Below are 57671 nucleotides of genomic sequence, written 5' to 3'. Positions count from 1 at the left end.
AAACTGCGGCCAGTCAAACTGCTCGCTGTGCGGGGCAATCAGCTCCTCGTAACACAGCACATTGCTCACGCCCTCAACCGCCGCCATGTTGGCGGTGTCGCTCAGGCAAACCCAGGCCTTGATCTTGGGGCAGTGCGCGGCGATGCCTTTGACCAGGGGCGCAAAAGTGGCGTCAAACAACATCACCGCGTCTTCGGCGTGGTTGATGATGTAGATCAGCTGCTGGGCCTGCAGGCGCGGGTTGCAGGTGTGCATCACCATGCCGCTGCCGGAGACCGCAAAGTAGGCCTCCAGATGGCGATGGTTGTTCCAGGCAATGGAGCCGACCGCGCTACCGGCTTCCAGTCCCAAACTCTTGAGGGCATGGGCCAGTTTGCGCGAACGCGCGGCGCACTGGGCATAGGTGTAGCGAAACAGCGGTCCATGCGTTTCACGCGAGACGACTTCGACGTCGCCAAACTGGGCCGCGCCATGTTCGATGACATCAGAAATAAGAAGGGGGCGGTCCATCATGAGGCCGGGTTGAAGCATGGTGACTATCTCCTGATTGAGTACTGAGAGTTAAAGATGAAGGGTGGCCAAAAACGACTCGATGGCCGGATTGACGGCTTGTGGATGCGTGAGGTTGGAGGCATGTCCCGCGCCTGGCACGACGACGATCTGGGCGTTGGGCAGGGCGTCCGCCATGGCCTTGGCACGCGGGAGCTCAATCGCGCGGTCGCTGCCGCCGTGGAGCACCAGCGCGGGAACAGCAATGCGCCCGATCTGATCGCTGATGTCATCGCGCGTACCCAGGGTCTGAAAACTCTGCAACAAATCGGCGGGTGCGGTCTTTTTCCACTTTTCGCGCCACACGGCTGCAGCTGGCCACTGGTCGCCCAGGATGACGGTTTCGATGGTCGTGGCGGTCTGGTCCGAGAGGCCGTTGACGGCCCAGTCCTGGAGCATGGCTTGGTAGGCGGGCATTTTGGCCGGGTCTTCCGTCATGGCCTGCGTGTCGATCAAGACCAGCGCACGCACGATTTCCGGATGCGTCAGCGCGCAACGCAGCGACAGGTAGCCGCCTTGTGACATGCCGACCAGCACGGCCTGCCCGACACCCAGATGTGCCAGCAAGGCGGCCAGGTCATTCGCGGAGTCGTAGTAGCTGAAAGGGGCGCAGGCGCCGGTGGCGGTTTGGCCGTGTGCGCGCTCATCCCACACGATGCAGCGGTAACGGGACTTGAGCGCGGCCACCTGCGGTGCAAACATGCTGCCGTCCATCAGCAAGCCATGGGAAAAGATGAGGGCCGGGCCAGCGCCGCCGCTGTCCTCGAAGTAAAGGTTTTGGCCATTGACCTGGGCGTAGGGCATGAAGTCTCCTGTTTTGTTGTTCAAAGATGGTGCCGCGGGCATCCTATGACGACCGGATTTTCCGGTCAACCCGGTCCGGTAACGTCAGCGACAAAAGGAAGACAACGCCATGATTGATTCGGCCGACCGGCCTGAAGAACCTAGCCGCCGCCGCGCTGCATGTACAGGTCAAAGCGCTTCATGAAGGTGTAACGCCGGGCCTCATCGAGCCCGGCAAAACGGAAGCTGACCTGCAACACCGGGATGCTGATCAGGCCGATTACACGCGGTGCGGCCACCTGCCATTTCAGACCCAGCGCGCCGTCACCGATGCGCACGCCAGCGGACTTGGCCTGCAGTTTCCAGTGATGGTCGCCAATGGCCCGGGGCAGCCACATCAGCCACTCGGCCTCGGTACAGCCCATTTCGCGCTCAAATATTTCGGCGTAAAACGATTGCATTTTGATAGCACTCTGCGCTCATGGTACGGGGGCTAGAGGCCAATTTTCCATATAAAAATCAGCCACCCGCAATCGGTGGCCAGATGGCCAGCACATCGCCCTCGACCAGCGTTTGGTTCGCGCGTTTGTCTGGCGCGATGTAAGTGCCATTCACCAGCACCAGATGCACCTGCTTCGCCGGCAGCCGATACTGATCAACCAACTGGCCAATGGTGGTCTCCGGCGCAATGTCCAGCGCCACGAAGTTGGTGTACTTGGCATCTGCAGGCAGATAGTCGGTCAGCGACGCAAACAACTTGAGGGTAATTTTCATGCCCTGTCACCTGTCCGCTTAGCGCTTGCGCGCATCGGCACCCGACCAGTCGCCCTGCCCCAGCGCCGAGGCCTGGTAGGCTTCCACCAGGCGGGTGGGGTCTTGCATCAGCTTGTCTTTCCAGGCCCCCAGCTTGATCTGGCCTTCAACCAGGCCGCGCATCACGCCGATGTGCTCGGTCCAGCCAACCGCGTTGCAGCCCACCATCACATCATCCTGAAAACGCAGGCTCAGGTGGCGGCCGGAGGCCTTGTCGGTCAGCTCCACATGGTCGCAGCCCGGCGTACCCTGCCAGTCGCCAAAGCTGGCCGAGATCAGGCCCAGGGTGTCGAGCACGTTGATTTGCGTCACACCATTGAGGTCGGCCTGCGCCGGCCTGCCCTGCGCGAACGCGACCATGTTGGCGGCAGCGATGCGCGCCTGCTCGGCGGCGTTGGGCTGGATGGCGCTGACCATGGTCTTGCCGCTGACCTTGTCAAAGGCCTCGGCGCAATCACCGGCGGCAAAAACGCCGGGCACATTGGTTTGCAGGTGTTCATCCGTCAACACCCCCAGCAGACAGGTAATGCCGGAATGTTCCAGAAAACCAATCGCCGGGCGCACCCCTGCGGCGCTGATGACCAGATCAGCCTGCATGGTGGTGCCATTGGACAGCTTCACGTTCAAAGGGGTGCCGGGTTCAATCGACTCGACCCGGGTGCCGGTAAAGACCTCAACCCCCTTGGACTCGCACCAGTCGCGGATCATGCCGCCCGCCGTCGGGCCCATCATGCGCGGCACCATGCGGTCACCCATTTCAACCACGCTCAGGTGTACACCGCGCGCCGTCAGCGCTTCCATGATGATGCAGCCGATAAAACCAGCGCCGAGTTGCAGCACCCGCGCACCCGGCATGGCCCGTTCGGCAATGGCACGTGCGTCAGCCAGCGTCCAGCAGGTGTGAACCCCTTCGGACTGGATGCCAGGAATGGGCGGGCTCACCGGATGCGAGCCGGTGGCGATCAACAAGGTGTCATAGGCGAGCGTTTCACCACTCGTAAAAGCTATTGTTTTTGCAGCTGACTGTACAGACTGCACGCGGGCCTGAAGCACTTTTATCTTTAAATCTTCAAAATGCGTCGGACTTTTGCGCAGATAAGTGCCACGTTCGTCGATATTGCCCATCAACAGGTAGGGAATGGCCATGCGCGAGTAAGACGGCTCCGGCTCATCACCGATCACCGTGATGCTATCCTGGGCACTGAGCTTGCGAATGGTTTCAGCGGCAATGACACCGGCTGGGCCGGCACCGAGGATGACGTGATGGGTCATGTAATTCTCCAGAAAAAAAACGGCTCCTTGCAGAGCCGTCATGTTAGGTGGCAGGGACGACGTTTACAAGCTCAGGCGTTCCCGTGTGGCGGCCGTTGGACGACCCTCAGGATCCCAGCCGCGCGCTTCATAGTACAGCGGCAGCATGGTGGCCAACTCATTGAACTTGCCTTTCGCCGGACCGGTCTTGCAGGCACCCTCAACACTGGTCAAACGCGGTGGCAGACTGTCGTCGGCTTTGGTGAAGCCGGCGCGGTTGTTGAACTCGCGCTCCATGTTCCAGATGCGTTCACCAATTTTTGCCAGCTCTTCAATGGTGTACTGCTCACCGCAGGCAGCCTGCATTTGCGGTGACAGGTCTTGCAGACCCCAGGCAAAGGTGGTGAAGATGCACAGGCCAGCCGAGTCAAACGCAGCGGTGGCATCCTGGAAGGCCTTGACCAGCTCGGGCTTGCCTTTGGATTCGAGCGGATCGGTCTTGACCGGGATCCCCAGAACTTCTGATGCGATGGTGTAGCCGCGCAAGTGGCAGCCACCGCGGTTGCTGGTGGCATACGCCAGGCCAATACCCTGGATGGCACGGCTGTCATAGGCCGGGAACTCCTGACCCTTGCTACTCATGCTGAGTTCCGGGTGACCATACTTGGCCGTCAGGCGTTTGGAACCCATGGCAATTTCCTTGCCAAAACCACGGCCGTTGACCGTCTCTTCGGCCAGGAAGGCCACCGCACGGGCGGAGCCAAAGGGTGCTTCAATGCCGAGCTGTTCTTTGGTGAGTATCCCCATGCCGTAGAGCTCCATCACCGCACCAATCGTTGCGCCAAAGGTGATGGGGTCGATGCCTTCTTCGTTGCACAGCAAGTTGACGTATTGCAGAGCTTCCAGGTCATTCACACCATTGGCAGCACCCAGCGCCCAGGCGGCCTCGTATTCCAGACCACCGTTGGCACCGCGGTATTGAGGCTTGTTCTCGATGGTGAAGTGGCCTTCATCCATCTTGCTGATGCGCCCGCAGGCAATGGTGCAGCCAAAACAGGCCTGGTTGGTCACCAACTGCTTTTTGCCATCCGTTTTGCGCGGCGTGGCCATGGCCTCCGCACCAATATCTTTGGCACCTTCGAACTGCACTTCCTGGTGATTGCGGGTAGGCAAAGCACCAATTTCGTTGATCACACTCATCAGCACCTGGGTGCCCATGGCGGGCAGGCCGGTGCCGGTGACACCGTTTTCGGCCAGGATTTTTTTGGCGGCTTTGGTCGCTGCCATGAAAGCTTTCGGGTCACGGATGTTGCCCACGCCTTTGGTACCGCGCACGGCAATCGCCTTGAGGTTTTTGCTGCCCATGACCGCACCGACGCCGGAGCGACCGGCAGCACGGTGCAAGTCGTTGACCACGGCAGCAAACAGCACGCCATTTTCTCCGGCCTTGCCAATGGAGGACACGCGAGTCAGCGGGTCTTGCAGGCCCTTCTTGATAATTTCTTCAGTTTCCCAGACGCTCTTGCCCCACAGGTGGGAGGCATCACGCAGCTCGGCCAGGTCGTCATTGACGTACAAGAAGACGGGTTTGGCGCTCTTGCCTTCAAAAATGACCATGTCCCAGCCAGCCATCTTGAATTCAGCACCCCAGTAACCGCCCGAGTTGGAGCAGGCAATGGCGCCAGTCAGCGGACCTTTGGTGATCACCGTGTAGCGGCCTCCGGTGGAGGCCATGGTGCCGGTCAGCGGGCCGGTGGCCCAGATGATCTTGTTGTCGGCAGAAAGTGGGTCAACCGTGGCATCCACTTCCTCGACCAGGTACTTGGTACCCAAGCCGCGTGAGCCGATGTAGGCCTGTGCCCATTCCATGTTGAGGGGTTCAGACTTGACGGTGCCCGCGGTCAAGTTAACGCGGAGGATTTTTCCAGCCCATGACATGATGCGTGCTCCTTAAGCGGCGGTAGGTTGATTGCCAAGCTTGTCGGCCCATTGAGCCATCTTGCCCAAGCCGGTCCAGTTGGCGTCAATGAAGGTGATGGCGCCGGTGGGGCAAGCGTCAGCACAGGCCGGCTCGCCGCCGCACAAGTCGCATTTCTGCACTTTGCCGGTCTCCTGCACATAGTTGATGGTGCCAAACGGGCAGGCAATGGTGCAGACCTTGCAGCCAACGCACGTCGTTTCGTTCACCACCTTGGCGCCGGTCAGCTTGTCCACCGTAATGGCCTCGACCGGGCAGGCATGCAGGCACCACGCCTCATCGCATTGCGTGCAGGTGTAGGGCACTTTTTTGCCGGTGTGGTGAAAGTCAAAGACCTTGATTCGGGATTTGGCGGTGGCGAAAGTGCCGTAGTTCTCAAAAGAACAAGCCATTTCGCACTGCAGACAACCGGTGCACTTGTCTGCGTTGATGTGCAACACCTTTTGCATGTGTGTCTCCTTGGGGTAGCGGCACGCCTGATGCAATGCCTATGAAATGAAATACATAGCCATTGTTAGGCGTTCGGGGCACTTGATACCTAGGGAAAACCCTAGCTAATCATGCCGAATATCATGAAATTCTCAAATTGCAACAGGGGAGACATCGAAGGCGCCCGACCCGTTGATCGGCCATTTGAAAATCCAGAATATAAAAAGAAACGCCACAGCAAGGATGACCCCTGCGGTGGCGTTTAAGTTAAGTGAAAAGGAATTACGGCAGTTTCACAGCCTCAATGTCAGCCTTGGCGCCGATACCCAAGGTTTTGACGAACGAAACCTGATGCCCACGGGTGGTGATGTTGTCGTCATGTACGGCAAAGCCCACGTTGTACACGCTGCCAGCCTTCAAAGACTTGTCATCCGCATTGGTCAAGCCCAGCGGGCGCACCAGCACCACAGTCCACTTTCCGTCCTTCCAGGCGGCCGTGGCGTTGTTGTCGGCCGCCGAGCCCTTGGCGTCTTCACGACTGACGACATAGTCAGGAATCATGTCGCCCTCTTTCCAACCAGCAGTCGGGTCAAACGGCACGGCATTTTGCTCGCGGATCAGGAAATGATCTCCCTTGCGCAGTTGGTCGGCAGTGATCGATTTGTAGCCGACTTTCTTTGCGTCCCACATGAACTTGGGCTCGTGGGTTTTGGCATCCGCATTGCTACCAAACATGTCTTTGCCGGCATCGCTCAAGCGCCACTCCATCACATGGCCGTCGTCAGCCATGCCGACTGCGTGGCTGCGGTGGGCACGCCACTGAATCAGGTCGACAAATTTACCTTCGCCCTTGAGCTTGGCAAGTTCTTCCACCGTTTTGCCGGTTTTCCAGTCGAGCGGGTCGGTGCGGCTATCGGGCAGGTATTTGCGTACATCGCCCTTCTTGATTGCAGTCAACATCGGGTTGGCGGCGACTTCATCCTTGGTGAACTGCTTGGGCATGTCACGTTCGCCATCATGGCAGGTCAACCAGCAGCCCTGTTCGGCAAAACCAGCCACCTTGCCGTCGTCAATGATAATGGACATGCGGTCTTCGTAAATACCAGGCTGTTTGCCGTCCTGCACCACTTTGTCCAGTTTCGGGAAACCCCAAACCTTCCATTCCTTGCCGTCAAAGCGCAGGTACTGGTGTTCGCTACCTGGAAAGGGTTGGTCTGTCTTCCATTCGTAACGCAGGTAAAGATTCTTGGCGTCATAAGCCGCCTGCACACTCAGGTCTTTGTAGCCACTTTTCCCGGCAACCGGCATGGGTTCCAGGGGACCGGCCTTGACCAGCTTCTCGCCCAGGTCTTTTTCCTCATCCTTCTCGTCGTGGCAAGAGACGCAAGCAGCGCCTTTGGCAACTTTTGACGCGCCTTTGTGTGCCTTGCTGCGCAGCCATTCATACGAAGACTGCCCCGGATAGAACAGCTGGATCGAACTGGCCTGAATTTTGGACCAGTCGATGTTGACCGGATCGGCGGCCGAGGCGTAGTTTGCGCTCAAGGCCGCAAAGGCCAGAATAAATGCACTTTTTTTCATCGCGTTACTTCCTATAAAAAATAAAGACTATGCAAGCGCTGTGCCACCTTCCATTACATGGTTTTAGATCACCGTTCTGACATCTTCTGGTTGATCTAGATAAAGGCGATTTACTGCAGAGGACCCATAGAAATTTCGGTGTTTTTCGGCTAACTAGAAATTGATAGCATCGTCACCAAATCATGACAAATGTCACTATTCAGTGACAAAACCCCAGCGCTTCATCCGCACATAAAGATTCTGCCGGGGAATGCCGCTGGAACGGGCCGCCTCCGACATATTGCCGCCGGCCGCTTCAAGCAGACGCCGCATATAGTCGCGCTCAAACTCGGCCCGTGCCTCCTGGTAAGCGAGTGTCGGCAGGGCTGTGGTCTTATCCTGCAGCTCAAGCTCGGGCTGGAAATCGCAGGTCGGACTGAGGTGACTCGCGTCAATGACGCCGCCGGGTTGAAGCGCAACGACACGTTCAATGCAATGCTGCAATTCGCGCACGTTGCCCGGCCAGCGACAGGCCTCCAAAGCACGGACCGCTGCCGGTGTGAAGGGGCCGCAATCCTTGCCAAACTTGGTGTTGTAGCGATCCAGAAAGTGCACCGCCAGGCGGACGATGTCGTCGCCACGCTCACGCAGCGGCGGCAGGCTGAGCGCGACCACGTTGATGCGATAGTAGAGGTCCTCGCGGAAACGTCCTGCCTTGACCTCGCCGGCGAGCGGACGATTGGTTGCGCAGATCAGGCGAAAATCCGTCTTGCGCGGGTTGGTGCTGCCGATGCGGCAGAAGCTGCGGTCCTGCAGCACGCGCAACAGGCTGCTCTGCAATTTGGGGCTCATGTCAGCAATCTCGTCGAGGAACAGATTGCCACCATGCGCTTTCTCGAAGTAGCCGGGATTGGCCTGAGCCGCGCCGGTAAAGGCGCCTTTTTCATAGCCAAAGAGCAGGCTTTCCAACAAGGACTCCGGCAAGCCGCCGCAGTTGACTTCGAGGTAGGGTTTGGAAGAACGCAGACTCCAGGCGTGGATCAGTTTGGCGATAACGTCCTTGCCGGTGCCGCTTTCACCTTCGAGCAGCACGGTGGTGTCCAGTGCGGCAACCTCACGAACTTGACCCAGCAGCCGCTCCATGGGCGGCGACTGGCCGATGATGTTGGGCGCACCCGATTCAACTGCCAGGCGGGTGCGCAAGCTGTCAATTTCACGGTAGGCGCGATCGAGCTCAAGCGCCTTCCCGATCACCGCTTCCAACGCCTCCAGGTCCTCAAACGGCTTGGTCAGGTAATCAAACAAACCTTCGCGCACGGCGGCCACCGCGTCGCGCACATCAGCATACCCCGTGATCAGAATGGCCACCAGTTTGGGACGTTGCAAGCGGAACTCGCGCAGCAGGTCAAGCCCCTTGTCCTTCGGCAGGCGCTGATCCATCAGCACCAAATTGAAGTCAATCGCAGCAAATAATTCCCGCGCAAGCTCACCGCTCTCGGCCAGATGCACTTCAGCGCTCTTGCGCATCAGTTGCTCAATCAGCGTGCGGGTGTAGCGGTCGTCGTCAACGACCAATATTTTAGGCAGCATGTTCAAGCTGATCCGGTGTGTTGTCTTTCCATAACTTATTGTCTTCCGGCAACCAGACCGCAAATTGCGTGCCACCACCAGGCTGCCCGCTGGCACTGACATACCCGCCGTGCAGCAGAGCCACGTGTTGGACGACCGGCAGACCCAGGCCGGTGCCGTCGCGGCGGGTCGTAAAGAAAGGCAGAAATATCTTCTCCAGGAGGTCCGGGGCAATACCCCGGCCCTGGTCGGTCACCGAGAGCCGCCATCCCGGCGCGCCACTGTCCGGATGCACGGCCCGGTCAAGCGCGATGACAATCGCACCGTCTCCGACAGTGGCTTGGGCCGCATTGAGCAGAAGATTGAAAAGCGCGTGCCGGATCAGGATCGGATCCACGGTGAGGACCACCGCCTGTGCGGGCAGGCGCAGGTCCACCGGCAACTGTCGACGCTCAGTCTGACGAAACAGCAGCACCGTCTCCTCGATCACCTGCGCCATTGACGTGAGCCGAGCTTCACAACTCGACACCTTGGCAAAGCGCAACATGGATTGAATCAGGGCATGGCAGTCCGCACCTGCGCGATGAATTTCGGTCAGCAGCTCACGCGTGCGCTGGGGGTCATCCGCCTCTCGCTTGGCCAGTTGCGCCAGGTTGACCACACCCACCAGCGGGTTGTTGAGTTGGTGCGCAATCTCGCCCACCATCGTGCCCAAAGCCGATAGCTTTTCAATTTGCAACATGCGCTGGTGTTCGCTGCCCACGCGCAGCAACTGGTGCTCCAGATCGTGCTGGCGCTGGTAGTCACGCTCGACCCGGTCCAGGGCAAAATAGAACGACCCCAACACACCAACACCGGCCACCAGGCTCAACAAGGTCGCCGCCAGGATTGACATCTGAAAGGTCTTCTGCAACCCGGAAATGTCGAGCATCACCACCAGGTCGCTGATGCGGCGCCCGCCGGCATCGGCCATCGGCAACATGGCCAGATGCAATATCCGCTGGCCGTCTTCGAACACTGCGGTACGCCCCGCTCGCAAGCTGGCAAGAACGCGGTCGTTCAGGGCGGCAGGCACTTGACTGGCTGTCTGCGCCACCAGCACCTGGGCGTCAAACCGGTCCCAGCTCCCTTGGCGATTGAACAATGCCAGGCCATGCTGCCATTGTTGGGGCAAGATCAGATCCTTGTCCACCATCACCAGCAAGTCGACCGACAGGCTGTCGCGGATTTCATCCACCAGATAGCCAACCTCTTCGCCAATCTCGAGGTAGCCCAGCAGGCGGTCCTGGCTGCGCCATGGCACGACCAGCCGCAAGGTCAACGTCCCGAGTGGCCCCAGCTCAATGCCATGCACGGCAATACCCTGGTCGCGCGCCTTGATCGAGGTTTCTCGGTCAATCAAATCACCAAACTGGCCGGGGCTATGCAGGCGCAGCACGTTGACCAGATCAGGACCGTTGAAGTAGAGGTGGGTGATGCGATGGTCAGCGCGCAAGGTTTCAAACAGAGGCCCCGCTTCGCGCACCAGCGCGTCGCGGTCACGGCTGGCAAAAGCCGCCTCGATGGCTCGATTGCCCATCATCGTGCGCAGCACAGCCTGCATCAGACTTGTATCCTTGCTGAGCTTTTGGTCCACCAATTTCGCCACAGCCGCCACGCGGGCAGCCAGCGCCCGGTCGCGAACCTGCACCTGCAGGTAATAGGCCGTCGCCACGAATGCTGCCAGAATAAAAGTGAGCACGATCGCGAACGGCCAGATGAAGGTGGCCTTGACCCGTCGGGGTTTGGCGCTGAGAGTGGTTGGTTTCACGGCTGAGAGTGTGCACGAATCTGTGCCTATTTCCGGACAAAGCCGCAAGAACGCAAAAATGCGATAAATTTGGCCACTTGCTGAAAACCATGAGTCACTCATTACCCCCTGCTGTCGCCAGCGCCCCCAACACCAGCCCGGCCCTGCGCCTGGCAGGCATTGAGCAAGCCCGACGCACCGCGCTGCTGGAACACGCTACGCTGCCAGCTGGCTGGATTGCGCCCTGGATTGAACGCTCGTGGCAACGCTGCATCGACCTCGGGCTGCAACACCACGAGGCCGCCACATTCAGCCAGGTGTCCACAGCGCAGATGCGCCGGACGCTGGAGGCCAGCCAGCAACTGGTACAGACTGCCAAGCCGGTTTTGGAGCACCTCGCGCGTGCCATTGTCAATACCCGCTACTTCGCCATTCTGACCAACGCTTGTGGCGTAGTGGTCGATGCAAGCGGCGCTATTGACCACTCGGACCCACGTGCCCACCTGATCACACGGGTGGGCACCGATCTGTCCGAACGCAGCATTGGCACCACCGCCATTGGCACCGCCCTGACTGAACTTCAACCGGTCTGGCTGCACCGGGGTGAACATTTCTTTGAGACCACCTCGGTCTACAGTTGTGCCGGTGCGCCACTTTTTGGGCCAGACGGCGCATGCGTGGGCATGCTGGATGTGACCGGCATTGACGCACAAGAGCGACCCGAGCTCAAACACCTGGTCGTGCAATCAGCCAGCAAAATTGAAAATGCACTGGTCACCGCGCAAGCCCACGCCTTGCTGCTGCGGCTGAACTGGCCGGGCAACATCCTGGGCACGGATGCCGATGGCATCCTGTGCCTGGACGCAGACGGCTGGGTGACTGGGGCCAACCCGGTGGCGCGTCAGATGGTGCCCGGTCTGGCGATAGCCGGGGTGACTGCCGTGCATATCAGCGAGGTGTTTGGTATTCCCTATGAGCAACTTTTCGGTGCAGCGAAACGCCCCGGCAGCGCGCTTGAGCTGCCACTGTGGAGCGGACTGCGCCTGCAGGCGCAAGTCATCGCACGGGCCGACGAGACACACCCGCTGCAATCGGGCCCCGCCAGCGCGCCAACCCTGGCGCTGCGCGAGGTCGAGGCCGCCATGATCCGCCAGGCGGTTGTCGACGCACGCGGCAGCGTCGGGCAAGCCGCCCGCGCTTTGGGCATCAGCCGCGCCACGGTGTACCGCAAGCTGGGACAAAAATCCACCTGACCTGGCGGGCTTGACGAGCCCTTAAACCCGCGCCAGCACCACCGCGTTTTCTTCCACACTTGCCGTCACCGTGCTGCCAGCGCGCAGGCGGCTGGGGTGGTCCGCAAAGCCCACCAGTTGCAGTTCACCCGGCAAGGTCATCACCACTTCGTCGCGCACGCTGCCGCGTGACAAACGGGTTACTTTGCCTGCGATCAGGTTGACGTGTTCACGCGCGGGCACAGCACCTGCCATGATTCGCACTGCCGTCGCCTTGCACAGCGCCAACACCGCCAGACCTGGCTGCAAGCCCAGCAACTCGGCACTTTCACGGGTGATGGACGAGATGATTTGCACGCTTGGCGGCAAAGCCAGAACAACGCGCACCATCGGGTCACCGGGCGTTGACATCATCAATTGCGTCACCCGGCACGGCGAGTTGTTGCGCATGCTGGTACGCAAGCCCGCGCCTGGCAGCGCCTGCGCAGCGCCGCCGCTAAACCGCGCCAGCACGTCGCGCCGCGCCGCGTCCATCTGTCGCGCAGCATCGAGCAACTGCTCGCCTGCCGCGGTCAATTTGGCCCCGCCGCCCCCTGCCCCACCCACCGCCCGGTCCACCAGTGCCACGCCGGCCAGATTGGTCAAGGTATGAACCGCCTGCCAGGCGGCCTTGTAGCTCACCCCGGCTTGGCGGGCTGCCTCCGAGATGGACCCGGTGCTGCCGATCAAGCGCAGGATGTCCATGCGTTTGTCGGCCGGCTCGTGGCCCAGAGCCTCGATAGAAAAAACGTCTTTGCTCATGCCCGGCATTGTGCTGCAAGCGCCTGGCGTCTGTTGCGGGGGCAATTTCGATACACTTTCGTTATTCCTAATTAGAATAGCGATGCCACTTGCAGGGTCTGGCGACTTCGGTTTTGGCGCCTTTTTTTCGTTTTCACATGGAGTTTTCTGATGAGGCTTTGCATCAAAGATCTGACGCTTGGCGCTGTTGCACTGGCGTTTTCAGCCGCCAGCCTGGCCGACCAGGCGCAGGTGGCGGTAGCTGCCAACTTTGCCGAGCCCATCAAGGCAGTGGCCGCTGTGCTGGAAAAGACCACCGGACACACCCTCAAGGTCACGCTGGGGAGCACGGGCAAGCTCTATGCCCAGATCAAAAACGGCGCGCCGTTTGATGTGCTGCTGGCAGCCAACACCGCCACCCCCGCCGCGCTGGAGAGCGATGGTCTGACCACGCCCGGAAGCCGCTTCAGTTACGCCACCGGCAAGCTGGTCCTGTGGTCGGCCGATGCCAACAAGGTGGATGCCAGGGGCGACGTGCTCAAGAGCGGCAACTTTCGCAAGGTGGCTTACGCCAACCCCAAAACCGCGCCCTATGGCGCAGCGGCAGTGCAGGTCATGGACAAACTGGGCTTGACCTCTGCCCTGACGCCCAAGCTGGTGCAGGGCGAGAGCATTGGCCAGACCTTCAACTTTGTGCACACCGGCAATGCCGAACTGGGCTTTGTTGCCATGTCTCAAGTGCTCGAAGGCGGCAAGCTCAAGGGCGGCTCCATGTGGTTGATTCCGCAAGCCCTGTACAGTCCGATCCAGCAAGATGCCGTGCTGCTGCAGCACGGTGCCAACAACCCGGCGGCGCAAGCGCTGATGAAACTGCTGCAAAGCCCCAACATCAAAGACCTGATTCGCTCTTACGGGTATGACATTTGACATTCAGCGCACCCTCCGCCATGGCCCTGCTCACCTCATCTGACCTGCAAGCGATTGGTTTGACGCTGCAGGTGGCGGCTCTCACCACCGTCATCTTGCTGCTGGTGGGCACACCACTGGCCTGGTGGCTGGCGCGCACACGGTCATGGTTGAAAAAACCCATGGGCGCACTGGTGGCCATGCCGATCGTGCTGCCGCCGTCGGTGCTGGGCTTTTATCTGCTGGTGTTCATGGGGCCAAACGGCACTGTGGGGCAATGGACGCAGTCGCTGGGCCTGGGGCTGCTGCCGTTTACCTTCGCCGGGCTGGTGGTGGCATCGAGCTTTTACTCACTGCCATTCATGGTGCAGCCGATCCAGAACGCTTTTGCCAACATGGGCACGCGCCCACTGGAAGTGGCGGCCAGCCTGCGGGCCTCACCGCTGGATGCTTTTTTTAGCGTGGTGATGCCGCTGTGCAAACCCGGCTTTGTGACCGGCGCCATCATGTGTTTTGCCCATACCGTGGGCGAATTTGGCGTGGTGCTGATGGTGGGCGGCAACATTCCCGGTGTGACGCGCGTGGTATCGGTGCAGATTTACGACCACGTCGAGGCCATGGAGTATTCAGACGCGCACCGCTTGGCGGCCGTCATGCTGGGCTTTAGTTTTGTTGTGCTGCTGGCATTGCATGTCTACAACGACGCGCAGCGCAAAGGGGCTGGCGCATGAACACCAGACCGGAGCAAGGGAACAAAGACCCATCGGGGTTGACCTTGCAAGTGGCACTGCAACGCCAGGACTTTCGCCTGGAGATTGACCTTGAGCTGGCGGGTCACGGCATCACGGCCCTGTTTGGTCCGTCCGGCTCCGGCAAAACCACCGCCTTGCGGGTGCTCGCCGGCTTGGAGCCCATGGCGCAGGGCCGCGTCTGCGTGCAAGGCGAGGTGTGGCAAGACAGTACGCAAGGGGTCTTCAAACCGGTACACCAGCGCGCCCTGGGCTATGTGTTTCAAGAAGCCAGCCTCTTTGACCACCTCAATGTGCAAGAGAACTTGCAGTACGGCTTCAAGCGCACGCCTGCATCAGAGCGCTTCAAAAGCTGGGATCACACCCTGGACCTGCTGGGCATTGCGCACCTGCTCAAGCGCTCACCGCACGAACTCTCGGGCGGTGAGCGTCAACGGGTGGCCATCGCCCGCGCGCTCGCTGCGAGCCCGCGCCTGCTGCTGCTGGACGAGCCCATGGCCGCGTTGGATGCGCCGCGCAAGGCCGAGATACTGCCCTACCTGGAGCGGCTGCAAAGCAGGCTGGATATCCCGGTCATTTACGTCACCCATGCCATTGACGAAGTAGCGCGTCTGGCCGACCACCTGGTGCTGCTGGAGGCTGGCCGGGTCACGGCGCACGGGCCGACGGCTGAGCTGTTGACACGGCTGGACTTGCCACTGGCGCACGGCGACAGCGCCGGGGCCGTGCTGCACTGCAGCGTGGTCTCCCATGATGAAGCCGACCACCTCACACTGACCCGTTTTGCCGGTATTGATCTGGTGGTGCCGCGTCAAAACGCCGCCGTCGGCCAAACCTTGCGCGTGCGGGTGGCTGCGCGTGATGCCAGCCTGACCTTGCAACGCCAAACCAACACCAGCATTTTGAACATCCTGCCCGCCTCGGTGCTTGCCCTGTCGCCTGACGGCCCAGGCCAGGTGATGGTCGCGCTGCAAGTGGGCTCCAGCGCCCTGCTGGCACGCATCACGGCGCGTTCGGCTCACACGCTGGGGCTCGTGCCCGGCTTGGCGGTGTACGCGCAGATCAAAGGTGTGGCGATTCTGGGTTAGCCCAGCTGGCTTCAGGCAGACAGAATGTTACTATTAAATTAGTAGCTACACACGCTTATTTCACGCGGGCTAGAGGCCGATATACTATAAATAAATAGAGTAACGCGCATTCATGCAGGAGGCTCTGGGACCCAGAGCAGGATGCACTGGACCTCAAATGCGCTTGAGCACCTCGGCCACACAGCGCTCGATGCCGACAAACACGTCGCTCAGGCGCGCGTCGTCAAACATGTAGGCCGGGGTGGTCACGAGTTTATGCGCCTCATCAATCACGATCTCGCGCGCGTTGGGCGTGTTCTGGTGCTGCTGGCCGAGCTGATCCATGGCGGCGGCGACACCCGCATCGTTCCCCAAAGTCAATGTTGCGCTGTCATCCACTTGATGCAAGGCCAGCGCCACCAGTGCGGGGGCAATACAGATGGCACCCACCGGCTTTTTGGCGTCAAAAAAGCCACGCACAAAGTCCGCCACGTCAGGGCGTACCTCGGCATCTGCGCCCTTGAAGGCAAACGAGCAATTATTTTTGGCCACACCGTAGCCGCCGGGCATCACCAGCGCGTCATAGTCCGCCACCTTGGCCTGGGCCAGATCCAGACACTGGCCCAGGCGGGCAATGCGGCTGGACTCTTCCAGAATGTTGCGCTGTGCACCTGCCACCGGCTCACCGGTGATGTGGTTGATCACATGGAATTGCGGCGCGTTGGGCGCGATGCACTGAAACGCCGCGCCATGCTGATCCAGCGCCAGCAGGGTGAGCACCGCCTCGCGCACCTCAGAGCCATCAAGGTGGCCGCAGCCGGCGAGTAAAACAGCAATTTTTCGGGTTTTTGCCATGAAAGTCTCCTGAAGTATCAGCGAATTATCCTGCGCACAGCCCCCACTTCACAAGAGGGAGACGCCAGGCGGGGTCGTCAAGAGTCGGGCTGGCACAATGTTCGGTTCGGCCACTCATCTCAATTGCTCCTCTTTCATGCCCACCGCTTCTGCCCCATCACACGGCCCACAGCCCCCCCGCATCTCCGTGCTGTCGCTCTCGATTCCCGTCGCCATGGGTTATGTACCACTGGGCATGGTGTTTGGATTTTTGTTTGTGCAGGCGGGGGCCTCCTGGTGGCTGGCACTGCTGGCCAGCATCTTTGTCTTTGCCGGTGCCGCGCAATTCATGATGATCCCGATGCTTGGCCTGGGCTTGCCGGTGGCGAGCATCGCGCTGGCCACCTTGGTGGTGAACCTGCGCCACGTGTTCTACGGCCTGTCGCTGCTGGACAGACTGCCCGCTCAACCCTGGGCGCGCTGGTATCTGGTGTTTGCCTTGACGGACGAAACCTACTCGGTGCTGACCACCTTGCCGCCCGGCACCAGCACGCGCCAGATGGTGGCGGTGGCGCTGCTGAACCAGGGCTGGTGGGTGCTGGGCACGCTGCTGGGGGCGCTGATCGGCACCCAAGCCCAGGTGCCACTGCTTGGACTGGACTTTGCCCTGGCGGCTCTGTTTGCCGTGCTGGCGGTGGAGCAATGGCGCAGCGCCCACACGCCCGCGCCGCTGTGGGTGGCGGTGCTGAGCTACGCCGTGGCACAGGGCGTGGCCCCGCAACAGGCGCTGCTGATCGCCATTGGTCTGAGCGTGTTGGCCGGGCTGGTCTGGCCCCAAACATCGCCCCGGAAGGCCGCGCCATGATCGACACCCCCTACGCGCTGGGCGTGCTGGCGGCCATGGCTTTGGTGACCTTTGGCCTGCGCGCCTTGCCGTTTCTGGCGGCGCGCTTTCTGCAACGCCACCCACTGGTGCAACGCCTGGGGCGCTTTTTGCCGCTGGCCATCATGACGCTGCTGCTGTTGCATACGCTGGTCGGCAGCGCCCGCCAAAACCCGGCGGGCCCGTGGGCTGAACTGGCGGCAGTGACTGCCGTGGTGGTCTTGCAATGGTGGCGTCGGCACGCGCTCTTAAGCATTTTGGCGGGCACGGCGCTGTATGTGCTGCTGCGCAATCCGGGCTTGGCGGGGTAAATTTCCACGCTTTCGGCGACAGTCAGCTCACCTGGGCGGGCCTCAAAGCCTACCGGTGCAAAGCCCGCCGCGGCAGAAATAAGTCGGTCAGAAAACGTGATGAAATTCGCGTAATTGATGCTCGAATTTCGAGTCATTTCAAGGCCGCCAACTTGCGATATAGGGTCTGGCGGCTGATGCCCAGACGCCGCGCCGCCTGCGACATGTTGCCGCCACTGCTGTCCAGCGCCTGACAGATTGCAGTGTGTGAGAGCTGGCTCAGGTTCTGCGAGGGCTCGGCGGCCGCAGACGACATGGCAGGCCGCGTTTGAGGTGCAGTCGGTGCCGCCTGCACCGTCAAGTCATCTTGCAAATCGTCCGACAAGTGCGCCCAGTCAATACACAGCTCGTGCGGCTCCAGCATGGCGCTGGCGGTGCGCAAAGCATTGGCGTATTGGCGCACGTTGCCGGGCCAGGCGTAAACGCTCAAGCGCGCCAGCAACGCCGGGGTCACGTGAATGCTGCGCTGCGGGTTCAGGTCGGCCAGCAGCCGCTGGGTCAGCGCCGCAAAATCCGTACGCTCACGCAGGGCCGGCAGTTGCACCGTCAAACCATTGATGCGGTAATACAAGTCACTGCGAAAGCGCCCCAGCTCAGTGGCTTCGCGCAGTTTGCAGTGCGTGGCGCAAATCAGGCCGAAGTCCACCGCCACCGCCGAGCCACCACCCAGCGGACTGACCTCGCGTTCTTGCAACACACGCAGCAGGCGCGCCTGCATGGCCAGCGGCATGTCGCCAACCTCATCCAGAAACAGCGTGCCGCCATGGGCTTCACGCAGGCGGCCGGGGCTGCCCTCGCGCCGTGCACCGGTAAACGCGCCTGGCGCATAACCGAACAACTCGGCCTCAATCAGGTTCTCAGGCACGGCAGCGCAATTGATCGCCACAAAAGGCTTGCCGCGACGCGGGCCGCTGTCATGCACGGCGCGGGCAAAGAGCTCTTTACCAACCCCTGATTCACCCTGGATCAACAAAGGGATCGGCTTGTCCAGCACCCGGCGCACTTTGTCGGTGACACTGCGCCAGCGCACATCGCCGGTGTCGAGTTGCGTGAGCGCATCGCCAAGTTTCGGCATGGCGAGCGCTGGCGGGGCAATCTGCAGCGTGCCCTGCGCGACCTGCACCAGCACATACAGTTCAGTGCCATCACGCAGGCGAACCAGCCTGGGCTGATCGGGGCTGCGCAGGGGGCGCGAGAGCAAGTCGCTCAGGCGAACGTCCATCGCATGGGTCAATTGCACCGCACCCAAGGCGCGTGTTGCGAGTTTCAAGAAAGCCAGTCCGTTGCGGTTGGCCCCAACGATCCAACCGTCGTCCGACAGCGTCACAATGCCCTCGGCCACCGTGCCAATGCCCTCCCGCTGAGGATGCAAGAGCAGGCGCGTCTGGCACCGGCTGGCGTCGAGCATCAGGCTGTTTTCAATCATGCGCGCGGCTATGTTGACCAACCCCAGCGTGTGCGGGTGATCGCTGCGCTGGTCGCCTGAGATATCCAGAATGCCAAGCAATTCACCGCGCGCCGACACAATGGGGGCGGCAGTGCAACTCAGGAAAGCATTGCGCTCAAAAAAATGTTCGGCGCCGTGGATTTCAACGCCCTCAAGCTCGGCCAGCGCAGTGCCAATGGCGTTGGTACCGCGGTGCTGTTCCAGCCACGACGCACCGCTGGTCAAGGCCACTCGCTGGGCCTTGTTCAAAAAATCAGGATGACCCAAAGTGCGCATCAACGTGCCGCGTTGGTCCGCCAAAATTACCATGCCTTCGCTGGCGCGCACCTGGTCAAACAAATAATCCATCACCGGGCGTGAATGCGCCAGCAGTTCATGGTTGCGCGTCAGTATCTGGCGCAAGTCGATGGCGTTGGCATGCTCAGAGTCCGCCACGCGGTCCAAGGGAGACAGACCTGCCGCCAGACTGCGCTGCCATGAGCGCGCCAGGCGGGCACCAATGCCATCGGCCGGGCAGTCGCCATGCTCAATCAAACGCATGCGGGCTTGCCGCAAAACCGCGTCATGAAGTGTGGGTTGCACGTTGTCTCCTGCACAGCGCATGGTCTGTGATTTGTCGTTAGGGGTGGACCTGATGGTATCGGGCGATGCAATTGCAAGCGATATGAAAGGGCCTGCATAGTGTCCCCGCAGGTGTCGCAAGATTTGACAACTGTTCTATACCACAACGATTGCATGGCCCCGGCATTTCGGCGGCCGGGGACAAAGTCATTTGAAATCAAAGCGCCAACAAGTCGTTACAGGGCTGGCACGCAACTTGATCGTGATTGGGAGCCCGCCAGGCAAGTTCATGCGTTGTTTTCAGGAATGGAGGCACGATCATCAACGCGGATCCCGGCGACGCCGAAACCAAAGTCGCAAGGCGGACTTCGACAACCACCAAAACCATTTTCAGGAGATTTCAACATGTCAACAACTTTTTTCATTCCCGCCGTCAACATCATGGGTGCAGGCTGCTTGCAGGAAGCCATTCTGGCCATTCGCGGCTACGGCTTTCACAAGGCGCTGATCGTCACCGACACGGTCCTCAACAAGCTCGGGGTGGCCGGGCAAATCCAGACGCTGCTGACCGCGCAAGAGATTGCATCGGTGGTGTTTGATGGCGCCAAGCCCAACCCGACCGTTGGCAACGTGAAGGCGGGGCTGGCCCAGTTGAAGGCGCATCAGTGCGACTTCGTTATTTCCTTGGGCGGCGGCTCACCGCACGATTGCGCCAAGGGCATTGCCCTGTGTGCATCCAATGGCGGCGAAATTTCCGACTACGAAGGTGTGGACCGCTCGGCCAAGCCGCAGTTGCCACTGGTGTCGATCAATACCACGGCGGGTACAGCGGCCGAAATGACCCGTTTTTGCATCATCACCGATGAAGTGCGGCACATCAAAATGGCCATCGTTGACCGCAACGTCACACCCCTCATGTCCGTCAACGACCCCAACCTGATGTTGGCCAAGCCCAAGGGTCTCACGGCTGCCACCGGCATGGACGCCCTCACCCATGCCGTGGAAGCCTATGTCTCCACCGCCGCCACCCCCATCACGGACGCCTGCGCGCTGAAGGCGGTCGAGCTCATCTCTCGCAACCTGCGCACCGCCGTGGCACATGGCGACAACCTGCAGGCGCGCGAGCAAATGGCCTACGCCCAGTTCCTGGCCGGCATGGCCTTCAACAACGCCTCGCTGGGCTATGTACACGCCATGTCGCACCAGCTCGGTGGTTTTTACGACCTCCCGCACGGTGTGTGCAATGCACTGCTGCTGCCGCATGTGCAAGCGTTTAATGCAGCCACTTCGGCCGAACGTCTGCGCGACGTCGCCCGTGCCATGGGCGTGTCGGTTGACGGCATGGATGCAGCCGCTGGCGCTCAGGCCTGCCTTGGCGCGATCCGCAAACTGTCGGTGGACATCGGCATTCCAGCCAGCCTGGGCGAACTGGGCGTGAAAGAAAAAGACATTCCCTTGCTGACTGAAAACGCGCTCAAGGATGCCTGCGGCCTGACCAACCCGCGCAAAGCCAGCCAGGCCGAAATCGAGGCCATCTTCCGGGGCGCCATGCATGCACCGGTTGCCGCTGGTCAAACCCAGCACAAGGCTACGCGCGAAAGCGCGCCGGCCTGATTCTGAAGCGGGCTCGACACCGTCGCGCGTGTCGGCCACCCGCGCTGCATTGGACTTCGTCCAATTCCTCAAGCAGACACAGATCACGCGGATGCTTCAACAGCCATTGGCTGCTGAAGCATCAGGGCACTCGTCAACTGCTTGCCCGGTGAGCGTGATGGCCACGGGAGCGACATCTCACTTGAAATCCCTATTGGCAAAGTCTGGCGGTATGAAACGGCCTGCATAGAGCTTGATCACCGCGCCTGTCACAGAACTTGACAGGTGTCGCACATCGCCACACCAGACGCCGGCCCAGCAGGCACAGGTGTAGAACAAAAATTGTTTGAAATCAACGTATTGGTATGCCGCACCCGCGCTGGCACGCAACTTGACTACTGACAAGGCCCGCAAGGGAAATTTCATTCAATTTATTGCAAAAATTCAGGAGACACCATGATCTACGCAGCCCCCGGCCAAGCCGGCGCAAAAATCGCTTACAAGGCCCACTACGACAACTTCATTGGCGGCAAATACGTGGCCCCACTCAAGGGGGAATACTTTGACGTGATCACCCCGATCAGCGGCAAGGTCTATACCCAGGCCGCCCGCTCGGGTGCCCAAGACATTGAACTGGCGCTGGACGCCGCCCACGCCGCCACCGATGCCTGGGGCAAAACCTCGGTCACCGACCGCTCCAACATCCTGCTCAAAATTGCCGACCGCATTGACGCCAACCTGGAACTGTTGGCCTACGCCGAAACGGTTGACAACGGCAAGCCGATTCGCGAAACACTGGCCGCCGACATTCCGCTGTCATCCGACCACTTCCGCTACTTTGCCGGCTGTATCCGCGCGCAAGAAGGCGCGCTGAGCGACATCAATGAATCCACCGTGGCCTACCATTACCATGAACCGCTCGGCGTGGTCGGGCAAATCATCCCCTGGAACTTTCCCATTCTGATGGCCGCCTGGAAGCTGGCTCCGGCCCTGGCCGCCGGCAACTGCGTGGTACTCAAACCTGCGGAGTCGACCCCGGTCAGCATTTTGATTTTGATGGAAGTCATTGGCGACTTGCTGCCCCCAGGCGTGCTCAACATCGTCAACGGCTATGGCCGTGAAGCCGGCATGCCGCTGGCCACCAGCAAGCGCATCGCCAAAATCGCCTTCACGGGCTCCACCAACACCGGCCGCGTGATTGCCCAAGCCGCTGCCAACAACCTGATCCCGGCCTCGCTGGAACTCGGTGGCAAGTCCCCCAATGTGTTCTTTGCCGATGTGATGGACAAGGACGACGGTTTCCTCGACAAAGCCATCGAAGGCCTGGTGCTGTTTGCCTTTAACCAGGGCGAGGTCTGCACCTGCCCGTCGCGCGCGCTGATTCAGGAAAGCATTTACGACAAATTCATGGAACGGGTACTGCCGCGCGTCAAGGCCATCAAACAAGGCAACCCGCTTGATTCCGACACCATGATCGGCGCCCAAGCCTCAAAAGTGCAACTGGACAAAATTTTGTCCTACCTTGATATTGGCAAACAGGAAGGTGCGCAAGTGCTGACCGGTGGCGCGCAAGCGAACTTGAGCGGCGATCTGGCCGGTGGCTATTACGTGCAGCCCACGCTGCTCAAAGGCCACAACAAAATGCGTGTGTTCCAGGAAGAAATCTTTGGCCCGGTGCTGGCTGTGACCACCTTCAAGGACGAAGCCGATGCGCTGGCGCTGGCCAATGACACGCTGTACGGTTTGGGCGCGGGCGTTTGGAGCCGCAACGGCAACGTCGCCTACCGCATGGGCCGCGCCATCAAGGCCGGTCGCGTCTGGACCAACTGCTACCACGACTACGCCGCTCACGCGGCCTTTGGTGGCTACAAAGAGTCCGGCATCGGCCGCGAAACCCACAAGATGATGCTGGACCACTACCAGCAGACCAAGAACCTCTTGGTGAGCTACAGCGAAAGCAAGCTGGGCTTCTTCTGATCGGATCGCGACAGCGCGTGAATCAATCCAAAGGGGCGGGCAACCGCCCCTTTTTCAATTTTGAGAATCACATGGTTGACAAAGAGGCTGAGATGGCGGAGTCACACAGCTCTGATTTTTAAAGTCACTTCACCGCATTCGGAAAGAACAGTTGCTCGCCACCAATTTTGTAGCCGGCAATCACATCCTGACCAGCGGGTGAAGTGACCCAATCCACAAACTTCTGCCCGTCTGCCGCCTTCACATGCGGGTGCTTGGCGGGGTTGACCAGCATCACGCCGTATTGATTGAACAAACGTTTGTCGCCTTCCACCAGCACTTTCAGGTCGCCCCGGTTCTTGAAGTTGAGCCAGGTGCCACGGTCGGTCAACGCGTAGGCGTTGCTGCTGGACGCCATATTGAGTGCCGGACCCATGCCGCAGCCGCACGACTTGTAGCCGCTGCCCTGTTTGTCGGCCAGGTCGGCCATCTTCCAGAAACGCAGCTCAGCCGCGTGGGTGCCGCTCTTGTCGCCACGCGATACGAACGGGCCATTGGCAGCCGAGAGCTTTTTGAGCGCTTCGACCACATCGTTGCCTTTGACTTTGACGGGATCGCTGGCGGGGCCAACGACCACAAAGTCGTTGTACATCACTTCAAGGCGCTTGACAGCAAAGCCCTCGGCCACCACTTTTTCTTCGGCCACCTTGTCGTGCACGAACAGCACGTCGGCATCGCCCCGACGGCCCATGTCGATGGCTTGGCCAGTGCCCAATGCCACGACTTTCACGTCGATGCCGCTGGCCTGTTTGAACTCGGGCAGCAGGACGGAAAACAGACCGGATTGCTCGGTCGAGGTGGTGGATGCGACCACGATAGATGGTGTTTGAGCACCCACAGGCAAGCTCATGGATGCTACCAAAATAGTAGCTGCCAACGCTTTGTTCATGATGGCTAGAGGCCAAAAACACTCAACATATTTCACAGTTTTCATACCAATTCTCCTTTGACAAATAAATGGGCCGCCGGGTACTGCTGCTGCAACAATGACCCGGCAAAAAAATCAGCTACCGGCAAGTCGGCCAGCACACGGCCATGCTCCAGATAGATCACCCGGCTGGCCAGGCGTTTGACCTGGCCGAGGTTGTGGCTGGCAAAAATCAGCGTCATGGCATCCGGTCCGCTGGAAAACTCTTCAATCAGCGCCTCAACCTCGCGCTTGGCGTGCGGGTCCAGGCTGGCGGTAGGCTCGTCGAGCAGCAACACCTGCGGCCTCAAAGCCCAGGCCCTTGCCATGGCCACGCGCTGCTGCTGACCGCCGGAGAGCTGGCGCGCGTTGCGCTGGGCCAATTCGATCAAACCAACCCGGGCCAACGCCGCCAAGGCCAACACCTTGGCCTCGCCCCAGGGCGTGCCGCGCAGCCACAGGCCCAGAGCGATATTGGCCTGCACCGTCAGGCGCATCAGGTGTGGCTTTTGAAACAACATGGCTTGTCGCCACGCCGGGTCAGACACAAGCTGCCCCGATGTAGCCAGCGCCAAGCCGTGCAACAGCCGCAACAGCGTGCTCTTGCCGCAGCCGTTGGCACCCACCAACGCCACCCGCTCACCGGGAGCAACAGTCAGGGTCACATCGGACAAAGCGCGCACCGGCGACGCGGCACGGCCAAAATGCACGCTCGCACCCGACAGCTCAAACACGGGCTGCAAACGCCGCACGTCACCGACACTGCCACTCACAGCGAGACTCCGTGGGTGACAGCTACCGATTCACGGACCGCCGCCGGGGCTGCCAATTGACGGACGCTGGCAGCGTCATTCTCCGAGCGTTCGCGCCAGCGCCGCAGCAACGCAATCAACACGTTCAGCAGCAGCACAACGCTGAGCAAAATCAGCCCCAGGCCGAGCGCCAGCGGCAAATCCCCTTTACTGGTTTCCAGCGCGATGGCCGTCGTCATGACACGGGTGAAGCCATCAATATTGCCGCCCACAATCATCACCGCGCCCACTTCAGACACGGCCCGGCCAAAGGACGCGATCACCACCGTGAGCAGCGCGTAGCGCTCGTCCCAGGCCAGCAGCAGACTGCGCACCAAGGGCCGCGCGCCAAGCGACTGCAATTGTTCGCCATGCAAGTATTCAGCGTCTTGCACCGCCTGGCGTGTCAAGGCTGTCACCACCGGCAACACCAGCACGGCTTGCGCCATCACCATCGCCTTGAAGCTGAACAACCAGCCCAAATAGCCCAACGGCCCGGTGCGTGACAACAACAAATAAATCACCAGGCCCACCACGACCGAAGGCACCGCCAGAAAAGTGTTCAGAAGCGTCAGCACCGCGCCACGCCCGGCAAAACGCGTCACACCCAGCCAGGCGCCCAAAATCAGCCCCAAGCCGCACGCGATGGCGCAGGCCGTGGCGCTCACGGACAGGGACCGGCCCACAATGGTGAGCAGGCCCGCGTCCAGGGAGGTGATGAGTTGCAGCGCGGAGGAGGCGCTGTCGGAGAAAGAAGACATAACTTGCGGTATCGTAGCCACCGATCCAATCACTGACGATATGAACCACCGTGCATAGGCTCCAATTCCACTACACCCTGTCCCGCGACAGCAGTCCGGCGCTGGTGCGCAACCCTTTGATTGATTTGCTGCAGGCGGTGAGCAGCCATGGCTCCATCTCAGCCGGTGCGCGCGCGCTTGGATTGAGCTACCGCCACGTCTGGGGTGAACTCAAACGATGGGAAAACGAACTGGGCAACGAACTGGTGGTGTGGGAGAAAGGCCAGAGCGCGCGCCTGACCGACTTTGGCAACAAACTGATGTGGGCCGAGCGGCAGGCGCAAGCGCGGCTGGCACCACAGATTGAAGCCCTGCGCGCCGAACTTGAACGCAGCTACGCGCTGGCGTTTGACGACAGCGTGCATGTGGTAACGCTCTACGCCAGCCATGATGACGCGCTGTCCGCCTTGCGCGAGCATGCCCTGCGCGGCCAGTTAACTGCCAGCGCACAGCCTGATGCCAGCCGCATGCACCTGGACATTCGATTCACTGGAAGCGTGGACGCCATTCGCGCCCTCAACGAAGGCCGCTGCGTGATGGCGGGTTTTCACACGCTGCTGGGGACAGGCAAAAAAACACTGACCGAGCACACCTACAAGCCTTTGCTGCAACCGGGTCAACACAAAATCATCGGCTTTGCGCAGCGCACCCAGGGTTTGATGGTGGCCAAAGGCAATCCGCTGGGTCTGCGCTCGCTGCAAGACCTGGCCGACCAGCGCGCCCGCTTTGCTGCCCGTGGTTTGGGCAGCGGCACCCGCGTGGTGCTGGATGAACTGCTCATCCAAGCCGGGCTGGTGGCCAGTGACATCATCAGCGATGACCACACCGAGCCATCCCATGCAGCAGTCGCGCAGGCCGTGGCTGCCGGTCAATGTGATGCCGGGCTCGGCATTGCCGCAGCGGCGCAGCGAGCGGGGTTGGATTTTGTGCCCCTGGCCGATGAACGCTACCACCTGGTGTGCCTCAAGTCCGCGCTGTTACGACCCGGCATTCAGGCCTTATTGCATCTGTTGAAAACACCCGCCTGGAAAAGTGAAGTGGCCACGATTACCGGCTACGCGGCCCTGCAAAGTGGCGAGGTGCTATCGATGCGCCGGGTATTGCCCTGGTGGGACTATCGCCAGGAAAAGTCTCACCCGATCGACGCTCTAAATCATTAGTGTTTACCCTATGTAAAAAAAAAACAAACCGTCAGGTTTATTTCAGTTTCAGCACGTTACGCTCTAACGTCGAAATCGGTCGTTCTGCAGAACCTTGCTTTGCATGACTGCAGACTGTCTTTTTCATATTTTCTAATGATGGAAACAACATGCATGCGCTTCTAAAATTCTCGAAAGCCATCGACTGGCTCAACAGCCTGATTGGCAGAAATGTGATCTGGCTAATTTTCGCCTCCACAGTCATCAGCGCCGTCAACGCCATTGTCCGCAAGGCGTTCAACGTGAGCTCCAATGCCTATCTTGAAGTGCAGTGGTACTTGTTTGCAGCGACATTTCTGCTGGCCGCAGGCTACACGCTGCTCAACGGCGAACATGTCAAGATTGACGTCATCTATAGCCGCTGGTCCAAGCGCACGCAAATGTGGATCGATGTATTCGGTCTGGCTTTTTTCCTGACGCCATTTTGTGTTGCCATCCTGTGGTTCGGTGTTCCCTTCTTTCTAAACGGCTACCAATCCGGCGAAATATCCTCCAACGCCGGTGGCCTGATTCGCTGGCCGGTGTACGCCATGAGTCCGCTGGGCTTTGGATTGCTGCTGCTGCAAGGTTGGTCCGAGCTGATCAAGCGCCTGGCTTTCTTGCAGGGCCTGATTGAAGATCCCACGCACAAAAAAGTGGAAAAGACCGCAGAAGAAGAGTTGGCTGAGGCGATTCAAAAGCTGGCTGAAGAAAAAGCTGCCAGAGCCAACGCGGCCTGACCCTGGAGAGACACATGGAATTTCTAACCAACAACTTTGCCCCCATCATGTTCGGGGGGCTCATTGTCTTCTTGCTGCTGGGTTTTCCGGTGGCGTTCAGCCTGGGCGCCTGCGGCCTGTTCTTTGGCTTTGTGGGCATCGAACTGGGCCTCCTGCCCGAGGCGCTGCTGCAGGCCCTGCCGTTGCGCATCTTCGGCATCATGCAAAACGACACGCTGCTGGCCATTCCGTTCTTCACCCTGATGGGGCTGATACTGGAGCGAAGTGGCATGGCCGAGGATTTGCTCGACACCATTGGCCAGCTGTTTGGTCCGTTGCGCGGTGGCTTGGCCTTTGCCGTGATTTTTGTCGGTGCCCTGCTGGCCGCAACCACCGGTGTGGTGGCCGCTTCCGTGATTTCGATGGGCCTGATTTCCTTACCGATCATGTTGCGCTATGGCTATGACCGCCGGGTCGCCGCTGGCGCGATTGCGGCCTCCGGCACGCTGGCACAAATCATTCCGCCCTCGCTGGTGCTGATCATTCTGGCGGACCAGCTCGGTCGCAGCGTGGGCGACATGTACAAAGGTGCGTTCATCCCCGGCTTTGCCCTCACCGTCCTCTATTTCGGCTATGTGGTCCTTTTGACCTTCATTCGCCCGAACTGGGTACCCGCATTACCGCTTGAGGCCCGCACGATCCGCGAAGACAATGGCGGCAGCGGCATGCGCTCTCTGCTGATTCTGACCATCGTGTCAACGGCGGTGGCGGTGTACCTCGGAGAACACTACGCGCAAGTCTTAAGCTGGTCCAAGGGCGAAACCGTGTTGAACGTGGCGACTGACGAAACCATTGTGGTGTCGCTTTGTTCTGGCGTCATGCTGGCATTTGTGATCGCGCTGATCAACAAGGTTACCCACATGGGCCTGCTGTCACGCATGGCGGAGCGCGTGACCTTTGTGCTGATTCCCCCGCTGTTGCTGATCTTTCTGGTGCTGGGCACGATCTTCCTGGGTGTGGCCACGCCGACCGAGGGCGGTGCCATGGGGGCGATGGGTGCTTTGATCATGGCCATGAGCCGTGGGCGTCTGAGCATGAAACTGCTCAAACAAGCCTTGACGTCGACTACCAAACTGTCCAGCTTTGTTGTATTCATCCTGGTCGGGTCCACCGTCTTCAGCCTCGTGTTTCAGGGGGTCGATGGCTCCAGATGGGTGGAGCACCTGTTGACCTCGGTCCCTGGCGGGCAGGTCGGCTTCCTGATTGTGGTCAACCTGCTAATTTTCTTTCTGGCGTTTTTCCTGGACTTCTTTGAACTCTCGTTCATCGTCGTGCCCTTGCTGGCACCGGTGGCCGATAAGATGGGCATTGACCTGATCTGGTTTGGCGTGTTGCTGGGCGTGAACATGCAGACTTCATTTATGCATCCGCCCTTTGGCTTTGCCCTGTTCTTCCTGCGCAGCGTGGCACCGGCCAAGGAATACACCGACAAGCTCACCAAGAAGCTGATCCAGCCGGTCACCACCATGCAAATCTACTGGGGTGCCATTCCGTTCGTGATCATCCAGATCATCATGGTCGGTGCCATCATTGCCTTCCCCGGCATCGTCTCAAGCGGCCTCGACAAGAAGGTGGTGTACGACCTCGACAAGGTCCGCATGGAAATGGAAGCGAGCATGCCGGACGCGATGGAGCAACAAGACCCGGCAGCAGGTATGACAGGCGCAGCCGGTGGCGAGGCGCCGACCGATAGCAGCGATCCGTCACCCGCCGACGATCCGATGAAAGCGCTCCAGGACTCGCTCGGCGACACGCCAGAGAAGAAAAACTGAAACCCGGGGCCCTTCACCACGGTCCCGCAATGGCAGGCCTCCCATGCCTCTGCAAACCTCTGGTTTGCAGAGGCATTTTCTTGGCTGCTGGGCAAGCCGGCACCGAAGCCCGAGCGAAAAAAACCCGCCGGGCGAACCTGGCGGGTCGATCAGATCGACAGCGCGCGTGGCGCCATCATCCGGTCAAAGCTTCTTGGAGGCCATAAAGCTGTCGAAGCGCCCCTCGGCAAAACGGAACCAGAGTATCTCGTCACGCTGGAAGTTGCGGTAATCGTCGTAAATCTTCTTCCAATCCGGGTTGCTCTTTTCCAGGTCGGCGTACAGATCCATCGATGTCTTGAACGACGCATCCAGCACGGCTTGCGGGAACGGGAGCACCTTGGTTTTGGCGGCGACGAGCTGTTTGAGCGCACCAGGGTTGCGCGCGTCATAGCGGGCCTGCGTGGTGACATGGGCCTCGTAGGCCGCTGCCTGCACAATGGCCTTGTTTTCGCTCGACAGGCCATTAAGGGCTTTTTGATTCACATAGAACTCGAGGTTCAGGCTACCCTCCCACCAGCCGGGGTAATAGTAAAACGGCGCCACCTTGTTGAAGCCCAGCTTCTGGTCATCGTACGGGCCGATCCATTCGGCCGCATCGATGGTGCCCTTTTCCAGCGCCTGATAAATCTCGCCGCCAGGAATGTTCTGCGGCACACCGCCCATGCGCTCGATCACCTTGCCGGCAAAGCCGCCGATACGGAATTTCAGGCCCTTGATGTCCGCCGGCGACTTGATCTCCTTGCGGAACCAGCCCCCCATTTGCGCGCCCGTGTTACCGCCCAGGAAGTTGACAATGTTGTACTTGGCATAGAACTCGCGCATCAGCTTGCCGCCGTTGCCGTCGACCACCCATGCCGTGAGTTGGCGCGAGTTCATGCCGAAAGGAATTGCACCGCCGATGGCGAAGGCCTCGTTCTTGCCGAAGAAGTAGTACGGCGCCGTGTGCGCCATTTCCACCGTGCCGTTTTGCACGCCATCGACCACGCCAAACGCCGGCATCAGCTCGCCAGCCGCATGCACCGACACTTCGAACTTGCCACCAGACATCTCCTTGACTGCCTTGGAAAACACTTCGGCCGAGCCAAAAATAGTGTCCAGTGATTTCGGAAAGCTGGAAGCCAGACGCCAGCGAATGGCGGCCTGTGCGTGCACAGCCGGCGCCACACCGGCAGCCAGTACACCGGCGATGCCGGCGTGTTTAATTAGAGAACGACGATCCATAAGGTTCACTCCTGGAGTTTTGAGAAAAAATATCGACGTGCAGGTAAGCACAGCGACGACCGATCAGAGTCAGTGAAAATTGTAGGAAGATGCGTGAAAAGCGGTGCGGGGGTTTTCCCTCGCAATGCTGTCAATAAGCTGTCGTCGCTGAAGCTGGTCGGGGCTGACCGCCACGCGGTTCAGAGCCCTCGCAATGCTGTCAATAAGCTGTCGTCGCTGAATCAAGAACACCTGAAAACAAAAATGTCCGATGAAATGTATGGCACACCTCACCGGACAAAAAAAACACCCGACCGGGCCGCGACGTGCGCAACCCTGCCGTCCAGATTTACAACTTGACTGTGGTCATGTAGCTGTCGAAACGGTACTCAGAAAAGCGCAGCCACAACAATTGGTCGCGCTGGAAGGCACGCATGTCCTGGTGGATCTTCTTGAACTCGGGCGATGTGGCTTCGTGCTCCGCAAACACTTCCATTGACGCCTTGAAGCCGGCATCCATGATTTCCTTCGAAAATGCCTTGAGCTGTGTTTTTTCGGCAACCAACTTCTTCAAAGCAATCGGGTTGAATGCATCGTACTTGGATGTCATGTCTCGGGCGGCGATGGCGGTTGCCGCATCAACGATCGCCTGATTTTCCGGCGACAGTGCTGCATAGGCTTTGGTATTGATGAAAAACTCAAGCTCCGCGCCGCCTTCCCACCAGCCGGGATAGTAATAGTAAGGCGCGACCTTGTTGAAGCCGAGCTTCTGATCATCGTACGGGCCCACGAATTCAGTGGCGTCCAGCGTGCCTTTTTCAAGGGCCTGGTACACATCACCGGCGGGCATGTTCTGCGACACAACACCCAGCTTTTGCATGGCCTCACCGAAAAGCCCGCCGCCCATGCGCATTTTCAGGCCTTTCAGGTCCTTGACGGTCTTGATTTCCTTGCGGTACCAGCCGCCCATCTGCGTGCCGGTGTTGCCCGCGCTGCGGCTCTTGATGTTGTACTTGGCGTAAAACTCGTCCATCAGTTTGCGGCCATTGCCGTGCTCCATCCAGGCATCCATCTGGCGGGCGGTCAGGCCAAAGGGAACGGCACAGCCAAAGGCAAAGATGGGGTCTTTGCCGGTGAAATAGTAAGGGGCCGTCTGGGCCATCTCGACCGTGCCATTCTGGATGGCATCCACGACGCCAAACGCCGGCATCAGTTCGCCAGCCGCATGCACGGACACTTCAAACTTGCCGCCGGACAGGGCCTTGACGGTCTTGGCAAACATTTCTGTGCTGCCGAAAATTGTGTCGAGCGATTTCGGGAAGCTTGAAGCCAGGCGCCAGCGAACATTGGCCCCTTGTGCATGCACTGCCGGCGCAGCACCAACGGCCAGCACGCCGGCAATGCCTGCGTGCTTGATTACGGAACGACGATCCATTTGGTTCACTCCTAAAATTGTGGATTGAATTTATCGCGATGCGGGTATGCACAGCAATGACCCATTACAGTCATCCACTATTGTAGGAACATGCAGGATCAGTTATGGAGGGGGTTTCCCCTTGCGTCGATGAATTTACGCAAGGGTCGCTGACACTCAAGCAGGGCGGCTTCGCCCCAGCAGTTCAGGCGACGGCTTTGAGCGCCGGGCGCCCGGGCACCAGCAGCGCCCCAAAGCGCTTGGTCATCGAGGCTTCGATACCCTTGGCATCCAGGCCCTGCAGCGCCAGCAATTTGGCCGGGTCGCCATGTTCGATGAATTCATCACGCAGGCCCAGTTGCAGCACCGGCTTGAGCACGCCTGCCGCATGCAAGGCTTCCAGCACCGCGCTGCCAGCGCCACCCATGATGGCGCCCTCTTCCACTGTCACCAATGCGTCATGGTCGGCGGCCACCTGTAGCAGCAGCGCCACATCCAGCGGCTTGACCCAGCGCATGTTGACCACCGTGACGTTGAGTTTTTCAGCCACCTGCAATGCCGGGTACAGGAGCGTGCCAAAGGCCAGAATGGCGACACTGCTGCCCGTGCGCCGGATTTCACCTTGGCCAAACGGCAGGGCTTCCAACCCGGCCTGGACGACTGTGCCGGCACCGGCACCACGCGGATAACGCACGGCCACCGGGTGATTCTGCGCAAAAGCGGTGCTGAGCAACTGCCGGCACTCGTTCTCATCGGCCGGGCAAGCCACGCTGACGTTGGGAATACAACGCAAAAATGGAATGTCGTAAGCCCCGGCGTGCGTGGCACCATCGGCACCCACCAGACCCGCACGATCGAGCGCAAATACCACCGGCAGGTTTTGAATTGCCACGTCGTGGATCAACTGGTCGTAGCCGCGCTGCAAAAAGGTGGAATAAATCGCCACCACCGGCTTCAGGCCCTCACAGGCCAGTCCCGCGGCAAAAGTCACCGCATGCTGCTCGGCGATGCCCACGTCAAAGAAACGCTGCGGAAAACGCTGCTCAAACTCCACCATGCCGGAACCCTCGCGCATGGCGGGCGTGATGCCCACCAGCCGCGGGTCAACGGCCGCCATGTCGCACAGCCACTGACCAAACACCTGGGTAAAGGTTTGCTTCGGGCTGGTGGCGGGCGCCTGCAGGCCAACCGCCGGGTCAAACTTGCCGGGGCCGTGGTAGGCCACCGGGTCGGCTTCGGCCAGTTTGTAGCCCTGCCCCTTTTTGGTCACCACATGCAAAAACTGCGGACCCTTGAGGTGCTTGATGTTCTCCAGCGTGGGGATCAAGGCATCGAGGTCATGGCCATCAATCGGGCCGATGTAATTGAAGCCGAATTTCTCGAACAGGGTCGCTGGCACCACCATGCCTTTGGCGCTTTCTTCCAGCCGCTTGGCCAGTTCAAACAGCGGCGGCGCGCCTTTGAGCACGGTCTTGCCAACGTTTTTGGCAGCGGCGTAAAACTGGCCGCTCATGAGCTTGGCCAGATGCCGATTGAGCGCGCCCACCGGCGGGCTGATGCTCATGTCGTTGTCATTGAGGATCACCAGCAGGTTGCAGTCGGCAACCCCCGCATTGTTGAGCGCTTCAAACGCCATGCCGGCGGTCAGTGCACCGTCGCCAATCACGGCAATCGCATAACGCTCCTCACCCTTGATTTTGGCCGCCAGCGCCATCCCCAAAGCGGCTGAAATGGAGGTACTGGAATGTGCGGTGCCAAAGTCATCGTATTCACTCTCGCCCCGTTGCGGGAAACCGCTCAAACCGCCAAGCTGGCGCAGCGTGGCCATGCGCTCGCGCCGACCGGTCAAGATTTTGTGCGGGTAGGTCTGGTGCCCCACATCCCACACCACGCGGTCATGCGGGGTGTTGAACACATAGTGCAAAGCCACTGTCAGCTCAACCGTGCCCAGGTTGGAGCTCAGGTGACCCCCGGTTTTGGCCACACTGTGGAGCAAATAAGCCCGCAACTCGTCGGCCAGCGCGCCCAACTGCGCGCGCGGCACGAGCCGCAGGTCAGCGGGATCATTGATGGTGTGCAGCAGGGGATACGAATTATGTGGCATATGCTATATTATTAGTAGCTACTAACGCTTATTGGATAAGGGCTGGAGGCTAATTTCTCTCCTGTTTTCCATTCAACAAGTACGATTGACCAGCCGCCTGGCCAAACCCTGCAGCGCCTGCGTATCGTGCAAGCCACTGCGGGCCAGCGCCGCCAGCGCTTCGGCCAGCAATTCCTGGGCATAGACGCCAGCGCGCTCCAGCCCCAGCAGCGACACAAAGGTTGGTTTGTCCTGGTCGGCGTCTTTGCCCGCCGTTTTACCCAGTGTCGCCGAGTCGGCGGTGACATCGAGCATATCGTCCACCACCTGAAACGCCAGCCCGATCGCGGCGCCGTACGACATCAGCGCGGCCTCAGCCTGGGCTGAAACATCGCCGCACGCAGCACCCATCATCACGCTGGCCTGCAACAAGGCACCCGTCTTCAGACGGTGCATCTGGCGCAGCTGGCGCTCGGTGAGTGCCACGCCGACACTGGCCAGATCAATCGCTTGCCCACCGGCCATACCGGCGCTGCCCGCCGCGCGGGCCAGCAAACGGCACAGGGCGGCTTGCTGGCGGGCCGGGATGACATCATCGTCCGGCGTCAACAATTCAAACGCCATCGCCTGCAGGGCGTCACCGGCGAGCATGGCGCTGGCCTCGCCAAATTTCACATGCACGGTGGCTTTACCCCGGCGCAACACGTCGTTGTCCATACACGGCAGGTCGTCGTGCACCAGCGAATAAGCATGAATCAATTCCACCGCACAGGCGGCGCGCAGCGCAATTTCGGGCGTCTTCGCAGCCGCTGGCCGCTCGCCGCTGGCCGCCTCCGACGCCGCCAGCACGAGCAAGGGACGCAAGCGCTTGCCACCGTCCAGCACTGCGTAACGCATGGCAGCGATGAGTTCAACCGGGGCGCCACCCTCGGCATCCGTCGCTGCATCGGCCCTGACCCAGCGCTCCAGCGCACTCTCGACGTGCGCCAGATGCAGCGCGCTCCAGGCGCTCAGGTTGAATGCAGCGCTGCCAGTCACTCGGGTGTCCATGTTTTAAGCGTCCCCTGATCGAGTACCTTGATCTGGCTTTCGACCGCTTCCAGCCGGTCACGGCAGAATTTAAGCAATTCGGCGCCGCGCTGGTACTGACTCAAAAGCTGGTCCAGCGGCAGATCGCCCGACTCCAGCCGGGCCACCAGTTGCTCCAGCTCTTCCTGAGCAGCCTCAAAACTGGCTGGGGTGGTAGAAACGGTTTTGGGAGTCGAAGCCATGCAGTCTGGGAAATTCCGTGGAAAAAAGCGTGATTTTAGGCTTTTGGTCACGGCGGGCGCGCCCAAAGCCCACAAAACCTCTGTTGCAAGACGCCAGAACCGGACCGAGCAATCCCTGCCTGACCGTCAAAAATAGCCTGGCAGGTACAATTTGCGTTCCCAACCGGCCCTCGCCGGTTTCTTTTTACCGCGCTTTGGCGCATCTCCCTGTGGGGAGTCTTTAGGTCCGACTGATGTCTGATTTAAGTCTTCAACTGCAGCAGGCCACCGGCCAACTACCAGTTTCAAGCTACTTTGACGACGCGCTGTACCAGCGCGAACTGCAAACCCTGTTCCAGCATGGCCCGCGCTATGTTGGGCATCGGCTGAGTGTGCCCGATGTGGGCGATTACGCCACGCTGGCGCACGAGGGTCAGGGGCGCGCCCTGGTGCACACGCCGCAAGGAATAGAGCTGATCTCCAACGTCTGCCGCCATCGCCAGGCCGTGATGCTGCAGGGGCGCGGCTCGGTGGACATGACGCATGCGGGCGCGGCGGCAGGCAACATTGTGTGCCCCTTGCACCGCTGGACCTACAGCGCCAGCGGTGCGCAGCCAGCCGGTACCTTGCTGGGCGCGCCGCACTTCCCGCACGACCCGTGCCTGAACCTGCACAACTACCCGCTCAAGGAATGGAACGGCCTGCTGTTCGAAGACAACGGCCGCGACATCGAGGCCGATCTGGCCGCCATGGGGCCGCGCGCCGAGCTCGATTTTGCCGGCTTTGTTCTGGACAAAGTGGAGTTGCACGAGTGCAACTACAACTGGAAGACCTTCATTGAGGTCTATCTGGAGGACTACCACGTCGGCCCGTTCCATCCCGGTCTGGGCGGTTTTGTCACCTGTGATGACTTGCGCTGGGAGTTCAAGGAAAACTACTCGGTGCAAACCGTCGGCCTGGGCACCGGGGTAACCAGCCCCCGCAGCAAGGCCGGCAGCCCGGTGTACCAGCGCTGGCAGGACGCCCTCAACACCTACCGCAACGACGCGTTGCCCAAGCAGGGCGCGATCTGGCTCACCTATTACCCGCACATCATGATCGAGTGGTATCCGCATGTGCTGACGGTTTCGACCCTGCACCCGATGGGTGTCGGCAAGACCCTGAACAAGGTCGAGTTTTATTACCCGGAAGAGATTCAGGCCTTTGAGCGTGAGTTTGTGGAGGCGCAGCAAGCCGCTTACATGGAAACCTGTCTGGAGGACGACGAGATCGGCGAGCGTATGGACGCCGGTCGCAGGGCGCTCCTGCAGCGTGGCGACAACGAGGTCGGCCCCTACCAGAGCCCGATGGAAGACGGCATGCAACAGTTTCATGACTGGTACCGGCGTCGCATGAGCGGTCGGCCCGATTAGGAAATTACAACTATTTTTATAGCGACTTACGCCCATTACACGGGGGCTAGAGCCCTATTTGATTAAAAAATCACGCGATGCAAGCACTCTGGATGGTTTGGGGGTCGTTCTTTTTTGCCACCATGGCCGTGGGCATCAAGATCGCATCAAGTGAGTTCAACCTGTTTGAACTGGTGTTTTACCGTGGTGTGGTGAGCGTGATTTTTATGGCGCTGGTGTTGCGGGCGCGCGGCACACCCCTGCGCACGCCGGTGCCGATGATGCATGCCTGGCGTACCCTGATTGGTGTGCTGTCACTGGGCGCCTGGTTCTATGCCATTGCGCATTTGCCACTGGCCACCGCCATGACGCTGAACTACATGAGCGGGGTCTGGGTGGCGGCTTTCATTGTGGGCGGCGCGCTGCTCTACGGCCAGGCGCAGCGCCAGGGGCCGCTGATGGCAACCGTGCTGATGGGCTTTGCCGGTGTGGTGATGATGCTGCGGCCCACGCTGGATCAAAACCAGTTGTTTGCCGGCTTGATCGGCCTGCTCTCCGGGCTGGGGGCCGCGATGGCCTACCTGCAAGTGACGGCGCTCGGCAAAGTCGGGGAACCGGAAGGGCGCACGGTGTTTTATTTTTCGCTCGGATCGGCCGTGGTGGGCATGGTCGGCATCGCCTTCGCGGGCCTGACCCCGTGGACGGCGGTGAGCTGGCAAACTTCCATCTGGCTGATACCGATTGGCGTGCTCGGCGCCCTGGGTCAGTGGTGCATGACGCGCGCCTACAGCCGTGGCTCGACGCTGCTGGTGGCCAATTTGCAGTATTCCGGCATTGTGTTTGGCGCCTTCTACAGCCTGCTGCTGTTTGGTGACCAGATACCGCTGCTGGGCTGGGCCGGTATGGGCGTGATTGTGGCAAGCGGCCTGCTCGCCACCGTGCTGCGCACCCGCGCCCTGCCCGACACACCGGCCGAAGAACATTGAAACCTTGCGGGACAGACCGCAGTTACACGAAGGGCACAAGCTCTGTCCCCAACCAAATTGAAACCTTGTGGGACAGACCGCCGTTACACGAAGTGAACAAGCTCTGTCCCCAACCATTTAGGAATGACCCATGTACAGCACGCTGATTTCCGTCCCCCAACTGCAAAGCCTGCTGGCCAGCGGACAACCGCTCATGGTGTTTGACTGCAGCTTTGAGCTGATGCAGCCTGAAGCAGGCGATGCACAGTACCGCCAGGCGCACATCCCGGGTGCCGTGCGCGCGGACCTGGATCGGCACTTGAGTGCCAAGGGCGCGCTAGAGGCCGCCTCGGGCGGGCGCCATCCGCTGCCCTCACGCGAAAGCTTCGCAGCCTGGCTGGGCAATATCGGCTTTGACAACAGCATGCAGGCGGTGGTGTACGACCGCCAGGGCGTCAATTACAGCGGGCGCTTGTGGTGGCTGCTGAAATGGGTCGGGCATGAAAACGTAGCGGTGCTCGATGGCGGCTGGCAGGCCTGGCTGGCCAGCGGCGGCGCCACGCAGAGCGGCCCCTGCGAGCGCGCCGAGGCCACAACTTTTGGATCAAATTACGCTCTAGCCCCCGCCAACACTGCGTTAGCAACTACTGAAACAGTAGCAAAGCAATTGGGACGGCCGACGCAGACCCTGCTTGACGCCCGTGGCGCACCGCGCTTTCGGGGCGAAGTCGAGCCACTCGACCCGGTCGCCGGCCACATCCCCGGTGCCCTGAACCGGGCCTTCAACCTCAACCTGGATGCCAGCGGCAAGTTCAAAGCCGCTACTGAGTTGCGCGCCGAGTTTGAAGCCCTGCTCGCCGGCCGCGACCCGGCGACCGTGGTGCACCACTGCGGCAGCGGCGTCAGCGCCGTGCCCAACATCATCGCCATGGAAGTCGCGGGTTTGGGCCGCACCGCGCTGTATGCGGGCAGCTGGAGCGAATGGTGCAGCGACCCGGCGCGGCCGATGGCCCAGGGTTAGCGTGCCATCGCCGTCACCACTGTTAACGGACAATCGCCCCATGGGCATCGGCAACTACATCAAGATCATCGGGCGCGGCAAGGACGGCGCGCGCGCACTCACACGCGAGCAGGCGGCCGACTTGTTTGGCCAGGTACTCGACGACACAGTCACGGAGCTGGAGATTGGCGCGTTTTGTCTGGCCATGCGCATCAAGGGCGAAACGCCGCAGGAGATGGCTGGTTTTCTGGACGCTACCGCTGCCCGGCTGCAGCCCATTCCCAGCCACGGCCGCACGGTCGTGGTGCTGCCGAGCTACAACGGTGCACGCAAACTGCCGGTGCTCACACCCTTGTTGGCGCTGCTGCTGGCACGCGAAGGTTTGCCCGTGGTGATGCACGGCGCAAGCACCGAGAATGCCCGGGTTTCAGCACAAAATGTACTCGCAGCCCTTGCGGTGCCTGCACAAGAAGCTATCGATTCAATAGCAGACGGAGAATTGCAGTTTGTTCCAACCGCACTCTTGTGCCCCGGCCTGCAACGCCTGCTGGAGGTGCGCCGCGTCGTGGGCTTGCGCAACCCGGCACACAGTCTGGTCAAGCTGCTCAACCCCTGTGACGGTCCGGCGCTGATCGTCAGCAGCTACACCCATCCCGAGTACGCAACGGCGATGACCGCGACCTTTCAACTGATACAGGGCCAGGCCCTGCTGCTGCGCGGCACCGAGGGCGAGCCGGTCGCGGACCCCCGGCGCACACCGGCCATGGACGCCATCGCCCACGGTCAGGTCACGCGGGTGCAGGAAGCGCTAGGCGGCACGCTGGCCAGCGTGCCCGGCCTGCCCCCGCCAGACGTGGCCAGCACTGCCGCATGGATACAAGCGGTGCTGAACGGTGAACAGCCGGTGCCGGCACCCATCGCCCTGCAGGTGGCACATATCGTGCATCTGTTGAGACCAACGAGGACGACAGCATGACACACACACCAACGCCGCCACCCAGCCCTGGCAAGCCCGACTTGCCAACCCACAGCGACCATCAGTTGCCGGCAACCGACTTCAGCACCCTGTCGGGTGCGGGCCGCTGCACGCTGGTCGGCGCGGGCCCGGGCGACCCCGAGTTGCTGACCCTCAAGGCTTTAAAGGCGATTCAGGCCGCCACCTTGCTGCTGGTGGATGACCTGGTGAGCGACGCGATTGTGGCGCTGGCCACACCCGGCGCCCGCGTCGTGCATGTGGGCAAGCGCGGGGGCTGCCAGTCCACGCCGCAGGCCTTTATTGAAAAACTCGCGATTATGGCGGTGCAAGAGGGTGAAACCGTGGTGCGCCTCAAAGGCGGCGACCCGTTTGTCTTTGGCCGAGGCGGCGAAGAGTTGGAGCACCTGCAGGCCGCAGGCATCCGGGTTGACGTCGTCAACGGCATCACGGCCGGCCTGGCCGCCGCGACCTCACTGGGCGTGCCGCTGACCCACCGCGAACATGCGCACGGCGTGGTGTTCATCACGGGACATGCCAAGCCGGGTGACACCGGCACCGACTGGCGCGCGCTCGCCGCCACGGCGCACAGCGCCCGCCTGACCCTGGTCATTTACATGGGCGTCAGCGGTGCCCGGCGCATTCAGGACGAGTTGCTCAGCGGCCTGCCCGCGCATACGCCCGTGGCCGTCATCCAGAACGCCAGTTTGCCCACCCAGCGCCAAGCCGTCTGCACCCTGGGCGAGTTGCAGCGCACCTTGGAGCGGGAAGATCTGGCAAGTCCCAGCGTGATTGTGGTGGGCGACGTGCTGCAGGGGCTGCTGGCACTGCAGCAGCCGCTGTCACAACAGTCTTTGCGGGCTTGACCCGAGAAGCCACGGCGGGCAGCTCACCGCACCCGACCCCGGGCGGCGCCTACACTGCGGCCCATGCAAAATTTTGACGTCGTGGTGGTGGGCGCTGGCGCCGCGGGCCTGTTCTGTGCGGGCGTGGCGGGCCAGTTGGGCCTCAAGGTGCTGGTGATCGACCACAGTGACAAGGTGGCCGAAAAAATCCGCATCTCCGGCGGTGGACGCTGCAATTTCACCAACCTGGATACCAGCGCGGCCAATTTTCTGGGCAACAACCCGAATTTTTGCCGCTCGGCCCTCTCCAGCTATACGCCGCGCCACTTCACCGACTTGTTGCAGCGCCATGGCATCGCGTTCCATGAAAAGCACAAGGGACAGCTGTTTTGCGACCGCTCGTCCGAGGACATCATCCAGATGTTGCTGGCCGAGTGCGACGCCGGTCACGTCACCCGCTGGCAGCCCTGCAGTTTAAAGAATATAGTGTTTTCGGCCTCTAGCCCGGATGCATCAAGCATAAGCAGCTATGAAATAGAGAGTGACCGGGGCACCATCCGGTGTGCTGCGGTCGTCATCGCCACCGGCGGCCTGTCGATTCCCAAAATTGGCGCGACCGATTTGGGCTACCGCATCGCCCGCCAGTTTGGTCTGCGCCAGGTCGAGCCGCGTCCCGCCCTGGTGCCACTGACTTTTGACGGTGAAGCCTGGGCCCCCTACGCTGCTCTGGCCGGCCTGTCGCTGCCGGTACAAATAGAAACTGGCAGCAAAAAAACAAAAATCAGTTTCCTGGAAGACCTGTTGTTCACGCACCGCGGCCTGAGCGGCCCGGCCGTGCTTCAGATTTCGAGCTACTGGCAGGCTGGCACGCCGATCCGGATCAACCTGGCACCCGGCACCGAGGTGCTGCAGGCGCTCATGCACGCCAAGGCCAGCTCGCGCAAACTGATCGCCAATGAGCTGGCCCATCTGGTGCCCTCGCGTCTGGCCGACGCCTGGGTGCAAGCGGGCGCCAGCGCCGGCCACGACTGGCAACGTCCGATCAACGAGGCCAGCGACAAGGCGCTGGCAGCCCTGGCCGAGCGCCTCACACGCTGGGAACTCACACCGACCGGCACCGAAGCCTATAAAAAGGCCGAGGTCACCGCTGGCGGCGTGGACACCCGGGATTTGTCGTCGCAGACGATGGAATCGAAGCAGCCTGGCCTGTATTTCATCGGCGAAGTGGTGGACGTGACCGGCTGGCTGGGTGGCTACAACTTCCAGTGGGCCTGGGCCAGCGCCTACGCCTGCGCGCAGGGCCTGGCAGCAAAACTGCTAAAAGAAATTGCGTTGGAGTCTGAGACCGGCGCCTCATGACGGCGGCACCGGACTTGAATTCGGCAGCAAGCCCGCTATAATCCAAGGCTTTGCTGGCAAACCCCCGCTGCCTGATCAACTTTAAAGCGGGGAAAAACGCACGACAACCGTCAAATGGCCCGATCTTCCTTTGGCGCACGTCTGCATATTTTGGACAACATCATTTAATGACAACCATCCGTGTAAAAGAGAACGAACCCTTTGACGTGGCGCTGCGTCGCTTCAAGCGCACCATTGAGAAACTCGGCCTTTTGACTGACTTGCGCGCCCGCGAGTTCTACGAAAAGCCCACCGCCGAGCGCAAGCGCAAGAAGGCAGCCGCCGTCAAGCGCAACTACAAGCGCATTCGCGCCATGCAGTTGCCCAAGAAAATGTACTGATCCAGTACCTCTTGCAAGGCACTTAACTTGATTAAGGCCTGAAAAAAAGCTCACCGGGGACGCTCAGGTGGGCTTTTTTTACGCCTGAATCTCGTGCGTATCAGCGCACAAACCGCATTTACAACCGACCCAACAAGGAGTTCCTCCAATGTCACTCAAAGACCAGATCACTGAAGACATGAAAAATGCCATGCGCGCCAAAGACAGCGAACGCCTGGGCACCATCCGTCTGCTGCTGGCGGCGGCCAAGCAAAAAGAAGTCGATGAGCGCGTGGTACTCGATGACGCCGCCATGGTGGCCATCGTCGACAAGCTGATCAAGCAACGCAAGGACTCGGTGGCCGCTTTTACCCAGGCCAATCGCATGGACCTGGCCGACAAGGAATCCGCCGAGATCAAGGTGCTGGAGGCCTACCTGCCCAAGCGTCTGTCGCTTGAGGAAGTGACTGCTGCGGTGCAGGCGATCGTGGCCCAGTTGGGTGCCAAGGGCCCCGGCGACATGGGCAAGGTCATGGGCGCCGTCAAAGCGCAACTGGCCGGCAAAGCCGATATGGGACAGGTGTCAGCCGCCGTCAAAGCCGCGCTGACCGCCTGACCAACGGCGCCTCAACTCCCCGCCACCTTCATCCGGTCCACCAGCACCGAACCGATGGTCTTGGCGCCGTAGTTGTAGGTGTCGGCCCCCACGGCGGTGATCCCCTTGAGCATGGCTTTCATGTTGCCCGCGATGGTGATCTCGTGCACCGGGAACGCAATGCGGCCTTTCTCGACCCAGAAGCCACTGGCACCGCGGGAGTAGTCGCCGGTCACGTAGTTCACACCGCTGCCCATCAGCTCGGTCACGAACAAGCCGGTGCCGAGTTTTTCGAGCATCGCGTTCAGGTCATCGCCGGGACGCGTCAGGCGCGACGTCAAGCTGAGATTGTGCGAGCCGCCGGCATTGCCGGTGGTCTTCATGCCCAGCTTGCGGGCCGAATAGCTGCTCAGAAAATAGCCCTGCACCCGCCCGGCTTGCACCACCTGGCGCGCCTTGACCCGGACACCCTCGTCATCAAACGGCGAGCTGCCTTTGCCGCGTTTGACAAACGGGTCTTCCAAAATATCAATGTGTTTGGCCAGCACCTGCTTGCCCAGCGAGTCGAGCAAAAATGAGCTCTTGCGGTACAAGGAGCCGCCACTGATGGCCTGCACAAAGCTGCCCAGCAGGCCAGCGGCCAGCGGCGACTCAAACAAGACCGGGCACTCGGTGGTGACAATCTTGCGCGAATTCAGACGACTCAAGGCGCGCGCGGCGGCGTAGCGTCCCACGGCTTCGGGCGAGGCCAGCTCATCGGCGTTGCGCTGGGAGCTGTACCAGGCATCGCGCTGCATGCCGCTGCCCTTACCCGCAATCGGCGACACCGACAAGGAGTGGCGCGAACTGGCATAGCCACCCCGAAAGCCATGCGTGTGCGCGCTGAAAAAATGCGATTGCTGCGCTGACACGGCGGCGCCCTCACTGTTGGTGATGCGCTTGTCGGTTTGCAAGGCCGCCGCCTCGCAAGCCATGGCGATGCTTGCCGCCTGCTCGCTGTTGATCACCCACGGGAAAAACAAATCCAGGTCTGTGCGCTGCTCCGAGGGCTGGGCAATGTCCCGTACATCGGGCAAGGCCGCAAACGGGTCTTCGGCCGTGAAGCGTGCAATGTCATACGCAGCCTGCACGGTCTGCTCGATCGCGGCTTGGGAAAAATCAGAGGTGCTGGCATTGCCCCGGCGCTGGCCCACATAGACCGTGACGCCGAGCGACTTGTCGCGGTTACGTTCCACATTTTCCAGCTCCCCCTTGCGCACCGATACGCTCAGCCCGCAGCCCTCGGACGCTTCGGCCCCGGCGTCGGTGGCGCCGATTTTTTTGGCGTGTGCCAGGGCGCTATCGACCAAGCCTTCAAAAAAAGAACGGCTGTAACTGAAGCCCCTGTCAGGGTCGCGCTGAGCGGGGGTGGCTGTCTTGGTGGTGTTGGGTTTCTTCATACGGACGGCTATGATACTTGGCTATGTCACGTAAACTAAAAAAAGGCTATTTCGTTCGCGGTGAGTTTGTTGCCGAAGGCAGCGAACGCGACCTGGAGCTCAAGCGCGAGCTCAAGGGCACCGACGAGCAAAGCCGTACCGACCTCAAGCGCGAAAGCCTTGAGCTGCAAAAGCTCGGTGAAGACCTGCTGACGCTACGCGCCGACCTGATGGCACGGTTGAACTTGTCCGAAAAGCTCAAAGACGCCGTGGTGGAGGCCAAACGCATCACCAACTTCGAGGGCAAGCGCCGCCAGATGCAATACATCGGCAAGATGATGCGGCTGCTGGATCCGGCCACGCTGGAGGCTGTGCGCACCACCTTGCATGAGCAGAACAACGGCTCCGCGCAGGAAAATCTGGTGCTGCACCTGGCCGAGACCTGGCGCGATCGCCTGGTCGCCGACGAGGACGCCTTTGGCGAATGGATCAGCCAGTACCCCGACACCGACAGCCAGCAACTGCGCGCCCTGACCCGCCAGGCCCGCAAGGACGCCAAACCCGAGAAGCCCGGTGAGGCGGTGCGCCATGGCCGCGCCTACCGGGATATTTTTCAACTGGTGCGTGAACAGCTCGGTCGCCCGCAGGAGTCGGCATGAGCGCAGCAGCTTCTTCCCCTTTCGACCCCATCAAGATCGGCATCGTTTCCATCAGCGACCGGGCCTCCGGCGGCATCTATGTGGACAAAGGCCTGCCCGCCCTGCAAGACTGGCTCACCCGCGCCCTCAAGAACCCGCTGCAGTTTGAGCCGCGCCTGATCCCGGATGAGCAAGCCACCATCAGCGCCACGCTGATTGAACTGGTGGATGCCGGCTGCGCCCTGGTGTTAACCACCGGTGGCACCGGCCCGGCCCTGCGCGACGTCACGCCCGAGGCCACGCTGGCCGTGGCGCACAAGGAGATGCCGGGGTTTGGGGAACAAATGCGCCAGGTCAGCCTGCAGTTTGTGCCGACGGCCATTTTGTCGCGCCAAGTGGCGGTGATTCGCAACCAGACCCTGATCATCAACCTGCCGGGTCAGCCCAAGGCGATTGCTGAAACCCTCGAAGGCCTGCGCGGCAGCGATGGCGCTGTTCTGATGGCCGGCATCTTTGCAGCCGTGCCGTATTGCATCGACCTGATTGGCGGGCCGTATCTGGAAACCGACGAGGCCGTGTGCAAAGCGTTCCGCCCGAAGGCGGCCATCCGCACGTTTTCTTGATCAAAACGCCTTCTAGCCCCCGTACGCACTGCGTAGACAGCTATTTAATCAATAGCAAAGAAGTTACTTGCCGACCAGCTGATTGAGCTTCTCGGCCTCAAAATGTTCGCTGACCGCGGCATCCCCCGGCACCACACTGGCGTCATGCCGTTGCGCGGTGAGCTGCTCCATCGCCTTCCACAGCATTGAAATCTGATGTTCCTGCGTGGAAGCGTTGTCGATCAGGCCGCGCATAGCCTGGCTCAGCGGGTCGTCGTTTTGCGTCACACCGTAAGCTGAAAACCCCATCTTGGAGGCGGCTTCTTCACGCTTGACATCAAGCTCGGCCTGAATGATGCGCGCCGGGTTGCCGACCGCCGTGGCACCGGCCGGTACCGGCTTGGTCACCACCGCGTTCGACCCTACTTTGGCCCCATCACCGACCGTGAAGCCGCCCAGCACTTGCGCACCCGCCCCCACCACCACATTGCGACCCAGCGTGGGGTGGCGCTTGACGCCTTTGTAGAGCGAGGTGCCGCCCAGCGTGACGCCCTGGTAAATGGTGCAACCGTCGCCAATCTCGGCCGTCTCGCCCACCACCACGCCCATCGCATGGTCAAAAAATACGCGTTCGCCGATCTTGGCGCCGGGGTGAATTTCAATGCCGGTCAAAAAGCGGGCGATGTGGGAGGTGAAGCGACCCAGCCACTTGAAACCGTGTTGCCAGCACCAGTGCGCCAGCCGATGCAACACCACGGCGTGCAAACCGGGGTAGCAGGTCAACACTTCCCAGCGCGTGCGAGCAGCCGGGTCGCGCTCAAGAATGCATTCAATGTCGGAGCGGATTCGGGAAAACATAGCTGAAGTCTAGCCTTTGACCGAAGCCGTAGCGGGCGTCAGGGCCTCGGGCCGCGCCGCGTTCTGCAACATCGCTTTGGCAATGCCGCGCAGAATGTGAACCTCTTCCTGCGTGACACCGGCCCGGTTGAACAGCTGATTGAGCCGGGGCATCAATTTTTTGGGCGCTTGCGGGTCCAGAAAACCAATCGCCTGCAGCGACTGCTCCAGATGCCCCAACATGCCCGCCACTTGGGCTGCATCGGCCAGCACCGGCTCAAGGGTTGCGGATTGAACGGGAAAAGCGCCCAAGGCCAGCCGCCATTCGTAAGCAATCACCTGCACCGCCGCACCCAGATTCAGCGAGCCAAATTGGGGGTCGCTCGGAATACTCAGGGCCACGTGACAGCGGTAAACATCTTCATTGCGCATGCCAAAACGCTCGCAGCCAAACAGGAAGCCCATGCCGCGCTCGGGCGCTGCAACAGGTGCCTGCACGAGTTCAGACGGCGCCGGCACAGGCTCAATTTTATAAGCCAAATCAGCCTCTAGCCACCGTGAAATATGCGTCAGCCGCTCTTTTTTTAAGAGCGACTCAAAATGCTCACGCGGCGTCGCCGTGGGCGGGCCAAAGTCGCGCGGCGTCATGGCCGTGGCGCACAAATGCGTCATACCCTCCAGCGCCTCGTCGAGCGTGTCCACAATGCGGGCGTTTTTGAGCACGTCCAGGGCGCCACTGGCGCGCTGGATGGTTTCTTCACGCCTGAGCACATTGGCCCAGCGCGGGGCCACCAGCACCAGGTCGGTGAAACCCATGGTTTTCATGGCACGGGCAGCAGCCCCGACATTGCCGGCGTGGCTGGTGTTGATCAGGATGAAACGTGTTTGCATGGACTGGAAAATCTGGAAATCACCGGGGCGGATAAAATCCCGCTATTGTCGCCGCCCGCATCGCCGGGCAGCTCCCCTCCCCGTTCTTAACAAATATATATGGCCTCCCCCAATCTGCATCCCATGATCAATGTGGCCGTCAAGGCCGCCCGCGCTGCGGGGTCCATCATCAACCGCGCCGCGCTTGACGTCGAGGCGGTTCGCATCTCGCAAAAGCAGGTGAATGATTTCGTCACCGACGTGGATCAGGCGGCCGAAGCAGCCATCATCGAAACCCTGCTCACCGCCTACCCCGGCCATGGCATCTGGGCGGAAGAATCAGGCCGCGAGCACGGTGCCAAAGACTCCGAATTTGTCTGGATCATTGACCCGCTGGACGGCACCACCAATTTCATCCACGGTTTTCCGGTCTATTGCGTCAGCATTGCACTGGCGGTCAAGGGCAAGATTGAGCAGGCCGTCATTTATGACCCCAGCCGCAACGACCTGTTCACCGCCACCAAAGGACGCGGCGCTTACCTGAACGACCGGCGCCTGCGCGTGTCCAAGCGCATCCGCCTGCAGGAGTGCCTGATCTCCACCGGCTTCCCGTTCCGCCCCGGTGATGATTTCCCGAGCTACCTGCGCATGATGGCGGACTTGATGCCAAAGACAGCCGGTCTGCGTCGCCCCGGCGCTGCGGCGCTGGACCTGGCCTATGTGGCGGCCGGTTACACCGACGGCTTTTTTGAGGCCGGCCTGCAGCCCTGGGACGTGGCAGCAGGCTCCTTGATGGTGACCGAAGCCGGTGGCCTGGTCGGCAATTTCACCGGTGAGCCTGAATTTCTGGAGCACAAAGAGTGCATGGCTGGCAACCCGCGTGTTTATGGTCAGTTGGTCGGCATTTTGGGGAAATACAGCAAATTTGCCAGCGCGGGCGAAAAAGCAGCGCTGCGCCAGTCCAATCTGACATCAGCCACGAGTAACGCCGTTGATGCCGATGGCACGCCCCCGGCGGCGACTGACGCACCGCTGTAGCCCGTCACTCGCCGCTAATCAGCCCCCCAGCCTCAATTGATCGATGGGCACCGGCTTGCCAAACAAATAGCCCTGGAACCGGGTGCAGCCGTGTTGCAATAAAAAATCACGCTGGCCAACCGTCTCCACACCTTCGGCCACCACCCCCAACCCCAGGCTCTGTCCCAGGGCCAGCACGGTGCGCGCAATGGCGGCATCGTTCGGGTCGGTCAGCACATCGCGCACAAACGACTGATCAATCTTGAGTTGTTGCAGCGGCAACAGCTTGAGGTAAGACAGCGACGAATAACCGGTGCCAAAGTCATCCAGTGAGAAGCGCACACCGACGTCGCGCAACGCGCTCATTTTTGCGATAGCGTCCTGGGTATCGGTGAGCAACAGGCTCTCGGTCAGCTCCAGCTTCAGACGTTTCGGGTTGGCGCCGGTCTGGCGCAACAAGGCCAGCACCTGCTGCACAAACTCCGGCTGGCGGAACTGGCGCGCACTCACATTCACCGCCATGGTCAGGCGTTCGGTAGCCGCCTGCTCCGACCAGCTCACCAGTTGCATGCAGGCTACTTGCAACACCCACTGCCCCAGCGGCAGGATCAGCCCGGTTTGCTCCGCCATCGGGATGAATTCCAGCGGGGCAACCAGGCCGCGCTGCGGATGTTGCCAGCGCACCAGCGCCTCGACGCCGACCACGCGCGCGTCCTGATCAACCACCGGTTGGTAGAACAACACCAGCTCGTCACGCGCCAGGCCGTGGCGCAGTTCCAGCTCCAGTGCCGTGCGCTGCGTCACCAGCGCCTGCATGGTCGGGTCGAAAAAGCGCAGCGTGTTGCGCCCCGCAGACTTGGCCTCGTACATCGCCAGATCGGCCTGTTTCAACAGGTCGTCCAGGGTCTGATGCTGGTTGTCAAACAAGGTGACGCCAATGCTGGGCGTGCTGTGGTGCTCCGCGCTGCCCAGCCGGTAAGGCTGGTTGAGCTGAGCCATGATCTTGCGTCCCACCTGCTCGACTTGCGTGATGGCATCAGCCTGGGTGCGCTCCAGGCCCTGCAACATCACCACAAACTCGTCGCCACCGAGTCGCGCCACCGTATCGGTCTCGCGCACACTGGCCAGCAGACGTTTGGCCACCTGCTGCAAGAGCGCGTCGCCCACATCGTGGCCCTGTGTGTCGTTGAGGTCCTTGAAGTTGTCCAGATCGATGAACAGCAGCGCGCCGGCGCCGTGTTCGCGCGCGCTGCTCACCAGCGCCTGCTGCAGGCGGTCCATCAGCAAACGGCGATTGGGCAGATCGGTCAGCACGTCATAAAACGCCAGTCGCTCAATCTTTTCCTCGGCCCGTTTGCGCTCGGAAATGTCACGCCCAATGCCCCGGTAGCCCTTGAACTGGCCCTGTATATCAAAAATCGGCGTGCCACTGATGGCCACCCAAGTCAGGCAACCGGCCGCGTCGGTGCACAGCATCTCAAAATCGTGAAAGGTTTCATGTGCCTGCAGCACCGCCCGGTGTGCTGCCCACTGCGCCTTGCTGACGCCCTGCGCATCGGTTTCCCAGCGTGTGACGCCAAGATAGTTGTCCTCGGGCAAGCGCATGCTGGTCTGCGAGCTGCCATCGAGTCGAACAAAACGAAATTGTGCGTCCTGCTCCCAATACCAGTCCGATGAGAGTTCCGTCAAGGCCCGAAAACGGGCTTCACTTTCACGCAAGCGCTCCTCGGACTGCTTGCGCGCGGTGATGTCGGTGATCAAGCCATTCCACAGCACCGTGCCATCCGCCTCGCGCTCAGGCGTGGCCTGGCCCATCAGCCAGCGGACCTCGCCGTCCTCAAAGCGCAGACGGTATTCATAACGCCAGGGGGCCAGCTCCCGCGCAGAAGCCATGATGGAGGCGACAAATCCTGGCAGGTCCTCGGGATGATGCAGTTTCAGCGTGCCCGATACATCCTGCATGATCTGTTCCGGCGACACCCGGTAAATCTCGCGCACCAGGTCGCTGACGTAGCCAAACTGAAACCTGCCATCGGTCTTGAGCCGCAACTGAAACACCATACCGGGCACCCGGCTGGTGATCTTTTGAATAAAGCCGAGCCGGTCCTGCAACGCCAGGGCCGCAGCCCGTTCGTGCGTGATGTCCTGCACCACGCCGAAATCAATCGCGTCGGCACCTTCACCCGACCCATGTTGCATGCGCGAACGATGCCAGTGCATGCGGCCATCCGGATGCTCCCATTGATACTCCACGATCGTGCCATCGACCGCACGCCTGGCTTGGGCAAATTTTTCCTGGTCCTCGGCCCGGATGCGACTGCGCCCTGCCGACCGATGCATCACCGAGCCGGGCACCAGCCCGGCCAGACGGTACATGCCCTTGGACCAGCGCAGAGTAGCCGGGTCAGCGCCAGAGGTCCAGTAGCCCACCGCGGCCAGACTCTCCATCGACTCAAACAGATGAATTTGCTGATTCAACCGCTCATTGGTCGATTTCAAAAGCTGCTCACTGGCCAGCAACTCGGCCTGCATGGCGCGCTCGGACGTCACGTCTTTGAGATAGCTCAAAAAATAGGCGGTGTGGCCGATCTCGATGCGGGCGGCATTGAGTTGCAGGACGAGTTGGCGCCCGTCCTGGCGGACGAACGGCAGGTCCAGATTGCGCAGGCGAGCGCCTTCGCAAGCCTGCGCCAACGCGTCATCATGCGCAGTGCCATCGGGCCAAAGACCCAACTCGACCGAGGTCCGCCCCAGCACCTCCTGCAAGGACAGACCGGTCAGCAGCGTCCATTGTTCATTGACGTCGACATAGGCCCCATCGCGTTCACGGTTCAGCGATATGGCCACCGGACTCTGGCTGAACACGGCGGCGAGTTGCTGCTGCGAGCGCATGCGCAGCGCCTGGGTCTCCAGCGCGCCCGCGCTGTCCCAGAACTTCACCACCGCCCGCGCAGGCGCCAGCTGGAACGCAAAGAACGTGAAGGATTTACCCGACAACAAACCCTCGCCGAGCAGGCTGCGCGGCTCGATCACGTCGCCGTGCAGCGCCACCTCCAACAAGGCGGCCGGCAGCTCCGTGGCTGACAAGCCCGGCAACAGCGTCAACAAAGGCTGACCCAAAAACGGCACACAGGCCTTGCCCAGCAGTTGTTCGGCCTGGACATCAAAGCCGACCAGCAGCAGACTGTCGCCCTCACACAGCTCGAACTCAAGTTTGCCGATCAACCCGCCCGCAACATCGGCCACGGCCTGCAAACGGCGTTGCGCGTCAAACAACGCCGTTTGCAGGCGACGGACTTCCTCGGACGGACTCATTTTTGCGGCAGGCAGGTCATCAAGGCTCAACTCAGTTGCTTCGGTGATGACAGCTTAAGGTTTTGGATTCAACCGGTCAATGCATGCTGGAAACATAGTCAACCAGCGCCACCATGTCCTGGTCAGTCAGTCCTTGCATGACTCTGGTCATCGCCGCAAACAGGCGCTCACCGGTCTGCTTGCGATAGCGCTCCAGAGACATATTGAGGTAACCAGGTTGCTGACCGGCGACAAGAGGCAGCGATTCGGCCCCCGCTCCATCGTCGCCGTGGCATTTCAGGCAGCGCGCGTTATAGATCGCCTTGCCGGTTGCCGCCGCCGCCCCCGGGGCGCGCGATGCAATGGAACTCTGCTGGGCATAGAAGTCAGCCACCGCTGCCTTTTCATCCTCGCTCATCGCCCGGGTCAGGCCGCGCATGAATTTGGAATGAGAGCCTTCCTTGCGTTCACCCGTGCTGAACTTGCGCAACTGCTCATAGACATAGGTCACATTTTGCGCCGCCATATTGGGCACATCCGCTGTCGTGCTGGTGCCTTTAAGGCCGTGGCAACTGGCACAAACTTCGGCCACACGCTGACCGGTCTTCACAAAAGCCGCCCTTTTGTAGGCGTCGCGCGTCGCGGCGTCAACAATCGCCTGGGCTTTGGACGGCGTTGCAGCAGCGACCGGCGGCGCAGCGAACACCGAGGGTGACAGGGCAAACGCGAAAAAACCCATCAGTGAGCCAACCAGACCGGATCGAAATGTGCAGCGCATGGGTTCCTTGCAAATCAGCCATCAAAGATGAAATTTTATCGCTCGGGTATCGGTGAAGAACGCGTGATGACGGCATGCGCGGGTCCGTCGGCGAGATGAAAGAAGGAGGAGAAGGCTATTTGACCCCCAGATACGCCAGCACCCCGGCGCCCGCCTGATGCCCGCTGGCAAAGCAGGCCGTCAGCAGGTAGCCCCCGGTCGGGGCCTCCCAGTCCAGCATCTCACCGGCGCAAAAGACGCCGGGCAGTTGCTCCAGCATCAGGTGTTGATCCATCACCTCAAACAGCACGCCACCGGCGCTGCTGATGGCTTCATCGAGCGGGCGCGCCGCCACCAGCGTGATGGGCAGGGCCTTGATGGCGCCAGCCAGCGCGGCGGGGTCATTGAGTTGCTCCTTGCTCAAGCGCTCGTGCAGCAAGGCGGCCTTGATCCCGTCAATGTGCAAGCGGCTTTTCAGGTGACTGGAAAGCGAGCGCGAGCCGCGCGGGTGGGTCACCTCGGCCAGCACCTGCTCGGGCGTGCGGTCGGGCAGCAAATCAAGATAGGACGTCGCGTGGCCCTGCTTGATGATCTCGTCACGCAACAGGCTGGACGCCGCGTAGATCAGGCTGCCCTCGACCCCCGCGGCGGTGGCGACGAACTCGCCTTTGCGCCGGAAGCTGACACCCTGTGAGTTGGTGAACTCAATGGCCACCGACTTGAAGGGCTGACCGGCAAAACGACTGGCGAAATGCTCGCTCCAGCCGCCCTGGGCGTCAAAACCGCAGTTGGCGGGCAGCAGCGGCGCCACCGCCACGCCGCGTGCCTGCAGCCACGGCACCCAGGCGCCGTTGGAGCCCAAGCGGGCCCAACTGCCGCCGCCCAGGGCCAGCACCACGGCGTCAGCTTGCGCTTGGCTCGGTCCGCCCGGGCCGTCAAAGGTGAGCGTGGTGCTCGCCTGTTCAGTGGCCCAGCCGGTCCAGCGCTGGCGCATGTGAAACTGCACGCCCGGCCCGGCTACCGGATGGCGCAGGCGGTGCAGCCAGGCGCGCAGCAGCGGGGCGGCCTTCATGTCCACCGGAAACACCATCCCCGAACTGCCAACAAAGGTATCCACGCCCAAGGCTTTGGCCCAGGCGCGCACCTGCGTGGCATCAAAACCCCGCAGCAAGGCCTCAATCTGCGTGCGCCGCGCGCCATAGCGGGAGGCAAAAATAGCGGCCGGCTCGGCGTGTGTCAGGTTCAAGCCGCCCTTGCCCGCGAGCAAAAACTTGCGCCCCACCGAAGGCATGGCGTCATACACATGCACCTCAAGCCCGGCCGCCGACAACACGTCAGCGGCCATCAAACCGGCGGGGCCGCCCCCGACCACAATCACTTTTTTCATGCACTGTTCCAATTCACTTCATTCACTTCGATCAAGGCGCCGTGCGCGGTCAAGAACGCGGCCTTGACCACCGCATCCGGATAAATGGCCTGCACGGCCGCCCGGTAGTCGCGCAACTGCGCCAGCAGTTCCGCTTGTTCATGGGGCGCCGGGGCCGACTTGTAGTCCAGCACCCACCAATGGCCCGCGTGCTGTGCGTCCGTGCGCTGCACCAAGCGATCCAGGCGCAGGCATTGGCCTTGGTACAGCAACTCAATCTCATTGCCCTGCCAAGCCAGCCTTGTATTGTCCCAGGCCCAGGCGCCCTCGCCTTGCAGGATACGCGCGGCCATGGCGGCGGCCTGTGCGCCCTGCTCGGGCGTGAGCGCAAATTCACGCGCACAGGCGGCCGTATTGGCCAGCGTCGCGTCGCCCCATTCCAGCAGCCGGTGCATGGCCTTGCCCAGGCGGGCGCTGAGCACGTCAGCGTCAGCGTCGTCAGCACCGGGACTTGCACCCAAATTTGCTTCGCTTTTGATAGCTACCTGCCTATATTCCACGGGGGCTACAGGCAGTTCTTTTATATAGAACACAGCATCGGCCACGGTCACCGCCGCCGCACCGGGAGGCGCCGCCGCCAAGGCGGCTGCAACTGCGGGCGCCGCCGGCTGGGCCAGGTCGCTCAGGCGCTGCCACCAACTGCGCTCGGCGCTGCGGTAGGGTGCGATGCTGGAAATAGCCAGCGTGCGGCGCGCCCGCGTCAGTGCGACGTACAGGGCATTGAGCTCTTCGCGCTGGCGCTCCAGCCGCTCGGCCTCCAGCGTGGGCACGGCGCAGGCGGGCGGTTGGCTCTCACTGGCCAGAAAAACAAATTTGCTCGGCCACGCGGCCTCCCCCGGCCAGTCGATCAGCACGCCCATGGTGTCGGCGTTGCGCTCGGGCGTGTCGGTGTCAAGCAAGAGCACGACCTGCGCCTCCAGCCCTTTGGCGCCGTGCACGGTGAGCAGGCGCACGGCCTGCGGGTTGACGGCAGCAGGCGCCAGCACGCCGCCACTTTTAAGGGCGCGCACAAACGCATAAGGCGTCGAAAACCGTCCGCCGTCGAGCTGCAGCGACATCCCCAGCAAGGCCGTCAGGTTGGCCAGCACGGCATCGCGCTGGCTGGCCGGTGCCGCCGCCGCAAAGCGGGCCAGCACGTCGCCGTCAAAGTAAATGGCCTGCAGCGCATCGTGCGGCGGCAATTGATCCAGCCAGCCTTTCCATCGCATCAAACAAGCCGCTAGCCCCCGTCCATCCTGCGTCGATAGCTCTGATTTTTGAAGCACATCAAACCATGACCAATCGGCGGGTGGCTGCGACTGCGCCCGCACCGCTTGCGCCAGTTGCACCAGCGCAGCGTCGGGCATGTCAAACAGGGGCGACTTGAGCACCCGCGCCAGCGACAGGTCGTGCCGGGGCGACACCAGCACGTCCAGCAAGGCGACCAGGTCCTGCACCTCGCAGCAGTCAATGAGATTGGTTTTCTCGCCAATCTGGGCCGCGATGTGCAACTTGCGCAACTCCAACTGCAGGGGCAGCAAGCCGGCGCGCTTGCGTGACAGCACCATGACATCGGCCGCCTGCAGGCCACAACCCTCGGTATCCGGCGACTCTGCGTTGGCCAACTGCTGCGCAATCCAGTGCGCCGCCTGGCGCGCCTCCAGGGTGCGCAGGGTTTCCTCCGGCAGTTCGCGCGGCGTGTCCAGGCTGTCGCGCCAGCCGGCGCTGGCCGTCCCGCCCCCTTCGGTCTCATCGCCGCTGGATGCGGCCCCCGCCAGGCGCTCTGGCCTGGCAATCGGTGGCAGCTTGCAAACCAGTCCCAGCTCGGAGGCGCTGGTCGTATGCGCTCTGAACCCCTCGTAGCCATCGGCCTGCACCGCCTGCGTCATGACCGCATTCACGACGGCGATGACCCCGGTGGCGTTGCGCCGGGTGTGGTCGCAACTGAGCAGGTCGCCGTTCAAACCGTCGCGCACAAAGGCTTTGGCCGCCTTGAACACTTGCGGCTCGGCGCGGCGAAAGCGGTAAATGCTTTGCTTGGGGTCGCCCACGATGAACACACGGGGCGCCGTGGCGCCAGCGCCACCACTTGCGCCCCCGCCCGTGCCCGCGTAACCACTGAGCCAGGACTTGAGCGCCTGCCACTGCAGCGGGTTGGTGTCCTGAAACTCGTCGATCAGCAGGTGTTTGATGCGCGCATCGAGCCGCTCCTGCACCCAACCGCAGAGCACCGGGTCACTGAGCATCACCAATGCGGCGCGCTCCACGTCGTTCATGTCAACCCAGCCGTGCTCCCGTTTGAGGGCCGCGAACTCTGTCAAAAGTGCCCGGGTCAGGCGCGCCATGCGTTGCTGGTAAGTCCAGGCCGCGTGTTGCAAGCGGGCCGCCACCACGCGCAGCACCAGGTCCTGGGCCTCGCGCACGGCCTCAATACCGGCGATCTTCTCGCTGAACTTGCGCGGCGCGTCCTTGTCGGTCAGCAAGGCGGCAAACGCGGCCGACAGGTCACCGCTCGAGAGCGCCATTTCAAGCTCCACCCCTTTGGCAGAAAAGGTCTTGGCACCGGCGCCACCCAGGGCCTTTGCCGCCGCCAGCAGGGTTTGCCAATGCAGCGGGTTGGCGCGCAAAAAATCATCGGGCGCAGCCAAACCGGCAAACTCGGGAAATTGCGTGGCAAAGGGCAGTACCGAGCGCAGTACCACCTGTTGCGCATCGGCCAGGGCAAATTCGGTGCGCTTGTCGAGCGCGGTTTGCAGGGCTTTGTCGGTCTGCGCGCGGCCGTAGTCAAACACCACCGCCTCGTAATCAAACTGCAGGGTGGAACCGGATGATTCATCGGGCGCACCACCACCGCACTCGGCGCCGTCGACCGGGGCTTGCGCGGGGCGCAACAGCGCGGCATAAAAACGCCGCCAGACCAGGGCTTTGGCCGGTGCATCGTCCTCCAGCAACTGGTAGTTGGCCGGCAGCTCCATCTGCTGCAAAACCGCCAGCGGCGCACTGCGCAGCAAGGCAGCAAACCAGCTGTGGAAAGTGCGCACCTGCACCTGGCGCCCGCTGCGCAAGATATTTTGATACAACTTTGATAGCTGCTCAGGCAGCATGGACGGTGGCTGGAGCTCGTTTTTATCTAAGACGCCACGCAGCGTCAGCTCCTTGAGCAGAGTGGCGTGATCGGCCACGGCAAACTCTGCCAGCCATTGATACAGCCGCTCGCGCATCTCGCTGGCCGCCCGCTTGGTGAAGGTGATGGCCAAAATCTCGTGCGGCTGCACCCGCAACTCACCACTCGACGCATCCACCCCGTCAAGCAAAGCACGCACGATGCGCGACACCAGCATCCAGGTCTTGCCGGCACCGGCGCAAGCCTCCACCGCGACACTGCGGCGCGGGTCGCAGGCTATTGAATAGAAAACCTCGGCGCTGATGAGCTGGCCGTTGTGCTCGTAGGCTGGGGCGGGTTGAGGATTAGGCATTTTTGGGGTCTCTTTTGCATGGTTCAAATGCAATTCGGTCTGCATGGCTTGATCCGTCAACCCGGCTATTAGTTGCGCCTTTGTTTTTTAGGCGTTGTATCCCCCCCCTCTCCCCAACCCTCTCCACCCCCGCCGGGGCGGAAAGGGAGCTAACAGCCACATTTGGCCGCGTCTTACAAGGTCGGAAAAAGGCGCGCATGGGCGCGTTGCCATCAAACTGACTGCGCGGTTTTTCGATGGGTTGCAAGCACTTCGCGGCCTGCTGGCGCAGCGCGGAAATTGACTTGAGCGCCTCGTGGCTGCGTTGCACCCACTTTGAGGCAAGCACACGCTCGATCACCAGATTTCCCACCTTCAAACACGCGGCCAAATGAAGCCCCCCTCTTTCGGTTATTGGGGTCAGACACCAATTTCGCTGCGGCGCATGGCGCCGCTCCCTTTGGGCGAGCCGTCGGCTCGGCGAATTTGGGCTCTGACCCCAAAAACCCGGGTTGGGGGAGTGAGTGGGGGAAAAA

51 protein-coding genes (1 of these 51 running past the window's edge) are annotated in these 57671 nt (G+C 61.2%); 22 read left to right on the top strand and 29 right to left on the bottom strand.

The window, feature by feature from the left end:
* The 10 genes from WA157_RS11720 to WA157_RS11675 form a co-directional block, all read right to left on the bottom strand.
* Positions 1-531, bottom strand: partial view of a long-chain-fatty-acid--CoA ligase gene (locus WA157_RS11720; RefSeq protein ID WP_422621128.1) — the 5' end (the start) only. Its footprint begins 1092 nt before the window's first position; the window shows 531 of its 1623 coding nt (coding positions 1-531); the start codon lies at positions 529-531; its stop codon lies off the left edge, out of view.
* A gap of 30 nt (positions 532-561) precedes the next feature.
* Positions 562-1353, bottom strand: coding sequence for an alpha/beta fold hydrolase (locus WA157_RS11715; protein ID WP_422621127.1), 792 nt, complete (start codon positions 1351-1353; stop codon positions 562-564).
* A 140-nt stretch (positions 1354-1493) separates the two neighbouring features.
* The gene (locus WA157_RS11710) at positions 1494-1793 is read right to left on the bottom strand and encodes a hypothetical protein (RefSeq protein WP_422621126.1); all 300 of its coding nucleotides are present in this window, start codon (positions 1791-1793) and stop codon (positions 1494-1496) included.
* 58 nt (positions 1794-1851) lie between these two features.
* Positions 1852-2106 (bottom strand): MoaD/ThiS family protein, encoded by a 255-nt coding sequence (locus tag WA157_RS11705; protein WP_422621125.1) that lies wholly within the window; start codon positions 2104-2106, stop codon positions 1852-1854.
* A gap of 18 nt (positions 2107-2124) precedes the next feature.
* The gene (locus tag WA157_RS11700; RefSeq protein ID WP_422621124.1) at positions 2125-3417 is read right to left on the bottom strand and encodes an NAD(P)/FAD-dependent oxidoreductase; all 1293 of its coding nucleotides are present in this window, start codon (positions 3415-3417) and stop codon (positions 2125-2127) included.
* A 63-nt stretch (positions 3418-3480) separates the two neighbouring features.
* Positions 3481-5334, bottom strand: coding sequence for an aldehyde ferredoxin oxidoreductase family protein (locus WA157_RS11695; RefSeq protein ID WP_422621123.1), 1854 nt, complete (start codon positions 5332-5334; stop codon positions 3481-3483).
* A gap of 12 nt (positions 5335-5346) precedes the next feature.
* A complete protein-coding gene (locus tag WA157_RS11690; protein WP_422621122.1) occupies positions 5347-5823 on the bottom strand; it encodes a 4Fe-4S dicluster domain-containing protein in 477 nt (158 codons plus the stop codon).
* A gap of 262 nt (positions 5824-6085) precedes the next feature.
* Complete coding sequence (locus WA157_RS11685; RefSeq protein WP_422621121.1) at positions 6086-7384, bottom strand: ethylbenzene dehydrogenase-related protein; 1299 nt, start codon at positions 7382-7384, stop codon at positions 6086-6088.
* 195 nt (positions 7385-7579) lie between these two features.
* Entirely contained in the window at positions 7580-8953 is a 1374-nt protein-coding gene (locus WA157_RS11680; RefSeq protein ID WP_422621120.1) for a sigma-54-dependent transcriptional regulator, read from the bottom strand.
* Complete coding sequence (locus WA157_RS11675) at positions 8943-10742, bottom strand: ATP-binding protein (RefSeq protein WP_422621119.1); 1800 nt, start codon at positions 10740-10742, stop codon at positions 8943-8945. The genes WA157_RS11680 and WA157_RS11675 overlap by 11 nt, the downstream gene beginning before the upstream one ends.
* An 89-nt stretch (positions 10743-10831) precedes the next feature.
* Here WA157_RS11675 and WA157_RS11670 point away from each other — a divergent pair, with 89 nt between their 5' ends.
* Positions 10832-11974, top strand: coding sequence for a helix-turn-helix domain-containing protein (locus tag WA157_RS11670; RefSeq protein ID WP_422621118.1), 1143 nt, complete (start codon positions 10832-10834; stop codon positions 11972-11974).
* Positions 11975-11995: 21 nt separating this feature from the next.
* On the opposite strand, the gene WA157_RS11665 is transcribed toward WA157_RS11670, so the two are convergent.
* The gene (locus WA157_RS11665; protein ID WP_422621173.1) at positions 11996-12763 is read right to left on the bottom strand and encodes a TOBE domain-containing protein; all 768 of its coding nucleotides are present in this window, start codon (positions 12761-12763) and stop codon (positions 11996-11998) included.
* A 141-nt stretch (positions 12764-12904) separates the two neighbouring features.
* Between WA157_RS11665 and modA the strand changes: the two genes are divergently transcribed.
* The 3 genes from modA to modC are packed head-to-tail and all read left to right on the top strand — an operon-like array spanning position 12905 to position 15476.
* On the top strand, positions 12905-13660 hold the full coding sequence (gene modA, locus WA157_RS11660) for a molybdate ABC transporter substrate-binding protein (protein WP_422621117.1): 756 nt from the start codon (positions 12905-12907) through the stop codon (positions 13658-13660).
* A gap of 20 nt (positions 13661-13680) precedes the next feature.
* Complete coding sequence (gene modB / locus WA157_RS11655; protein ID WP_422621116.1) at positions 13681-14370, top strand: molybdate ABC transporter permease subunit; 690 nt, start codon at positions 13681-13683, stop codon at positions 14368-14370.
* A complete protein-coding gene (gene modC / locus WA157_RS11650) occupies positions 14367-15476 on the top strand; it encodes a molybdenum ABC transporter ATP-binding protein (protein WP_422621115.1) in 1110 nt (369 codons plus the stop codon). Before modB ends, modC begins: the two co-directional genes overlap by 4 nt.
* A gap of 153 nt (positions 15477-15629) precedes the next feature.
* On the opposite strand, the gene elbB is transcribed toward modC, so the two are convergent.
* A complete protein-coding gene (gene elbB / locus WA157_RS11645; protein WP_422621114.1) occupies positions 15630-16310 on the bottom strand; it encodes an isoprenoid biosynthesis glyoxalase ElbB in 681 nt (226 codons plus the stop codon).
* 136 nt (positions 16311-16446) lie between these two features.
* Between elbB and WA157_RS11640 the strand changes: the two genes are divergently transcribed.
* Together WA157_RS11640 and WA157_RS11635 are read left to right on the top strand one after the other, a co-directional pair.
* Positions 16447-17154: an AzlC family ABC transporter permease gene (locus tag WA157_RS11640; protein ID WP_422621113.1), complete on the top strand. Its 708-nt coding sequence runs from the start codon at positions 16447-16449 to the stop codon at positions 17152-17154.
* Positions 17151-17483: a branched-chain amino acid transporter permease gene (locus WA157_RS11635; RefSeq protein ID WP_422621112.1), complete on the top strand. Its 333-nt coding sequence runs from the start codon at positions 17151-17153 to the stop codon at positions 17481-17483. Before WA157_RS11640 ends, WA157_RS11635 begins: the two co-directional genes overlap by 4 nt.
* A gap of 133 nt (positions 17484-17616) precedes the next feature.
* Here WA157_RS11635 and WA157_RS11630 read toward each other — a convergent pair whose 3' ends face one another.
* On the bottom strand, positions 17617-19572 hold the full coding sequence (locus WA157_RS11630) for a sigma-54-dependent Fis family transcriptional regulator (RefSeq protein ID WP_422621111.1): 1956 nt from the start codon (positions 19570-19572) through the stop codon (positions 17617-17619).
* Positions 19573-19935: 363 nt separating this feature from the next.
* Between WA157_RS11630 and yiaY the strand changes: the two genes are divergently transcribed.
* Positions 19936-21144, top strand: a complete 1209-nt coding sequence (yiaY, locus tag WA157_RS11625) for an L-threonine dehydrogenase (protein ID WP_422621110.1) — start codon at positions 19936-19938, stop codon at positions 21142-21144.
* A gap of 177 nt (positions 21145-21321) precedes the next feature.
* Here yiaY and WA157_RS11620 read toward each other — a convergent pair whose 3' ends face one another.
* The gene (locus WA157_RS11620; protein WP_422621109.1) at positions 21322-21549 is read right to left on the bottom strand and encodes a hypothetical protein; all 228 of its coding nucleotides are present in this window, start codon (positions 21547-21549) and stop codon (positions 21322-21324) included.
* Positions 21550-21579: 30 nt separating this feature from the next.
* On the opposite strand from WA157_RS11620, the gene WA157_RS11615 reads away from it, so the two are divergent.
* A complete protein-coding gene (locus WA157_RS11615; RefSeq protein ID WP_422621108.1) occupies positions 21580-23100 on the top strand; it encodes an aldehyde dehydrogenase family protein in 1521 nt (506 codons plus the stop codon).
* Positions 23101-23224: 124 nt separating this feature from the next.
* Here WA157_RS11615 and WA157_RS11610 read toward each other — a convergent pair whose 3' ends face one another.
* Genes WA157_RS11610 through WA157_RS11600 form a run of 3 tightly spaced genes read right to left on the bottom strand, consistent with a single transcriptional unit; the run spans position 23225 to position 25598 of the window.
* Positions 23225-24073, bottom strand: a complete 849-nt coding sequence (locus tag WA157_RS11610) for an extracellular solute-binding protein (protein ID WP_422621107.1) — start codon at positions 24071-24073, stop codon at positions 23225-23227.
* The gene (locus WA157_RS11605; RefSeq protein WP_422621106.1) at positions 24070-24819 is read right to left on the bottom strand and encodes an ATP-binding cassette domain-containing protein; all 750 of its coding nucleotides are present in this window, start codon (positions 24817-24819) and stop codon (positions 24070-24072) included. The genes WA157_RS11610 and WA157_RS11605 overlap by 4 nt, the downstream gene beginning before the upstream one ends.
* Positions 24816-25598: an ABC transporter permease gene (locus tag WA157_RS11600; protein WP_422621105.1), complete on the bottom strand. Its 783-nt coding sequence runs from the start codon at positions 25596-25598 to the stop codon at positions 24816-24818. Before WA157_RS11600 ends, WA157_RS11605 begins: the two co-directional genes overlap by 4 nt.
* Positions 25599-25648: 50 nt before the next feature.
* Between WA157_RS11600 and WA157_RS11595 the strand changes: the two genes are divergently transcribed.
* The 3 genes from WA157_RS11595 to WA157_RS11585 all read left to right on the top strand — a co-directional run bounded on the left by WA157_RS11595 (position 25649) and on the right by WA157_RS11585 (position 29366).
* On the top strand, positions 25649-26797 hold the full coding sequence (locus WA157_RS11595; protein ID WP_422621104.1) for a substrate-binding domain-containing protein: 1149 nt from the start codon (positions 25649-25651) through the stop codon (positions 26795-26797).
* 149 nt (positions 26798-26946) lie between these two features.
* Positions 26947-27555 carry a TRAP transporter small permease subunit gene (locus WA157_RS11590; protein ID WP_422621103.1) on the top strand — a complete coding sequence of 203 codons (609 nt, stop codon included), beginning with the start codon at positions 26947-26949 and terminating at the stop codon, positions 27553-27555.
* Positions 27556-27569: 14 nt separating this feature from the next.
* Positions 27570-29366 (top strand): TRAP transporter large permease, encoded by a 1797-nt coding sequence (locus WA157_RS11585; protein ID WP_422621102.1) that lies wholly within the window; start codon positions 27570-27572, stop codon positions 29364-29366.
* A 183-nt stretch (positions 29367-29549) separates the two neighbouring features.
* Here WA157_RS11585 and WA157_RS11580 read toward each other — a convergent pair whose 3' ends face one another.
* The 5 genes from WA157_RS11580 to xseB all read right to left on the bottom strand — a co-directional run bounded on the left by WA157_RS11580 (position 29550) and on the right by xseB (position 35376).
* On the bottom strand, positions 29550-30629 hold the full coding sequence (locus WA157_RS11580) for a TRAP transporter substrate-binding protein (protein ID WP_422621101.1): 1080 nt from the start codon (positions 30627-30629) through the stop codon (positions 29550-29552).
* A 328-nt stretch (positions 30630-30957) separates the two neighbouring features.
* Positions 30958-32043 carry a TRAP transporter substrate-binding protein gene (locus tag WA157_RS11575; RefSeq protein WP_422621100.1) on the bottom strand — a complete coding sequence of 362 codons (1086 nt, stop codon included), beginning with the start codon at positions 32041-32043 and terminating at the stop codon, positions 30958-30960.
* A gap of 184 nt (positions 32044-32227) precedes the next feature.
* Positions 32228-34126: a 1-deoxy-D-xylulose-5-phosphate synthase gene (dxs, locus tag WA157_RS11570; RefSeq protein WP_422621099.1), complete on the bottom strand. Its 1899-nt coding sequence runs from the start codon at positions 34124-34126 to the stop codon at positions 32228-32230.
* Between the two features lie 72 nt (positions 34127-34198).
* Positions 34199-35155 carry a polyprenyl synthetase family protein gene (locus tag WA157_RS11565; protein ID WP_422621098.1) on the bottom strand — a complete coding sequence of 319 codons (957 nt, stop codon included), beginning with the start codon at positions 35153-35155 and terminating at the stop codon, positions 34199-34201.
* Positions 35140-35376, bottom strand: coding sequence for an exodeoxyribonuclease VII small subunit (xseB, locus tag WA157_RS11560; protein ID WP_041790800.1), 237 nt, complete (start codon positions 35374-35376; stop codon positions 35140-35142). The genes WA157_RS11565 and xseB overlap by 16 nt, the downstream gene beginning before the upstream one ends.
* 233 nt (positions 35377-35609) lie before the next feature.
* Between xseB and WA157_RS11555 the strand changes: the two genes are divergently transcribed.
* The 8 genes from WA157_RS11555 to WA157_RS11520 all read left to right on the top strand — a co-directional run bounded on the left by WA157_RS11555 (position 35610) and on the right by WA157_RS11520 (position 42863).
* On the top strand, positions 35610-36767 hold the full coding sequence (locus WA157_RS11555) for an aromatic ring-hydroxylating oxygenase subunit alpha (protein ID WP_422621097.1): 1158 nt from the start codon (positions 35610-35612) through the stop codon (positions 36765-36767).
* Positions 36768-36844: 77 nt separating this feature from the next.
* Complete coding sequence (locus tag WA157_RS11550) at positions 36845-37732, top strand: DMT family transporter (RefSeq protein ID WP_422621096.1); 888 nt, start codon at positions 36845-36847, stop codon at positions 37730-37732.
* A 130-nt stretch (positions 37733-37862) separates the two neighbouring features.
* Complete coding sequence (locus WA157_RS11545; RefSeq protein ID WP_422621095.1) at positions 37863-38732, top strand: sulfurtransferase; 870 nt, start codon at positions 37863-37865, stop codon at positions 38730-38732.
* Positions 38733-38772: 40 nt separating this feature from the next.
* Positions 38773-39687, top strand: coding sequence for a DNA-binding protein YbiB (ybiB, locus tag WA157_RS11540; RefSeq protein WP_422621094.1), 915 nt, complete (start codon positions 38773-38775; stop codon positions 39685-39687).
* Positions 39684-40550, top strand: a complete 867-nt coding sequence (gene cobA / locus WA157_RS11535; RefSeq protein WP_422621093.1) for a uroporphyrinogen-III C-methyltransferase — start codon at positions 39684-39686, stop codon at positions 40548-40550. Before ybiB ends, cobA begins: the two co-directional genes overlap by 4 nt.
* 54 nt (positions 40551-40604) lie before the next feature.
* On the top strand, positions 40605-41888 hold the full coding sequence (locus WA157_RS11530) for an NAD(P)/FAD-dependent oxidoreductase (protein ID WP_422621172.1): 1284 nt from the start codon (positions 40605-40607) through the stop codon (positions 41886-41888).
* 167 nt (positions 41889-42055) lie between these two features.
* Positions 42056-42268 (top strand): 30S ribosomal protein S21, encoded by a 213-nt coding sequence (gene rpsU, locus WA157_RS11525; protein WP_011465162.1) that lies wholly within the window; start codon positions 42056-42058, stop codon positions 42266-42268.
* Between the two features lie 148 nt (positions 42269-42416).
* Positions 42417-42863, top strand: coding sequence for a GatB/YqeY domain-containing protein (locus WA157_RS11520; protein WP_422621092.1), 447 nt, complete (start codon positions 42417-42419; stop codon positions 42861-42863).
* Between the two features lie 11 nt (positions 42864-42874).
* Here WA157_RS11520 and pmbA read toward each other — a convergent pair whose 3' ends face one another.
* On the bottom strand, positions 42875-44281 hold the full coding sequence (gene pmbA, locus WA157_RS11515; protein WP_422621091.1) for a metalloprotease PmbA: 1407 nt from the start codon (positions 44279-44281) through the stop codon (positions 42875-42877).
* Positions 44282-44304: 23 nt separating this feature from the next.
* Here pmbA and yjgA point away from each other — a divergent pair, with 23 nt between their 5' ends.
* Positions 44305-44919, top strand: coding sequence for a ribosome biogenesis factor YjgA (gene yjgA / locus WA157_RS11510; protein WP_422621090.1), 615 nt, complete (start codon positions 44305-44307; stop codon positions 44917-44919).
* Entirely contained in the window at positions 44916-45521 is a 606-nt protein-coding gene (gene mog, locus WA157_RS11505; protein WP_422621089.1) for a molybdopterin adenylyltransferase, read from the top strand. The genes yjgA and mog overlap by 4 nt, the downstream gene beginning before the upstream one ends.
* Positions 45522-45584: 63 nt before the next feature.
* Here mog and cysE read toward each other — a convergent pair whose 3' ends face one another.
* The gene (gene cysE, locus WA157_RS11500) at positions 45585-46358 is read right to left on the bottom strand and encodes a serine O-acetyltransferase (protein ID WP_422621088.1); all 774 of its coding nucleotides are present in this window, start codon (positions 46356-46358) and stop codon (positions 45585-45587) included.
* A 9-nt stretch (positions 46359-46367) separates the two neighbouring features.
* Positions 46368-47228 carry an RNA methyltransferase gene (locus WA157_RS11495; RefSeq protein ID WP_422621087.1) on the bottom strand — a complete coding sequence of 287 codons (861 nt, stop codon included), beginning with the start codon at positions 47226-47228 and terminating at the stop codon, positions 46368-46370.
* A gap of 99 nt (positions 47229-47327) precedes the next feature.
* Here WA157_RS11495 and WA157_RS11490 point away from each other — a divergent pair, with 99 nt between their 5' ends.
* Positions 47328-48245, top strand: coding sequence for an inositol monophosphatase family protein (locus tag WA157_RS11490; protein WP_422621086.1), 918 nt, complete (start codon positions 47328-47330; stop codon positions 48243-48245).
* Between the two features lie 18 nt (positions 48246-48263).
* Here the strand turns inward: WA157_RS11490 and WA157_RS11485 are convergent, their stop codons facing one another.
* The 4 genes from WA157_RS11485 to WA157_RS11470 all read right to left on the bottom strand — a co-directional run bounded on the left by WA157_RS11485 (position 48264) and on the right by WA157_RS11470 (position 57156).
* Entirely contained in the window at positions 48264-51539 is a 3276-nt protein-coding gene (locus tag WA157_RS11485) for a sensor domain-containing protein (protein ID WP_422621085.1), read from the bottom strand.
* A 76-nt stretch (positions 51540-51615) separates the two neighbouring features.
* Positions 51616-52296: a c-type cytochrome gene (locus WA157_RS11480; RefSeq protein ID WP_422621084.1), complete on the bottom strand. Its 681-nt coding sequence runs from the start codon at positions 52294-52296 to the stop codon at positions 51616-51618.
* A 115-nt stretch (positions 52297-52411) separates the two neighbouring features.
* Positions 52412-53662: a TIGR03862 family flavoprotein gene (locus WA157_RS11475; protein WP_422621083.1), complete on the bottom strand. Its 1251-nt coding sequence runs from the start codon at positions 53660-53662 to the stop codon at positions 52412-52414.
* A complete protein-coding gene (locus WA157_RS11470) occupies positions 53659-57156 on the bottom strand; it encodes a UvrD-helicase domain-containing protein (protein WP_422621082.1) in 3498 nt (1165 codons plus the stop codon). The genes WA157_RS11475 and WA157_RS11470 overlap by 4 nt, the downstream gene beginning before the upstream one ends.
* Positions 57157-57671: the final 515 nt, after the last annotated feature.

The sequence above is a fragment of the Rhodoferax ferrireducens genome (assembly GCF_049302455.1).
Taxonomy (GTDB): Bacteria; Pseudomonadota; Gammaproteobacteria; order Burkholderiales; family Burkholderiaceae_C; genus Rhodoferax; species Rhodoferax ferrireducens_B.
This window is presented reverse-complemented; position numbering and strand designations above follow the sequence as displayed.

Excerpts from the sequence above, each read along its gene's own strand:
- WA157_RS11715 (WP_422621127.1), bottom strand. The coding sequence starts at position 1,353 with ATGCCCTACGCCCAGGTCAATGGCCAAAACCTTTACTTCGAGGACAGC.
- WA157_RS11710 (WP_422621126.1), bottom strand. The coding sequence starts at position 1,793 with ATGCAATCGTTTTACGCCGAAATATTTGAGCGCGAAATGGGCTGTACC.
- WA157_RS11705 (WP_422621125.1), bottom strand. The coding sequence starts at position 2,106 with ATGAAAATTACCCTCAAGTTGTTTGCGTCGCTGACCGACTATCTGCCT.
- WA157_RS11700 (WP_422621124.1), bottom strand. The coding sequence starts at position 3,417 with ATGACCCATCACGTCATCCTCGGTGCCGGCCCAGCCGGTGTCATTGCC.
- WA157_RS11695 (WP_422621123.1), bottom strand. The coding sequence starts at position 5,334 with ATGTCATGGGCTGGAAAAATCCTCCGCGTTAACTTGACCGCGGGCACC.
- WA157_RS11690 (WP_422621122.1), bottom strand. The coding sequence starts at position 5,823 with ATGCAAAAGGTGTTGCACATCAACGCAGACAAGTGCACCGGTTGTCTG.
- WA157_RS11685 (WP_422621121.1), bottom strand. The coding sequence starts at position 7,384 with ATGAAAAAAAGTGCATTTATTCTGGCCTTTGCGGCCTTGAGCGCAAAC.
- WA157_RS11680 (WP_422621120.1), bottom strand. The coding sequence starts at position 8,953 with ATGCTGCCTAAAATATTGGTCGTTGACGACGACCGCTACACCCGCACG.
- WA157_RS11670 (WP_422621118.1), top strand. The coding sequence starts at position 10,832 with ATGAGTCACTCATTACCCCCTGCTGTCGCCAGCGCCCCCAACACCAGC.
- WA157_RS11665 (WP_422621173.1), bottom strand. The coding sequence starts at position 12,763 with ATGCCGGGCATGAGCAAAGACGTTTTTTCTATCGAGGCTCTGGGCCAC.
- modA (WP_422621117.1), top strand. The coding sequence starts at position 12,905 with ATGAGGCTTTGCATCAAAGATCTGACGCTTGGCGCTGTTGCACTGGCG.
- modB (WP_422621116.1), top strand. The coding sequence starts at position 13,681 with ATGGCCCTGCTCACCTCATCTGACCTGCAAGCGATTGGTTTGACGCTG.
- modC (WP_422621115.1), top strand. The coding sequence starts at position 14,367 with ATGAACACCAGACCGGAGCAAGGGAACAAAGACCCATCGGGGTTGACC.
- elbB (WP_422621114.1), bottom strand. The coding sequence starts at position 16,310 with ATGGCAAAAACCCGAAAAATTGCTGTTTTACTCGCCGGCTGCGGCCAC.
- WA157_RS11640 (WP_422621113.1), top strand. The coding sequence starts at position 16,447 with ATGCCCACCGCTTCTGCCCCATCACACGGCCCACAGCCCCCCCGCATC.
- WA157_RS11635 (WP_422621112.1), top strand. The coding sequence starts at position 17,151 with ATGATCGACACCCCCTACGCGCTGGGCGTGCTGGCGGCCATGGCTTTG.
- WA157_RS11630 (WP_422621111.1), bottom strand. The coding sequence starts at position 19,572 with ATGCGCTGTGCAGGAGACAACGTGCAACCCACACTTCATGACGCGGTT.
- yiaY (WP_422621110.1), top strand. The coding sequence starts at position 19,936 with ATGTCAACAACTTTTTTCATTCCCGCCGTCAACATCATGGGTGCAGGC.
- WA157_RS11620 (WP_422621109.1), bottom strand. The coding sequence starts at position 21,549 with ATGAAATTTCCCTTGCGGGCCTTGTCAGTAGTCAAGTTGCGTGCCAGC.
- WA157_RS11615 (WP_422621108.1), top strand. The coding sequence starts at position 21,580 with ATGATCTACGCAGCCCCCGGCCAAGCCGGCGCAAAAATCGCTTACAAG.
- WA157_RS11610 (WP_422621107.1), bottom strand. The coding sequence starts at position 24,073 with ATGAAAACTGTGAAATATGTTGAGTGTTTTTGGCCTCTAGCCATCATG.
- WA157_RS11600 (WP_422621105.1), bottom strand. The coding sequence starts at position 25,598 with ATGTCTTCTTTCTCCGACAGCGCCTCCTCCGCGCTGCAACTCATCACC.
- WA157_RS11590 (WP_422621103.1), top strand. The coding sequence starts at position 26,947 with ATGCATGCGCTTCTAAAATTCTCGAAAGCCATCGACTGGCTCAACAGC.
- WA157_RS11585 (WP_422621102.1), top strand. The coding sequence starts at position 27,570 with ATGGAATTTCTAACCAACAACTTTGCCCCCATCATGTTCGGGGGGCTC.
- WA157_RS11580 (WP_422621101.1), bottom strand. The coding sequence starts at position 30,629 with ATGGATCGTCGTTCTCTAATTAAACACGCCGGCATCGCCGGTGTACTG.
- WA157_RS11575 (WP_422621100.1), bottom strand. The coding sequence starts at position 32,043 with ATGGATCGTCGTTCCGTAATCAAGCACGCAGGCATTGCCGGCGTGCTG.
- dxs (WP_422621099.1), bottom strand. The coding sequence starts at position 34,126 with ATGCCACATAATTCGTATCCCCTGCTGCACACCATCAATGATCCCGCT.
- WA157_RS11565 (WP_422621098.1), bottom strand. The coding sequence starts at position 35,155 with ATGGACACCCGAGTGACTGGCAGCGCTGCATTCAACCTGAGCGCCTGG.
- xseB (WP_041790800.1), bottom strand. The coding sequence starts at position 35,376 with ATGGCTTCGACTCCCAAAACCGTTTCTACCACCCCAGCCAGTTTTGAG.
- WA157_RS11555 (WP_422621097.1), top strand. The coding sequence starts at position 35,610 with ATGTCTGATTTAAGTCTTCAACTGCAGCAGGCCACCGGCCAACTACCA.
- WA157_RS11550 (WP_422621096.1), top strand. The coding sequence starts at position 36,845 with ATGCAAGCACTCTGGATGGTTTGGGGGTCGTTCTTTTTTGCCACCATG.
- WA157_RS11545 (WP_422621095.1), top strand. The coding sequence starts at position 37,863 with ATGTACAGCACGCTGATTTCCGTCCCCCAACTGCAAAGCCTGCTGGCC.
- ybiB (WP_422621094.1), top strand. The coding sequence starts at position 38,773 with ATGGGCATCGGCAACTACATCAAGATCATCGGGCGCGGCAAGGACGGC.
- cobA (WP_422621093.1), top strand. The coding sequence starts at position 39,684 with ATGACACACACACCAACGCCGCCACCCAGCCCTGGCAAGCCCGACTTG.
- rpsU (WP_011465162.1), top strand. The coding sequence starts at position 42,056 with ATGACAACCATCCGTGTAAAAGAGAACGAACCCTTTGACGTGGCGCTG.
- WA157_RS11520 (WP_422621092.1), top strand. The coding sequence starts at position 42,417 with ATGTCACTCAAAGACCAGATCACTGAAGACATGAAAAATGCCATGCGC.
- pmbA (WP_422621091.1), bottom strand. The coding sequence starts at position 44,281 with ATGAAGAAACCCAACACCACCAAGACAGCCACCCCCGCTCAGCGCGAC.
- yjgA (WP_422621090.1), top strand. The coding sequence starts at position 44,305 with ATGTCACGTAAACTAAAAAAAGGCTATTTCGTTCGCGGTGAGTTTGTT.
- mog (WP_422621089.1), top strand. The coding sequence starts at position 44,916 with ATGAGCGCAGCAGCTTCTTCCCCTTTCGACCCCATCAAGATCGGCATC.
- cysE (WP_422621088.1), bottom strand. The coding sequence starts at position 46,358 with ATGTTTTCCCGAATCCGCTCCGACATTGAATGCATTCTTGAGCGCGAC.
- WA157_RS11495 (WP_422621087.1), bottom strand. The coding sequence starts at position 47,228 with ATGCAAACACGTTTCATCCTGATCAACACCAGCCACGCCGGCAATGTC.
- WA157_RS11490 (WP_422621086.1), top strand. The coding sequence starts at position 47,328 with ATGGCCTCCCCCAATCTGCATCCCATGATCAATGTGGCCGTCAAGGCC.
- WA157_RS11485 (WP_422621085.1), bottom strand. The coding sequence starts at position 51,539 with ATGAGTCCGTCCGAGGAAGTCCGTCGCCTGCAAACGGCGTTGTTTGAC.
- WA157_RS11480 (WP_422621084.1), bottom strand. The coding sequence starts at position 52,296 with ATGCGCTGCACATTTCGATCCGGTCTGGTTGGCTCACTGATGGGTTTT.
- WA157_RS11475 (WP_422621083.1), bottom strand. The coding sequence starts at position 53,662 with ATGAAAAAAGTGATTGTGGTCGGGGGCGGCCCCGCCGGTTTGATGGCC.
- WA157_RS11470 (WP_422621082.1), bottom strand. The coding sequence starts at position 57,156 with ATGCCTAATCCTCAACCCGCCCCAGCCTACGAGCACAACGGCCAGCTC.